This window comes from Companilactobacillus sp. HBUAS56275, from assembly GCF_036913655.1.
In the GTDB taxonomy this organism is placed as follows: domain Bacteria; phylum Bacillota; class Bacilli; order Lactobacillales; family Lactobacillaceae; genus Companilactobacillus; species Companilactobacillus pullicola.
Window position 1 is genome coordinate 1 of the sequence record NZ_JAYKKK010000009.1, and the last position, 42,487, is coordinate 42,487.

At 36.3% G+C, this 42,487-nt stretch carries 38 protein-coding genes; 31 read left to right on the forward strand and 7 right to left on the reverse strand.

The window, feature by feature from the left end; all coding sequences use genetic code 11:
- Positions 1-397: 397 nt before the first annotated feature.
- Positions 398-1,201 (reverse strand): tyrosine-protein phosphatase, encoded by an 804-nt coding sequence (locus tag U8526_RS12750; protein ID WP_334342326.1) that lies wholly within the window; start codon positions 1,199-1,201, stop codon positions 398-400.
- Positions 1,202-1,265: 64 nt separating this feature from the next.
- Between U8526_RS12750 and U8526_RS12755 the strand changes: the two genes are divergently transcribed.
- The 26 genes from U8526_RS12755 (at position 1,266) to U8526_RS12880 (ending at position 32,000) form a co-directional block, all read left to right on the forward strand.
- Positions 1,266-2,375, forward strand: coding sequence for a glycerate kinase (locus U8526_RS12755; protein WP_334342327.1), 1,110 nt, complete (start codon positions 1,266-1,268; stop codon positions 2,373-2,375).
- 83 nt (positions 2,376-2,458) lie between these two features.
- Entirely contained in the window at positions 2,459-2,947 is a 489-nt protein-coding gene (locus U8526_RS12760; RefSeq protein ID WP_334342328.1) for a universal stress protein, read from the forward strand.
- 53 nt (positions 2,948-3,000) lie between these two features.
- Entirely contained in the window at positions 3,001-3,546 is a 546-nt protein-coding gene (locus U8526_RS12765; RefSeq protein ID WP_334342329.1) for a DNA-3-methyladenine glycosylase I, read from the forward strand.
- A 687-nt stretch (positions 3,547-4,233) separates the two neighbouring features.
- Positions 4,234-4,722 carry a hypothetical protein gene (locus U8526_RS12770; protein ID WP_334342330.1) on the forward strand — a complete coding sequence of 163 codons (489 nt, stop codon included), beginning with the start codon at positions 4,234-4,236 and terminating at the stop codon, positions 4,720-4,722.
- Positions 4,722-5,543, forward strand: coding sequence for an ATP-binding cassette domain-containing protein (locus tag U8526_RS12775; protein ID WP_334342331.1), 822 nt, complete (start codon positions 4,722-4,724; stop codon positions 5,541-5,543). The genes U8526_RS12770 and U8526_RS12775 overlap by 1 nt, the downstream gene beginning before the upstream one ends.
- Positions 5,533-6,207 carry a hypothetical protein gene (locus tag U8526_RS12780; protein WP_334342332.1) on the forward strand — a complete coding sequence of 225 codons (675 nt, stop codon included), beginning with the start codon at positions 5,533-5,535 and terminating at the stop codon, positions 6,205-6,207. The genes U8526_RS12775 and U8526_RS12780 overlap by 11 nt, the downstream gene beginning before the upstream one ends.
- 68 nt (positions 6,208-6,275) lie before the next feature.
- On the forward strand, positions 6,276-6,800 hold the full coding sequence (locus tag U8526_RS12785; protein ID WP_334342333.1) for a GNAT family N-acetyltransferase: 525 nt from the start codon (positions 6,276-6,278) through the stop codon (positions 6,798-6,800).
- Positions 6,801-6,908: 108 nt separating this feature from the next.
- Positions 6,909-8,078, forward strand: a complete 1,170-nt coding sequence (locus U8526_RS12790) for a metallophosphoesterase family protein (RefSeq protein ID WP_334342334.1) — start codon at positions 6,909-6,911, stop codon at positions 8,076-8,078.
- 12 nt (positions 8,079-8,090) lie between these two features.
- Positions 8,091-9,995 carry an asparagine synthase (glutamine-hydrolyzing) gene (gene asnB / locus U8526_RS12795; protein WP_334342335.1) on the forward strand — a complete coding sequence of 635 codons (1,905 nt, stop codon included), beginning with the start codon at positions 8,091-8,093 and terminating at the stop codon, positions 9,993-9,995.
- A 480-nt stretch (positions 9,996-10,475) separates the two neighbouring features.
- Positions 10,476-11,696 carry a carboxylate--amine ligase gene (locus tag U8526_RS12800; protein WP_334342360.1) on the forward strand — a complete coding sequence of 407 codons (1,221 nt, stop codon included), beginning with the start codon at positions 10,476-10,478 and terminating at the stop codon, positions 11,694-11,696.
- A gap of 17 nt (positions 11,697-11,713) precedes the next feature.
- Positions 11,714-12,178: a universal stress protein gene (locus U8526_RS12805; protein WP_334342336.1), complete on the forward strand. Its 465-nt coding sequence runs from the start codon at positions 11,714-11,716 to the stop codon at positions 12,176-12,178.
- Between the two features lie 338 nt (positions 12,179-12,516).
- Positions 12,517-14,454 carry a M13 family metallopeptidase gene (locus tag U8526_RS12810; protein ID WP_334342361.1) on the forward strand — a complete coding sequence of 646 codons (1,938 nt, stop codon included), beginning with the start codon at positions 12,517-12,519 and terminating at the stop codon, positions 14,452-14,454.
- A gap of 174 nt (positions 14,455-14,628) precedes the next feature.
- Positions 14,629-16,557 (forward strand): M13 family metallopeptidase, encoded by a 1,929-nt coding sequence (locus U8526_RS12815; RefSeq protein ID WP_442886258.1) that lies wholly within the window; start codon positions 14,629-14,631, stop codon positions 16,555-16,557.
- Positions 16,558-16,720: 163 nt separating this feature from the next.
- Positions 16,721-18,664 (forward strand): M13 family metallopeptidase, encoded by a 1,944-nt coding sequence (locus U8526_RS12820; RefSeq protein ID WP_334342338.1) that lies wholly within the window; start codon positions 16,721-16,723, stop codon positions 18,662-18,664.
- Between the two features lie 305 nt (positions 18,665-18,969).
- The gene (locus U8526_RS12825) at positions 18,970-19,734 is read left to right on the forward strand and encodes a CPBP family intramembrane glutamic endopeptidase (protein ID WP_334342339.1); all 765 of its coding nucleotides are present in this window, start codon (positions 18,970-18,972) and stop codon (positions 19,732-19,734) included.
- A gap of 926 nt (positions 19,735-20,660) precedes the next feature.
- On the forward strand, positions 20,661-21,362 hold the full coding sequence (locus tag U8526_RS12830) for an ABC transporter ATP-binding protein (protein WP_334342340.1): 702 nt from the start codon (positions 20,661-20,663) through the stop codon (positions 21,360-21,362).
- A gap of 3 nt (positions 21,363-21,365) precedes the next feature.
- Entirely contained in the window at positions 21,366-23,888 is a 2,523-nt protein-coding gene (locus U8526_RS12835) for an ABC transporter permease (RefSeq protein WP_334342341.1), read from the forward strand.
- Between the two features lie 14 nt (positions 23,889-23,902).
- Positions 23,903-24,607 (forward strand): SDR family oxidoreductase, encoded by a 705-nt coding sequence (locus U8526_RS12840; RefSeq protein ID WP_334342342.1) that lies wholly within the window; start codon positions 23,903-23,905, stop codon positions 24,605-24,607.
- Positions 24,608-24,650: 43 nt separating this feature from the next.
- Positions 24,651-25,106, forward strand: coding sequence for a MerR family transcriptional regulator (locus U8526_RS12845; RefSeq protein WP_334342343.1), 456 nt, complete (start codon positions 24,651-24,653; stop codon positions 25,104-25,106).
- A 442-nt stretch (positions 25,107-25,548) separates the two neighbouring features.
- Positions 25,549-25,872 (forward strand): carboxymuconolactone decarboxylase family protein, encoded by a 324-nt coding sequence (locus tag U8526_RS12850; RefSeq protein ID WP_025084757.1) that lies wholly within the window; start codon positions 25,549-25,551, stop codon positions 25,870-25,872.
- A gap of 2 nt (positions 25,873-25,874) precedes the next feature.
- Positions 25,875-26,285 carry a cupin domain-containing protein gene (locus U8526_RS12855; protein ID WP_334342344.1) on the forward strand — a complete coding sequence of 137 codons (411 nt, stop codon included), beginning with the start codon at positions 25,875-25,877 and terminating at the stop codon, positions 26,283-26,285.
- A gap of 123 nt (positions 26,286-26,408) precedes the next feature.
- Positions 26,409-27,491 carry an ABC transporter ATP-binding protein gene (locus U8526_RS12860; protein ID WP_334342345.1) on the forward strand — a complete coding sequence of 361 codons (1,083 nt, stop codon included), beginning with the start codon at positions 26,409-26,411 and terminating at the stop codon, positions 27,489-27,491.
- Positions 27,484-28,425 (forward strand): carbohydrate ABC transporter permease, encoded by a 942-nt coding sequence (locus tag U8526_RS12865; RefSeq protein WP_442886257.1) that lies wholly within the window; start codon positions 27,484-27,486, stop codon positions 28,423-28,425. Before U8526_RS12860 ends, U8526_RS12865 begins: the two co-directional genes overlap by 8 nt.
- A complete protein-coding gene (locus tag U8526_RS12870) occupies positions 28,425-29,255 on the forward strand; it encodes a carbohydrate ABC transporter permease (RefSeq protein WP_334342346.1) in 831 nt (276 codons plus the stop codon). Before U8526_RS12865 ends, U8526_RS12870 begins: the two co-directional genes overlap by 1 nt.
- The gene (locus tag U8526_RS12875; protein ID WP_334342347.1) at positions 29,255-30,610 is read left to right on the forward strand and encodes an ABC transporter substrate-binding protein; all 1,356 of its coding nucleotides are present in this window, start codon (positions 29,255-29,257) and stop codon (positions 30,608-30,610) included. The genes U8526_RS12870 and U8526_RS12875 overlap by 1 nt, the downstream gene beginning before the upstream one ends.
- A 31-nt stretch (positions 30,611-30,641) precedes the next feature.
- Positions 30,642-32,000, forward strand: a complete 1,359-nt coding sequence (locus tag U8526_RS12880) for an ABC transporter substrate-binding protein (RefSeq protein WP_334342348.1) — start codon at positions 30,642-30,644, stop codon at positions 31,998-32,000.
- A gap of 47 nt (positions 32,001-32,047) precedes the next feature.
- Here U8526_RS12880 and U8526_RS12885 read toward each other — a convergent pair whose 3' ends face one another.
- On the reverse strand, positions 32,048-32,968 hold the full coding sequence (locus U8526_RS12885; protein ID WP_334342349.1) for a DMT family transporter: 921 nt from the start codon (positions 32,966-32,968) through the stop codon (positions 32,048-32,050).
- Between the two features lie 126 nt (positions 32,969-33,094).
- Between U8526_RS12885 and U8526_RS12890 the strand changes: the two genes are divergently transcribed.
- Positions 33,095-33,991: an ABC transporter ATP-binding protein gene (locus U8526_RS12890; protein WP_334342350.1), complete on the forward strand. Its 897-nt coding sequence runs from the start codon at positions 33,095-33,097 to the stop codon at positions 33,989-33,991.
- The gene (locus tag U8526_RS12895) at positions 33,984-35,204 is read left to right on the forward strand and encodes an ABC transporter permease (RefSeq protein WP_334342351.1); all 1,221 of its coding nucleotides are present in this window, start codon (positions 33,984-33,986) and stop codon (positions 35,202-35,204) included. Before U8526_RS12890 ends, U8526_RS12895 begins: the two co-directional genes overlap by 8 nt.
- Before the next feature lie 172 nt (positions 35,205-35,376).
- On the opposite strand, the gene U8526_RS12900 is transcribed toward U8526_RS12895, so the two are convergent.
- Positions 35,377-36,096: an MIP/aquaporin family protein gene (locus U8526_RS12900; RefSeq protein ID WP_334342352.1), complete on the reverse strand. Its 720-nt coding sequence runs from the start codon at positions 36,094-36,096 to the stop codon at positions 35,377-35,379.
- A 329-nt stretch (positions 36,097-36,425) separates the two neighbouring features.
- Between U8526_RS12900 and U8526_RS12905 the strand changes: the two genes are divergently transcribed.
- On the forward strand, positions 36,426-37,370 hold the full coding sequence (locus tag U8526_RS12905; protein ID WP_334342353.1) for a D-2-hydroxyacid dehydrogenase: 945 nt from the start codon (positions 36,426-36,428) through the stop codon (positions 37,368-37,370).
- Positions 37,371-37,449: 79 nt separating this feature from the next.
- Entirely contained in the window at positions 37,450-37,872 is a 423-nt protein-coding gene (locus tag U8526_RS12910) for a hypothetical protein (RefSeq protein WP_334342354.1), read from the forward strand.
- Between the two features lie 13 nt (positions 37,873-37,885).
- Here the strand turns inward: U8526_RS12910 and U8526_RS12915 are convergent, their stop codons facing one another.
- The 4 genes from U8526_RS12915 to proB all read right to left on the reverse strand — a co-directional run bounded on the left by U8526_RS12915 (position 37,886) and on the right by proB (position 41,313).
- Positions 37,886-38,356, reverse strand: a complete 471-nt coding sequence (locus U8526_RS12915; protein WP_334342355.1) for a GNAT family N-acetyltransferase — start codon at positions 38,354-38,356, stop codon at positions 37,886-37,888.
- Positions 38,337-39,584, reverse strand: a complete 1,248-nt coding sequence (locus U8526_RS12920) for a glutamate-5-semialdehyde dehydrogenase (RefSeq protein ID WP_334342356.1) — start codon at positions 39,582-39,584, stop codon at positions 38,337-38,339. The genes U8526_RS12915 and U8526_RS12920 overlap by 20 nt, the downstream gene beginning before the upstream one ends.
- Positions 39,585-40,062: 478 nt before the next feature.
- Positions 40,063-40,488: a MarR family winged helix-turn-helix transcriptional regulator gene (locus tag U8526_RS12925; RefSeq protein ID WP_334342357.1), complete on the reverse strand. Its 426-nt coding sequence runs from the start codon at positions 40,486-40,488 to the stop codon at positions 40,063-40,065.
- A gap of 15 nt (positions 40,489-40,503) precedes the next feature.
- Positions 40,504-41,313 (reverse strand): glutamate 5-kinase, encoded by an 810-nt coding sequence (gene proB, locus U8526_RS12930; protein WP_334342358.1) that lies wholly within the window; start codon positions 41,311-41,313, stop codon positions 40,504-40,506.
- 101 nt (positions 41,314-41,414) lie between these two features.
- Between proB and U8526_RS12935 the strand changes: the two genes are divergently transcribed.
- Complete coding sequence (locus U8526_RS12935; RefSeq protein WP_334342359.1) at positions 41,415-41,693, forward strand: LysR family transcriptional regulator; 279 nt, start codon at positions 41,415-41,417, stop codon at positions 41,691-41,693.
- Positions 41,694-42,487 lie beyond the last annotated feature (794 nt).

Below are 42,487 nucleotides of genomic sequence, written 5' to 3' on the forward strand. Positions count from 1 at the left end.
AATGAGTCCATCTCTTAAAGTTATATTATTTACTCGAAAAAAGTGTCAACTTGACAAGGCCTAGTGCATTCCAGCGGTCCACAGAGATTTTTCTTCCGACGGCATCCAGCACCAACCAAACAATAGAAGTAAACTATTAAGATTAAAGCGAATCAAAAAAAGACAACCACTGTAGGGGAACAGTAGTTGTCTTTTACTTTAGGGGTAATTCACTTATCAGGGAGGAAAAGTAAATTATTTTTTATTATGAGATTTTCATCTATTTTTAGTTTTCTATATGTTTAAGGGGGGATGTAAATTAAAGCTATTTGCTTTCCTTTAACTTACAAACTACATGATAGACACTAAATGTGAAGAAAATGTGATAACAATATTCTGAAAATGAGAAGATTGAATCTTAATTCAAGTAGATTTTCTTCAAATCGCTTATTTCAGAAGGAGTTACGTGTAATTCATCTTTGATATAATTATCTATATTACCAGACATCTTAGCAATTTCATCTTCAGCTGTAGCTAGATAGTCAGAATGAACTGTCATTAAGTCACGAACTGAACTCAAAACGTCCTTGTCAGTGTAACCCTTCTTTTGTAAATCAAGGATTAAGTTGTCAACGAAGCCCTTGTTAACTTTGTTAGTTAATAAATAATCTTTCTTAATTTCTTCCATAGGAACACCTAAAACAGTCATTAGATAGATGGCTCCCATACCAGTTCTATCTTTACCAGCACTACAGTGGAAAAGTAAGACTTCATCGTCTTGGTCATTAGTTAATAATTTATCAAAAAATGTTCGATAAGCTCCCTTAGCCTGGTCACCTGTGATAATATCACGGTAAACGTCTTTCATATGGTGGAAACCATTAGTAGGGTCACCGCCAATTTCAGGAATGAAGGTCTCACTTTGAACTTTGGAGGATTCTGTTTCGTCGGCTTCAAAAACAGGATCAAAAACGTATTCTGCCCCATCAGGAATACGGTCAGGCTTTTCGTTTACTTCCTCGTGTGAACGAAAATCAACGTCATACTTTAAGCCATAGTTGCTTAAGAATTCAAGGTCACCGTCAGATAAATCACTTAATCCGGCTGATCTGAGAACTTTGTGGTACTTGATTGACTTGCCATCAACTGTTTCGTATCCACCCAATTCACGAAAATTAACACCTTTTTCAAGGTTTAAAACACGCTTATTATCTTTAGCCATACCTTTAACTACCTCTGCATATTTTTCTAATAATCATTATATCAAAAGGAAGAGTCATCCTATCATGAAGTTTATTATTGCACCTGGAAAATATAGTAACAATATTAGCTCGACTAAGATTGGTCAGGCTATTTATAGTGGCATCTCGCGCGCTATGCCTGATGCAAAAATAGTTACCATGCCCGTTACTGATAGTAAAGACGGGATGCCTGCCTTAATAGAGCATACCATTGGTGGGCATTGGGATGAAGTCTCCTACTTTGATGCTTTCTGGGAAAATCGAACTGGGCGTTATCTTGTTACCCAGATCGATAGTCAAAATACCGCTATTATGGATTCAGAGCAAGTGGTTGGCGTAGATTTAGCAAAAAATAAAAGCCGAAATGACTTGTTTCATGCAACAAGTTATGGTTTGGGCGAGTTCATTATGGACGCTGTCACCAATGGCGTCAAAAATATTGTCCTCTGTTTAGGAAAAACAGCTGTAGCTGATGGGGGACTTGGAGCTTTGCAAGCTCTGGGTGCTAAAATTTACGATGAGGATGGACAATTGGTTCCTGAAGGCGAGAATCCGTTGATCAACGCTTTTCGAATCGATATGGAAGATGTCTATCAGTTATTAGGCAGACGAACTCATTTGACGATTCTATTGAGCTATTCCGAAAGAAAAATATCGGATCCTATAAATTATTTGAATGAAGCACAAGAAAGTTTTTTAGAAGATAATTTAGTTTTTATCACTGAAAAAATGAATCAGAAGTATAATTTAGATATACACCCGATGCCTCATTCTGATTCAATCAAGACTTTGGCTGGGGCTTTTGCAATGATTAATGCACGTATTTCTCGCTCATCGTTTGAGTGGGTAGCGAAGGTTACGGGAATGGAAGATACGATCCGTTCGGCAAATATTCTGATTACGGCAACAGATAAGATATCTCGAGAGGCCATGCATGATGACATGTTGTATCACTTGAGTCGTCTAGCTGGGGCTCAAAAAATTCCTACCTTTGCTTTATGTAATAATTTTGTTGATGATTTTCAAAGTTACGAACAGCTTTTCACAGGGATTTTTTCGACTCAGATGACTGAGTATGATGACGAGATGACGATGTTTGAGAACTACGAATCAGTTTCAAACCAATTAGTACGGACGTTACTGACTTTCAAATAATTATGTAAAATATTGAATAAAATATATGAATGCATTAATCTTACATTAGAAGGTATTCAATAAGCGCATTGGAGGATTGAATTATGGAACAAGACTATAAGAAGATTTTGGTTCCTGTAGATGGATCAAAAGAAGCAGAAATGGCTTTTAAAAAGGCCGTAACAGTTGCAAAAATGAACGGTGGTCACATCGATGTTTTAACAGTCTTAGATACTAAGCAATTCATCGGTTTGCATGGTGGTATGTTGAATGGTGATGTTATCTATCAACTTTCCGAAGATGCGCAAAAGTATCTGACAGAATTAAAAGACGGTGCTGTTAAAGATGGCTTTAAGGAAGAAGACATCGATATCCACGTTCGTTTCGGTGAACCAAAGACAGTTATTTCTCAAGAATTCGTAGAAGAATACAAGAATGATTTGATCATGATTGGTTCAACCGGTATGAATGCTGTAACACGTTTGTTAGTCGGTTCAGTTTCTGAATACGTTACAAGAAATGCAAGAACTGATGTTATTATCGTTAGAACAGATGTTGATAATAATAAATTACCTGATAAAAAGAAAAAATAATTATATTGAAGGCTGGCGGATGTCGGCCTTTTTTAGTCTGGAGAAACTTATTAATGAGATGTGATTGGGGCAATGAATCAAAAGAAATGCAAGCTTACCATGATAATGAATGGGGCAAACCTAGTCATGATGAAAGATATTTTTTTGAAATGTTGACCTTAGAAGGGGCTCAAGCAGGATTGTCGTGGGCAACAATTATTAACCGCCGAGAAAATTATCGAAAAGTTTATGAAAATTTTGAAATAGATAAAGTGGCAGCCTTTGATGAAGATAAACGTGAGGCTATGGTACAAGATAAAAGTATTATTCGTAACCACTTAAAAATTGATGCTTCGATTAGTAATGCACGTAAGATTCAAGAAATGCATCGAAGTGGTGAAAAATTTTCTGATTATATTTGGAATTTTGTTGATAATAAACCAATAATTAATCATTATAGTGATATAAGTGAATTACCTGCTCAAACAGAATTGTCGCAACGAGTTAGTAAGGATTTGAAAAAACGTGGTTTTAAATTCGTAGGACCGACAATTATGTATTCATTTTTACAAGCAGTGGGTGTGATTAACGATCACATAGATTCCTGTAATTACAAATAGAAATTAGTATAATGGTATTATTAAAGGGTTCTTTCTTGTTATTTGGTTATGACGTGTCTGATATCAACTGATGTGGTGGAAGTATGCCCGTCGGTAGTAGAAAATCTGTGGGCTTGGAATGCGGTGGACACGGCTTGAAGCTAATAATTTTTCACTCTGTGAAAAATCATGGATTTCCAAGTCCGGTCTTCTACTAACCTTGCTGACGCAAGCTAAGTAGAATTTCACCACTGAGGGCCCACAGATTTTCTACTACCGACTATATTTCTGGTTCTATTGTTATTTGTTGAAATTGTAGTGTTTGGACAGTCTTTGATTTCATATGTGGCTAGATAAAGTTGTGTATGTATATACTGAAAATGTATAGGGCTATCTGAATACCTTGAGAAAAGTGATTTTTAAAATAGAAAGATGCTGGATTAAATAATTCATCTCGAATAAAATAATCGGAGTACTCTTTAGTCCGGAGCAAAAATTGGGGATGCGTTCAGCTATGAAATTATTGTTATCGGCTGTGCCGATTACAATAAGGCCGACTTCGGAGATCCATTATTTTGCACGAAGTGTAAAATGATTAGCTCCGAATCGTGCCCATAGCGTTCCAACAGCATCCCCAATTTTTGTGGAGGACGGCAATTTTACACTATAACCAAATTGAAAGAGAACCACCGAAGACGGAGGATGATTATGAATTCTGAAACTATTAGCAAACTAGCTGAAAAGCTTTATGAAGATAGAAAAAATATTGAAGACAAATCACAAAATTTTGATGCACAAGCTGTGTATGACATCTTAGATTCACTTGAGGTTTTAAGAAAACCAATTGAAGAATACTTTGAAATGACTGAAGACGATTACTACCAAAATGAATCAGACCATCGTTTAACTTTACAAAATCCTGATCAAAAATTGAGTGAGTTGCATGACCGTGTGCAAGTTAATCACGTTGATGGCTCATTGTCTGGTCATAAGATCAATTTTACATATAACCACGAAGATCCATATGAAAGTGGCGATTATAAAGTTAAGACCGATATCAATTTGGTCAGTTTTGCATTTACCGTTATCGGAGCAGTATATGACAACACCATTGTCGCTGATGTTAGAAATTCAGTTTCTAAAGATGCAATCCTTTCAATCGGACTAGCAGCACACGCTATTGAGGAATGGCAATAATGGAATTAATATCAGTCAATGATTTATCATTGCAACGAGAGGGCTACTTTGCATTCAAGCATGTAGCTTTTTCTTTATCCCAAAATGAAATAATTGGTATCAGTGGCGAAAATGGTAGCGGTAAAACACAGCTTTTGGAAACAATAGCGAATTATGAACAGGCTGATAGTGGCAGAATCAAATATACTCCGGGTGTCAGGATTGGCTATATGCCACAAATGGATCCACAAGTCATTGAACAAACGGTGAGAAATTATCTGGAAGATATCAGACGTCTATCTAAACATTTGGCTGTCCGCAAAGATCAATTAGAAGCAATGATCACTTACATGAAATTGGCACCATATCTGGATAAGACGATTGAACAACTTTCTTTAGGCCTTAAGCGCCGAGTTAGTTTTTTGGCTGCGGTCGTGGGACATCCCAACGTCTTATTATTAGATGAACCGTTTGTTTTTCAAAGCAATGAAATGGTTCAAAATATGTTGAGTATGATTCAGGACTTGAAAGATAATGGTTCGGGCGTCATAATCACGGAGACTCAAATAAGTAATGAAGTATCCGAAATACTAGATAAAAATTATCAATTCAATAATGGTGCTTTGCAGCAATTTAAAAGCTTAAAAATTAAAGATAGTCTGTTAACCTTCAGTGTTCATCACAATTCCATCGCGCTAACGAAGGATTTGGCTGAATATGTGGTTAAAAATGCCAATAATCTTGTCGTGATCAAAATCCCTCTGAGTCAAAAAGATATGATTATCGGTAAGATGATTGCTCTTAACTATCAGTTTGAGGGGGATAATGATATTGAAAATTAAAATATTATTGAAAAATTATTTACAGTTTGTTTTTCAAGATTTTCTATACCTGACATTATTGTTCTCAATTATTGTTTTTGGCTTAACGGCCGATCGACTATTAAGTATTGATTATCATGAGAAATATAGCCTATTATTAATAGGGATGTTTTTTTTATCGTTATTTTCAACGATGAATTTGTATCATAACGATAAAGTTTATAATCATTATTTAAAACAAAAGGTGAACAGTTACTGGTCAGAGGTAATCAGTCAATTTTTAACGGTATTAATTTTAAATATAATTTCCGGAATATTGATTTTTGCATTTAGTTTAATTCTAAGTAAAGATATATTTTTAGATGTCGTAGGAATAGTTGCTTTAATTTCTGTAGGATTTTTAGGCAGTTCAATAGCGGCGCTTTTCAAAACTCAATGGCAAAATCATTCCAGTCTAGGACAGATTGGAACGTTAGTTTTTGTCTACTTAGCCTTGTCAGGTAGCGTTGTCGGTATCTTTCAAAACTTTGAAGTGATTTTTCCACCTCTTTCTAGAATGATCGTCAGTTTGCAAAATAATTCTTCTATTACTAAACTATTGCCAATAGCAGGGCAAACATTCTTGTATGCCTTAGTGCTATTTGTTATTAGTTGCTTTATTTATAAAAAAAATAAGAAAAGTTGAACAAAACTATTGCAATGAGATATTCTTTTTTGTTTTAATATCCTGATGAAGTGAGGAGGCAATGTTTTATGAGCAATATTTATTTACGTCAAGCAACACTTGACGATTTGCCAAGAATTATTGATATCATCGGTGGCGCTAAGAAAACCTTACGGGACCGTGGCGTTGATCAATGGCAAGTGGGTTATCCCGATGAGAAAATCCTAGAACAAGATATTCAAGAAGATATAAGTTATGTTTTAATACTAGATGGTGAGGTAGTTGGAGTTGCTGCTTTGCAACAAGGCTATGATAAGAATTATCAAGATATGACCTCTGGGTCATGGTCAAAAGATTCTGATGTAACCTATTCAATTATTCACCGGATAGCTGTTGAACCGGGCCACCAAGGACAACACCTTTCAGCCGCATTGATTCAACAACTACTAACAATTTCACATTACTTAGGATACAGTGATGTCAGAATTGACACTCATCCTGATAATTTAGTAATGCAACACGTTATTACAAGTAATGGATTTGTTGAAAAAGGCACTATTACGATGGATGAAGATCATGGTATTAGAAAAGCTTATCAGATTCTTTTAAAGTAAGCGTCAAAAGATTATTTTTCATATCTTTGATATATAATTGAGCCATAATGAGACCATCGTGAGATGGTTTTTTTACTATATAAGTATGGGATATTGGAGATCATAAAATTGAAAATCAAAAATATTGCAAGCAGATTGTTGACACCAAAGCCATCAGAATTCATATCAACACAAACTGATATGTTTTTGAAACGCTTGAAGCCACGTCCTTTTGTTATTGATTACATTAAGGGCGTTTATGATAATAACGTAAAACCTAACGTTACAGATGATACAGTGACTTTGTCCGTTTTAACTGATACACATGCTAAGGCAATTGCTAGTGCATCTTATTACGGAATCAACGGGATACGTCATATTATTGAGGCTAATAGCGTTAGTGATGCCGTCGACTTAGACTTGAACGTTCATCTGGGGGATTTGATTGATGGAAGCGATAAGCCAGAAATTAGTCGTGGCTTATTGAAGTTTGCAGTGGAAAATTATGAGAACAGCAAACCACCATTCTTTCTTCTAGAGGGCAATCACGATGAGAATGATAAATACGATGAACATCGTTTCTTCGGATCAGCATCATTTCATCGTGATGACTATGACTCATTAGTAACAAAGTATGATTTTGAACAATCAGGGATTTTTAGATTAAATCCTGTTTCAAAAGTTGGCTGGTATGATAAAGGCGATATACGAATTGTCTTTATCGATACGAGTGATATTCCTTATATACTTAGCAATGGTTCTAAAAAGTATGATTTTAAAAAAGTCCGTGGCGTCAGAGAACAACAACTTGAAGATTTGATTACAATTCTCGAAAATACTGTCGATAAACATGTTATTGTAATGGGGCATGCTAATATTGTGAGTCCGAGTGGTCGTAGTGCGTTGAACTTTAATGGCGACCTGATTCAACAATTGTTAGTAAGCTTTAACAACAAAAATTCTGGTCAATTAAAAAATGAATTGACAGGAGATTTTGGTGTTAATTTACGCTATGATTTCTCATCTACAGGCATTTCTAAGGTAACAACTTATATTTGTGGTCATATGCATTATGAAAAAAACTACAAAGTTTCTGAAATTAATCATATAATATTAAATTGTTCGGCCTTAATGGGTAAGAAACATGGTTTAACAACTGATTATAATAAAAAATGGGACAGGCGTTATAATGAAATCTCAGAATTAGCGGGCTATTTCATTAATATCGACCCGAACAAATTGCGCTTACAAATTTTTGGTTACGGAGCCGCTACAAGATATGTAAGTTTTGAAATATAAGGGAGAATTTTTATGTGTGGAATTGTCGGATTCGTAGATAAAAATATTACAGACAAGAAACCTGTAATTGAGGCTATGATGGATACGATCAAACATCGTGGACCAAATAGTTCTGGTGAATTATTGGATGGCGATGCTGCTTTAGGTTTCCGCCGCTTGAGTATCATTGATATCAGTAGTGGTATGCAACCTATTTATAACGAAGATAAATCAAAAGCTGTTATTTTTAACGGTGAAATTTATAACTACAAAGATGTTAGAAAAGAATTAAAGAAAGCAGGACACGTTTTCTCAACTGATACTGATACTGAAGTCCTTCTTCATGGTTTTGAAGAATGGGGTATTGAAGGTCTATTAAAGAAAATCCGTGGTATGTTTGCTTTCGTGATTTATGATTTAAAAACTGGTGACATTACAGGTGCTAGAGATTTCTTTGGTATCAAGCCACTTTATTACTACAACCGTGAAGGTACATTTATTTTCGGTTCAGAAATCAAATCTTTCTTGAAAGAACCAAACTTCAAGAAGGAATTGAACAAAGCTGCTTTGAAGCCATATTTGACTTTCCAATACTCAGCTTTGAACGAAACTTTCTTCAAGAATGTCTTCAGAATTCCTGAAGGTCACTACTTTACATTCAAGAACGGCAAGTTAAGTATCAAGAAGTACTGGGATATGTCCTTCAAAGAGAACAATTTGTCATTTGAAGAAACTGTTAAGAGAATTGACAAATCTATTCGTGAATCAGTCAATGAACACTCTATCAGTGATGTACCAGTTGGTTCATTATTGTCTAGTGGTGTTGACTCAAGTTACGTTACAGCCGTTTTGAAACCACAACATACTTACTCAATCGATTTTGATACAAGTACGTATGAAGAAGGTACAGCAGCTAAAATGTTAGCTGACAAATTAGGCTTGGAAAACACACGTGGTATCGTTACAAAAGAGGAAGCGGTCAAATCCATTCCTCTAATTCAATACTACATGGACGAACCTGACTCAAATCCTTCATGTATACCACTTTACTTCTTAACTAAGTTAGCAAGTAAGGATGTAACGGTTATTCTTTCTGGTGAAGGAGCCGATGAATTGTTTGCTGGTTATGCAAATTATGGCTTCCATTCACATTCAAAGGCTATCCGTGTCGTAGCGGAAGATTTGAAACGCCTACCAAAGGGAGTTAAGTACAAATTAGCTCACGGACTAAAGAAAATGCCTAATTTCCCAGGTCGTTTGCACTTGTATGAATCAACTGCAAAGGCTGAAGAATTCTTTATTGGTCAAGCTAAGATCTTTACAGAAAAAGAAGCTGCAGATTTAGTTAAACCTGAATTTGAAAAATCACGTTCAGTTAAAGATATCGTTATGAGAAGTTATAGCAAAGTTAGTGGTTATAACGATGAAGTTAAGAAGATGCAATACCTTGATCTTCACCAATTTATGTCAAATGATATCTTGCTAAAAGCCGACCGTATGAGTATGGCTAATTCAATGGAATTACGTGTACCATTCTTGGATAAAGAAGTTGCCAAAGTAGCTGCTGGAATTCCTACTAAGTATCTTTTGAATAGTAAAGATAGCAAGTACGCACTAAGAGTAGCTGCCGAGCGTGCATTACCTAAGGAATGGGCAAAACGTGAAAAACTAGGCTTCCCAGTACCAATTCGTGACTGGATCAGAACCAAAGAAGTTTACGAACAATTCCGTAGTTTATTCAGCGCAGATTTTGCCGGAGAATTCTTCGATCAAGATGCAATTTTGAAGATGCTTGATGGTTGTTATCGTGGAGAAAACGACGATCGTCGTAAAGTTTGGACAATTTATACATTCTTGATTTGGTATAAAGTATTCTTTATTGACGATGGTAAGAAACCAGACGTAGACCCACAAGTTAAAGTAAGTGAGAGAGCATAGTAAGAGAGCGGAGTAGGCCCGCTTAGATTCCGAGCATTTGCAGGACTTTGCGAATTGGCTGCGAAGCAGACAGTTCGTGAAGTCAGGCAAAGCACAGGAATCTGGCCTACGCAGCTCGTTTTCACTATTCATCAAAGAACAATGGTTTATTTGAATAGAAGCTAAAGTTATTCAGCAAAGAACAATGGTTTATCCGAATAGAAACTAAAATAAAAACATAAGCAATAAAAAAGAATCCAGTAACTCGCTTTTGAGTTACTGGATTCTTTCAGTTCCAAGACTACAAGCATAATAATTTAAGAAAATAATAAGCCTCTCAGATTTAATATAAATGAGGCTCTCGTTGTGCTAAATTGAGTATGGTATAATTTTGTGTGAAATGTGTGTAATTTTAAAAATAGAATTAATAATAGTAAGAGGTTGATCCCTATCGAAACTGAATCAGGAAAAAAATTCACGCCCATTCTTTTGGGTAGTGATATGAATGTTTACGGAATGGCCCGTGCTTTCCATGAACTCTATGGGGGCACTGTTAAAGCCTATGCCGAAATCCAATTGGCACCTACAAGATATACAAAAATCTTAAATTTAACTCTCTATTCAGGCTTTTCTGAAGACCCTGTTTTCATTGAAAAAATGCGTGAAATTGCTAAAGTTTACCAAAACCATGAGGAACCAGTTATTTTAATTGGTTGTGGGGATGGTTATGCCGAACTTATCAGCAAGCATAAAGAAGAATTGTCTAAGACTTTCGTGTGTCCTTATGTCGATTATGATTTACTAAAATCATTGAATAATAAAGAGAGTTTCTACCATGTCGCTGATGAACATGGCCTACCTCATCCATTAACAAAAATTATTACAAAAGATATGTATGAGAAGAAGAATGATCTTGATGTTCCATTCGATTTCCCAGTTGCTTTAAAACCAGCAAACAGTGTGGAATGGTTGGATATTCATTTTGAAGGCCGTAAAAAGGCTTTCATAATTCACTCTCAAGAAGAATATATGACTATCGTTGGTAAGATTTATGATAATGGTTATACATCGGATTTGATTCTCCAAGACTTTATTCCTGGGGATGACTCTAATATGCGTGTGCTCAACGCCTATGTTGACCAAGAACACCACGTTAAGATGATGTGTTTAGGCCATCCAATTTTGGAAGACCCTACACCACAATCAATCGGTAACTATGTAGCCATTATTCCTGAATTCAATCAGGATGTTTATGACCAAGTTCAAAAATTCCTTGAGGATATTGAATTTACAGGTTACGCCAACTTTGATATGAAGTTTGATTCTCGTGATAATACTTTCAAATTCTTTGAAATTAATTTACGTCAAGGAAGAAGTAGTTTCTTTGTGACGCTCAATGGCTATAATCTTGCCAAATATGTGGTAGAAGATTATATTGAGGGTAGTTTAGAAAAAGAGCCAACAGTTTATGCCAACAAGAACAAAGCACAACATAAATTGTGGTTAGGTGTACCAGTCAAGGTCTTCAACAAGTATGCAGCTGATAATGATGCAACTAAATATGCTGATGAATTAATCAAGCAAGACCGCGTTGGAACAACCGTTTTCTATAACAAAGACAATTCCTTTAGACGTTGGTTGTTATTGACATACATGTTCCATAATTATGTTAAGAGATTTGATAAATACTTCCAAGAGAATAAAGGACGCGACTTTAAATAACCTAGGGGGTTTAATATATGGATGAATTAAAAGAATACAAAGTTAAAAAAATTGAGTATTCTAAGATTTTAATCTGTGTCGATTCAGATGATTTTGAGTCATCAAAAAATGCCTTTAATTATGCGTGTTCATTAGCTAAACACTATAATTCAGAATTAGGTATTGTTTCCGTATTGGAAACAGGTGACTTGAATATTTTTCAATCGCTAGACCCAGAAGTACTAGCAGAACGCCGAGAAGAGATCAAAGAACTTCTCGAAGTTTACGGACAAAAAGCCAAAGAATATGGCGTTAAAGACGTTCATATGATGGTAACAGAAGGCGGACCAGGAACAGTTATCGTAGATAAAGTAATTCCTAAGTTCCAACCAGACCTAGTTATTGTCGGAGTGGAAAAGAAGAATAAGAACCGTAATACAATCGGCTCACAAGCTTCGAAGATCGTAAATAGCGCTGGCGTTTCAGTTAGTGTTATTAGATAGAGTAGAGAGCGAAGCAGGGGCGGTCAGCTCCCGAGGATTAAGACTACTTTCTCAGTCGGCAACGAAGTGCCGGCAGAGAAAGTTGACTTAACCGGAAGGAGTTGCCCCTGCGTAGCTCGTTTCCACTATTCAGCAAAGAACCATGGTTTACTTGAATAGAATTAAAGAATAACAACAAAAGCTCAATGAACAGTTATCGAAAAGATAACAATCACATTGAGCTTTTTTAGTGCAAAACATATTTTTATTTAAAAATTATAAAAATGAAAATTATTCTAATAAAAAGTAATTAGTGATATAGTAGTCTTTAAAAATAATAGGCGGTGAACAATTTGTTAATGAATAAAGTTATCGGTGGTGCAGGGGACTTAATTGATGCTAAGCCCGCCGATTATAAGGATAATTTATATCTAGCTGTCAACGGTGCTTGGCAGGAGAAAGCTACAATTCCACCTGACAAATCTCGTACTGGTGGTTTTACAGATCTTGATGAGGGCGTTGAAAAAACACTCATGAAAGACTTCCATGAATTTGCAAACGATGAAAGTGAAGTTGATGATCCTCGTTTGCTTCAAGCTGTGAAGTTATATCGCCTAGCTAATAATGTGGATCATTTGAGCAAGTTCCATCAACAACCAATCTTGAAAGATATGCAACGCATTACTGATTTGAACAGTGTTAAGGATTTAGGGGATAACTTGGCACAATTGTCAAAAGATGGTTTTGCTTTGCCAATCGATATCAGTATCGATGCTGATATGAAAGATACAGCTAAGAACGTCGTTTATATTAACGGTGCTGGCTTGATTTTACCTGATAAGACTTACTATGATGAAAAAAATGAATCAGGTAAACAATTATTAGCCAAATACGCTGATGTTGCTGGACGCTTACTTTCAATGATCGGTTACAAGCTGGATGAAGCTAAAGAAATTGTCAAAAAAGCATTGAAATTCGATAAATCATTAGTTCCTATCGTCAAGAGTTCTGAAGAATGGGCAGACTATACTAAGGTTTATAACCCAATGAAATTTGACGAATTCGTTACTAAATCCGATGTTTTGAACTTGAAGAGTTTGGTTGTTGATTCTGTTAACGACACACCTGAAAAAGTTATCGTAACAGAGCCAAGATACTTGGATAATTTGAATAAACTTGTTAACGCTGATACTTTTGAAGATATCAAAGCTTGGATGATGGTTAAATTCCTCACTGGAAATGCTTCAATCCTTGATGAAGAATTCCGTCAAGTTATCGGTGAATACAATTTGGCCCTCAGTGGTGCTAAAGAATTAAAGAACAGAACTAAGTATGCCTACAATTTTGCTGCAAGTATTTTCAGTGAAGTCGTTGGTGCATATTACGGTAAGAAATACTTTGGTGAAAAGGCCAAAGAAGATGTTCGCAGCATGGTTAAGAAAATGATTGCCGTATACGAACAAAGACTTTCTGAAAATACTTGGTTGAGTGAAGATACTAAGAAGAAAGCCATTGTCAAATTGGATAAGATCGTTATTAAAGTTGGTTATCCAGATAAGATTGATGATCTTTATAATAAATTTGAAATTAACGAAAATGATTCATTGTACGACAACGTTTCTAGAATTAGAAAGGCCATTGCTCAACACAGTTTGGATCAATATCACGAACCTGTTGACCGTACAAAGTGGTTGATGCCAGGACATATGGTTAACGCATGTTACGATCCATCAAGAAATGACATCACCTTCCCAGCTGCTATTTTGCAAGCTCCATTCTACAGTTTGGACCAAACAAGTAGCCAAAACTTTGGTGGTATCGGTGCTGTTATTGCTCATGAAATTTCTCATGCTTTCGATAACAATGGTGCTCAATTCGATGAATTCGGTAATATGAATAACTGGTGGACTGATGAAGACTTTGCTAAGTTCAAGAAGCTCACTCAAAATATGATCGATGAGTTCGAAGGAATTCCATATGCTGGTCATAAAGTTAATGGTAAATTGGTTGTCAGTGAAAATGTTGCCGATGTTGGTGGACTTCGCTGTGCCTTGGAAGCTGCTAAGAGTGAAAGTGACTTTGACGTTAAAGCCTTCTTTATCAACTGGGCTCGTGTTTGGAGAAACAAGTCAACACAACAATTGACAGAAATGTTCCTTTCAATCGATGTTCACGCTCCAGCTCCATTACGTGCTAATGTTCAAGCACAAAATATGGATGAGTTCTATGACGCCTTTGGTGTTACTGAAAAAGACGGTATGTGGTTAGACGCCGACAAACGTGTTAACATCTGGTAATATTGAAGATTTTCTAGACATTTTGTCTGAATAAGAAATGTAATCATCTAAACAGGGATAGGCTAAGGCTTATGCCTGTTTTTTTGAACTATTAAAAATATTTTGATGATATCCAATAAGTGTTATAGTGAATCAAAATAAGTTGGCGGGGTGAATAAATTGCTAAATAAAAAAATGATCGGTGGATCTGGAGATATTCAGAATCCCAAAGAAACAGATGTGAAAGATAATCTGTATTTGGCTGTTAATGGTGCTTGGCAAGAAAAGGCTGTTATTCCCAATGATCGTCCTAGTACAGGTGGATTTTACGATTTGATTAAGGGCGTTGAAGAAACTTTGATCAGTGATCTTCATGAACTAATCAAGGATAAAAGTAAGATTGATGATGACGAACTTTTGCAGGCGGTTAAACTTTATGAGCTAGCGAACGATACTGAGAAATTACGCAAATATCATCAAAAACCGATATTAAATGATTTACGTAGAATTTCTAAATTAAGTAGCTTGGAAAATTTGAGTGATAATTTTGCTGATTTATTAAAGAATGATTTCGTTTTGCCTTTGCAACTAGACGTTGATATGGATATGAAGAATACCATTCAAAATGTGGTTTATCTGACGGGAGCCGATCTGATTTTACCCGACAAATCCTACTATGCTGACGGTAATGAATCTGGACAAAAATTATTGGAAAAATATGCTCAAGTAGCTAATCACTTGTTGGCGATGGTGGGCTATAGTTTGGATGATTCTCACAGAATCGTTAAGCAGGCTTTAGACTTCGATAAGACGTTAGTTCCAATTGTCAAAACTCCAGAAGAATGGGCCGACGATATTAAAAATTATAATCCTATGGATTTTGACGAATTCATTACTAAATCTAAGAATTTGGATTTAAAGAAGTTTGTCGTTGATTCAGTAGGTGACGAGCCAATCAAAGTTATTAACCGTGAACCAAGATACCTGGAGAATTTAGATAAATTGGTCAATCCTGATACCTTTGAAAATGTAAAATCGTGGATGATTGTTAGATTTCTATTTTACAAAGCTAATGATTTGGATGAAGAGTTCCGTCAAACAGTGGGGGAATATCGTCTTGCCCTCAGTGGTGCTAAAGAATTATTGAGTCGAGACAAGTTTGCTTACCATGTGGCTGAAAGAAATCTTGATCAAGTAGTTGGCACTTATTACGGTAAAAAATATTTTGGTGAGAAGGCCAAAAAAGATGTCCGCCAAATGGTTGAAAAGATGATTAGTGTTTATGAAGAACGTCTTTTTAATAACGATTGGCTAAGTGAAGCTACTAAGAAAAAGGCGATTTTGAAATTAAAGAAGATGGTTTTAAAAATTGGTTATCCAGATCAAGTTGAATCAATCTTCAGTAAAATAAAAGTCGATGAAAATCTATCTTTGTATGATAACTTAGCTCAAATTAATAAGATCAAAAATGAAGATGAGTTAAGCCGACTTCATCAGCCTGTTGATCGAAGTAAGTGGTTGATGCCAGGACATATGGTGAATGCCAGTTATGATCCGCAAAGAAACGATATCACTTTCCCAGCTGCCATCTTGCAGGCACCATTTTACAGTTTAGAACAGACAAGTAGTCAAAACTTTGGTGGCATTGGGGCAGTCATCGCCCATGAGATTTCGCATGCCTTTGACAACAATGGTGCGCAGTTCGATGAATTAGGAAATATCAATAACTGGTGGACTAAAGAAGATTATGCAACCTTTAAGCAGCTAACTCAAAAGATGATTGATGAATTTGATGGAATTTCTTATATTGGCAAGAAAGTTAATGGGACATTGATTGTCAGTGAGAATATCGCCGATGTCGGAGGTTTACGTTGTGCCTTGGAAGCTGCCAAAGCTGAAGTCGATTACAATGCTAAAGAGTTCTTCACAAATTGGGCTCGAGTATGGAGAAGTAAATCAACTGAACAATTAACTGAAATGTTGTTAGCTTTGGACGTCCATGCTCCAGACTCGCTTCGTGCCAACGTTCAAGCACAAAATATGGACGAATTCTACGATGCCTTTGATGTCACTGAGAAAGATGGAATGTGGTTGGATAAGGATAAACGAGTCAATATTTGGTAAAAACTATAGGTGAAGCGTGAAATCAATAATTTCATTCTTCACCCTTTTTCTTTTAACATGAAAAGTATTATCAGAATTACTGTAATAACTATCATTAAATTTATTTTAATAATATTAAAATAAGTGATATAGTATTTACTAAATCAAAACGCGGGGTGAAAGTATGTTAACAAGTAAAATTATGGGTGGAGCCGGAGATTTAACTGACGGTAAACAGACTGATTATAAAGATAACTTGTATTTGGCCGTCAATGGAGCTTGGCAAGAAAAAGCTGAAGTGCCAGCTGATAAATCTAGTGCCGGTGCTTCCATGGATTTGGATCTAAAGATTGAAAAAGAATTGATGGATGACTTTCAACATTTAGCTGAAAATGATACTGAAGTTGAAGGAAACGAGTTTTTACAAGCAATCAAATTGTATCGCCTCGCTAAAAATACTGGTTTTCTAAAAGAACTACATGAGAAACCTATTTTGAAGGATCTTCAAAAAATTGAAAAACTTCAAAACTTACAGGATTTAAATCAACAATTATCTGAATTAGGCAAAGAGAATTTCTTTTTACCAATGAATATCTGGGTTGATGCTGATATGAAAGATACAGCCCACAATGCTGCTTATGTTGACGGAATAGATTTAATTCTGCCAGATAATACTTACTATGCCGAAGATAATCAATCCGGTAAGAAGCTTTTGAGCAAATATATTACAGTCGCTGAAAAACTTTTGGTTATGATAGGTTACTCAGAAGATGCCGCTAAAGAAACTGTTGCTAAGGCGATAGCTTTCGATAAGAGCCTAGTTCCTATCGTTAAGACATCTGAAGAGTGGGCAGAGTATTCAAAGATTTACAATCCAATGCCATTTGAAGAATTTGTTACTAAATCTGAGAATTTGGACTTAAAGAAATTAGTAGTTGATCAAATTGAAGCTACGCCAGAAAAAGTTATTATCGTTCAACCTAGATATTTGGAAAATATCGATAAATTAGTCAACGATGATACATTTGGGAACTTGAAAGCTTGGATGTTAGTTAGATATTTAGTCTCTAACAGTTCATATTTGGATGAAGACTTCCGTCAAATAGTTGGTGAATACGATTTGGCCCTCAGTGGTGCTAAAGAATTACAAAGTAGAACAAAATTTGCATACCATTTGGCTGAAGATAATTTTGATGAAGTCATCGGAATCTACTACGGTAAGAAATATTTTGGTGAAAAAGCTAAAGCCGATGTTCGTAGCATGGTTGAACGAATGATCGGTATTTATAAGCAGAGATTGACTGATAACACTTGGCTTAGTCAAGCAACTAAAGATAAAGCCATCTTGAAGTTAAATAAAATCGTAATCAAAGTTGGTTATCCTGATAAGATTCAAGAAGTCTTTAAACAATTTAAAGTCGATGAATCTCAATCCCTATATAACAACATTACGCAAATTGATCGTATTGTTCGTCAAACAGAACTAGCTAAATTTAGCAAACCGGTTGACCGCACAGTTTGGTTAATGCCCGGTGAAATGGTCAACGCTTGTTACGATCCATCAAGAAACGACATCACCTTTCCAGCCGGAATTTTGCAAGCACCATTTTACAGTTTGCAACAAACAAGCAGTGAAAACTTTGGTGGAATCGGCGCAACATTTGCTCATGAAATTTCTCATGCCTTTGATAATGACGGTGCCAAATTCGATGAATATGGAAATATGAAGAATTGGTGGACTAAAGAAGATTACGCAAAATTTGAGAAATTAACACAACAGATGATCGATCAATTTAACGGAATTCCATTCTCAGGTGGAAAAGTTAATGGTAAGTTAGTAGTCAGTGAAAACATTGCCGATGTCGGAGGATTACGATGTGCAATCGAAGCCGCAAAGATGGATGCAGACTATAATCCTAAAGAATTCTTCATTACATGGGCCAAGTCATGGAGATTTAAAGCCACACCAGAATATAATGAGAGATTGTTAGCAACCGACGTCCACGCACCACAACCATTAAGAGCCAACGTTATGTCACAAGATTTAGATGAGTTTTATGAAGCATTCGACATCAAACCAGGCGATGGCATGTGGTTAGATGAAGATAAGAGAATCACCATTTGGTAGAGAGAGCGAAGCAGGGGCGCCCAGCTCCCGAGGATTAAGACTACTTTCTCAGTCGACAGCGAAGCGTCGGCAGAGAAAGTTGACTTAACCGGAAGGAGTTCCCCTGCGTAGCTCGTTTCCACTATTCAGCAAAGCACAATGGTTATTTAAATATAGAAGAATTCAAAAAAAGAACGATAAAACAATCCAAGTTTTATCGTTCTTTTTAACATTCAAGACCAAAAATCCGCACACTCAAGATATAACTTTCCCTCTATCCCAATAGGCGACTATCTTAAAGATAACAAAACCAGGGGGTAAGAAAAATGAGTCGCAAACTAGATTGGTTATCAGTCGTTCTAATTATTTTGTTAGTACCAGTAACGATTTTAATAGTTGATGCAATTTATCCAATTTTAAAATTTGATCGAAAATATGCACAAATGATTTTGGATACACTACTCATCTTAATTGCAGTAACATGTAATCTTAAATTCTGGAAATTAAAAGTTACTTTCTTCAATCCAAATCATATTTTTAAACAGATCTTGAATATGATTCCACTGTTAGCATTCATGTTGATTCTGGGAAAGTTTGGCAACCTAGGATTTCCCAAAGCGGGATGGAATGCATTCTTAACAGTATTGTTAATCGGAATAGGTGAAGAATATGTTTATCGTGGCCTATTGATGGCACAACTAGAAAAGATTTTACATTCGAAACCATTCCTGATTGTCTTAATAAGCTCAGTGAGTTTTGGCCTAATTCATATCGGTAATATGTTCAATGTAACCAATAAATGGGTCGTAGTAGCCCAAATGATAGTAGCAGCAGCTACAGCAATGTTATATGGGACCCTTTATAGCCAGACAAACAGTTTATCATTAGCAATCATGTTCCATATAATTGATGACCTACCAGCATTTTTCTCAAAGAGTTCAGCCACAGCCGAGTCCCTAATGCCATCACAAAAAGTTATGCAATTCCTATTGATAACATTAGTACTCTTTGCTATTTGTTCATTAATTGCATTCCTACAGATAAAGCTCAATAATCTACATTTCAAAAAGTATAATAAGTTTCAAGTCTGAGTTCGTAAAATAACATTTATTAGAATAATTCTAGATAGATGCTATTTTTGTTTAAAAATTTAGAACATTAAAATTTGAATAGAACAACACATTACTGGAGCAACAATTAGGAATACGCTCAGCTATGAAATCAAGTTTCTTACTCAAACTTGGTTGTAGCGTAAATATGCCGTCCTCCGCAACAAGAAGATTTGACTGGAACGCCATGGGCACGACTTGAAACTAATAATTTTGCACTTCGCGCAAAATTATGGATTTCCAAGCTCGGCCTTTCCCTAAGCAATAAATTGCTAAGGGAATCTCATGGCTGAGTCAATTTTCTTGCTGCTCCGGACTAAATCCGACTTTGTTTATTAATTATTGAAAAATCTAAATACTAAAAAACAGACTCTATTAAGAGATTCAAGCACATTTTCGTGTCTTGAAATACTTAATGGGTCTGTTTTTAGTTTAGGATGTAAAAGTTTCTATTTTGACCATGTAAGGTTAGGTGATATCTAATTGCTGCATTTTTTTCGATAATATTAGAAACGAGTGTTTAGTCGGTAGTAAAAAATCTGTGGGCCCTCAGTGGTGCCATTCTACTTAGCTTGCGTAGCAAGGTTAGTAGAAGACCGGACTTGGAGATCCATGATTTTTCACAGAGTGAAAAATTATTAGCTTCAAGCCGTGTCCACCACGTTCCAGTGGCCCACAGATTTTTTGCGGACGACGGCATATTTCAACTACATCAGTTAGTATCAACACTACAACCAAGTTTTAGTAAGAACCAAATCGTGCCCATAGTATTCCAACAGCATTCCCACTTGTTGCGGAGGGTGGCATATTACGGTTAATCTTTTTTTATGAAATAATTTGTAGCTTTTTACCTTAAAGATGTATTCGCTTTCTACTATAATAGATATATCAAGAAAGGTGAGAGCGTAATGGCATATATCGAAGTGAGGAATGAATCGAAAAAGTACCAAATGGGAGAAACAACAATCGTCGCTAACGATAAATTATCGTTTGACGTCGATAAAGGAAAATTGACAGTCATTCTGGGACCTAGTGGTGCCGGCAAATCAACCGTGCTAAATATTTTGGGTGGAATGGATACACCAACCGATGGACAAGTTATTATCGATGGAACTGACATTGCTGAATTTTCTGAACGTCAGTTAACCACTTATCGTCGAAATGACGTTGGTTTTATTTTTCAGTTTTACAATTTGATTCCTAATTTAACGACCAAAGAAAATGTCGAATTAGCTTCAGCAATTGTTAAAGACGCCTTGGATGCGACTGATATCTTGAAAGCTGTTGGTCTGGGTAACCGAATAGATAACTTTCCTTCACAATTGTCAGGTGGGGAACAGCAACGTGTTGCCATTGCTCGTGCTTTAGCCAAAAATCCTAAGTTACTCTTATGTGATGAACCAACTGGAGCTTTGGATTATGAGACTGGTAAGCAAGTTTTGACACTTTTACAAGATGCTAGTCACAAGAACAATAAAACAGTGATAGTCATTACCCACAATTCAGAATTAGCCAAGATGGCTGACCGCGTGATACGGATTCATGATGCTAAAGTTCAATCAATTGAGGATAATGAGACACCGACTCCCGTGAAAGATATTGAGTGGTAGATCATGAAACCTTTAACGAAAAATATGATGCGCAGTATCAACAAGTCTAAAGGGCGTTTTATTGCGATTATTTTGATTATCATGCTAGGAGTGCTGATCTTTGTCGGTGTCAAAGCAACAGGACCTAGTTTGAATAATTCCTTGAATAAGACGATTGCTGATAAGAATTTGTCTGATGTACAAGTTCTATCGACCACAGGCTTTGGAAAAAAGGATATCCAGCTGGCTGAAAAAGTGGCGGGAGCTAAGGCTGAAACGACGAAATTTAAATATGTCATGGGTGGCAAATCTAAAGTTGCGATTGCCTTGTATGGTTACGATAAGAATGCTAAGCAGAACCAACTGATTATTCGTAACGGCCGTTTGCCTAAAAATGATCGAGAAATCGTTCTGGATAAGAATGCTCGTAATAAATATGATTATAAAATTGGCGATACGTTTAAATTTTCTAAGAGTGCAGATTTAAAACGTCGTTCCTACAAAATAGTTGGGTTCGCTGATTCGCCACAATACATTGATAATCAATCTCGTGGTGTTACTAATATTGCGGATGGACAAGTTGGCTTGTTCGCGTATATTCCTAAAAATCAGATGAATCTTTCTACAGCAACCTTATTAGATATTCATTTCAATTCTTTAAAAAATAGAAATACGTTCAGTAGCAGTTATAAAGATGCAGTGAATAAGAAAGTTAAATTGTTAAAGAGTGAATTTAAATCACGTCCTAAACAGCGGACTCAAGAAGTTGCTGGTAGTTATTTAAGTGACTTGCAGCAACAACAGACCGCACTTGATCAATTGAAGGCTGTTAATCCAACAGCAGCTGCTCCACAACAAGCAAAATTGGATGCGGCTAAAGACAAAATTATGAAACAGTCCAAGACAACTTATACGTGGAAAACTAGACAAGATTTAACTGGCTTTTCAGCTTATGGTGAAAGTTCAGATCGAATCGCTGCCATTGCTAATGTTTTCCCAGTTTTCTTCTTTTTGATTGCCGCTTTAATCACTTTTACAACTATTACAAGAATGGTCGAAGAAGCACGTGGAGAAATTGGGACTTTCAAAGCTTTAGGATATAGCAAGTGGGATATCGCCAGAAACTATATTTACTATGCTTTATCAGCTGGTCTGATTGGTGCAATTTTAGGAGCCGTGATTGGAACGGAGACCTTGCCTCGAATTGTTCTGTCGATGTATAAACAGTACATTGCCTTAGATTGGGTCATAGGTTCAACTTGGCAGACAATTCTCATTGCTTTGATCTTCTCGTTATTGGCAACAGTTGGTGCAGCTGTGATTGTTGTCAGAAAAGAATTAGACGAAGGTCCGGCATCGTTGATGTTGCCTAAATCACCTAAGTCGGCTAAAAAGATTTTGTTGGAAAGAATCAAACCAATTTGGAATCATTTGAGTTTTAATAGCAAAGTTAGTTATCGAAATCTATTCCGTTTCAAATCAAGAATGTTTATGACAATCATTGGTATTGCTGGTGGGACAGCTTTAATTTTGACCGGCTTTGGAATTCAGAATTCCATTACAGCGAGCGGTAACCTACAGTATCAAAATATTTTTAGTTATCAAGCAGTCGTCAAGATGAATAACAATGCTGACTATTCTAAAGTTGATAGGATTTTAAACAAAGATAAAACTTACCAGAATGATACGAGAATAAATTCAACAACCGCTAAGTTGAAAGTGGGTAAGAAACAAGTTAATGACGTTAATGTTTATACGCCCCAATCGGTTAAGGATTTTAAGAAGTATGTCCATTTAACTGCTAATTTAAGTAAAGACAAGGTTGTTTTGACTCAAAAGACAGCTAAGCTTCTTGATGTACAAAAGGGTGATAACGTTAATGTGACAATGACTAATGGTAAGAAGTTGAGTCTTAAAGTTGGCGCTATTACAGAAAATTATGTGGGACACTTCTTGTATTTAAGTCCAGAAACATACCGAGACAAGGTTGGTACTTTGAAACCTAATACTTTGTTGTTGGGATTGAAGAAACAGACTAGTGCTCAAAGAAAGGCATTAGCCAACCAATTACTAGATTCTAAAGAAGTTATGGGAACTAGTTATACATATGATGTCTTTGACACTGTTTCGAAAATGTCGAGTCTGTTGCGTCCCATCATTTTGATCTTGATTCTGTTATCAGGAATATTGTCATTTGTCGTACTCTATAATTTGACCAATATTAATGTGTCAGAACGAATTAGGGAGTTATCGACCATTAAAGTCTTAGGATTTTACAATAACGAAGTGACGATGTACGTAGTTCGAGAGAATATAATTTTAACAATATTAGGTATTATTATTGGATATGGTGTGGGAAACTTGTTAACGGCTTACATCTTGAACCAGGCTGCAACGGAGCAGGTTATCTTCCCATTAACGATCCATTGGTTCGGTTACGTTGTTGCCACATTATTGATGATAATTTTTACAGCAATTGTTATGCTAGTTACACATCGAAAGTTAAAACACATCGATATGATTGGTGCATTAAAATCTAATGAATGATTGAAGGTAAATTTATGTCTTTAGAAAATGATAAAGTTCTGATTATTGGGGGAACTTCAGGTTTTGGTAAAGAAGTAGCCATCATGGCTCAACATAGGGATGCTGACGTATATGTTATCGGCCGTGATCAGGAGCGTGTAAATCAATTACGTTATGAAGAAAACATTCAAGGTAGTTCATTAGATGCTCAAGATGAAAGACAAATGAAACGTTTCTTCGATAAATATGGTTCCTTCGACCATGTAGTTTCAATGCTTGGAGGGGCTATGAGTGGCGGATTTCTAGATAGTTCCGTTGCCACAATAAAAAAAGCAATCGATGATAAATTTTTCGCCAATTTGCAACTGGCTCAGATTGCTAGCAAACATTTAAATAAAAACGGCTCAATTATTTTAACTTCAGGTTCTGGCGGTCATCCATACGATGCTTCAGGAGCCATCATTGGAAATCAAGCTATTAACACAATGGTTGATGGTCTAGCTGTAGAAATGGCACCTGATTATCGAGTTAATGCTGTTTCACCAACTTGGACTCCAACTGGACTATGGCGTGATTTGAGTTCAAAACAATTGTCTAAGCAAAAACACAATTTTGTGGAAACTGTTCCTTTGAGAAGAGTTGCCACAGTTGAGGAAGTAGCTTCCGCCTATATTTATTTGATGGAAAATGATTTTATCACGGGGCAAATTTTAAGAGTCGACGGTGGAGTTGACTTATAGAAGATGTTATGCTTGAAGTCAACTTTAAGTAGAAGGTGAAATAATGCCAGTAAATGAAGTAGAGGAAAGCAAAAAGTATCGGATTAGCGACTTCGCCGAGATGGTGGGCTTAAACAGTCCCACTTTGCGCTATTATGAAAAAGAGGGACTGATCAATCCTCATCGAACCGATAGTGGTATTCGTTACTATACTGATCAGGATATTCGTTGGGTCAATTTTTTGTTACATCTCAAGAGTACTGGGATGTCGATTGAACAATTGAAACGTTACGTTAGATTACGTGCCCAAGGTGACTCAACCATCAATCAACGTATTGAGTTATTGGAGGAAGTCCGTCGTAATTTTGAGGTTGAGTATCAAAGATTACAAGATGGTTGGACAATCCTCAATGACAAGTTGGATTGGTACAAAGGTAAGGAAGGCGGACACATTGAAGATAGTGAAAGCTTTTCTGAGTATTTGAAAAATTTGAATCATGGTTATTTAGAAGATAGATAGTGGTTAAGAGCCGTCTTCCACAAGAATTGGGAATGCATTGGAACGCTGTGGACGCGATTTGGAGCTAATTATTTTACACTCCGTGCAAAATAATGGATCTTCAAAGTCGGTCTCATTGTAAATGGCAAAGCCATTAACAATGACTTCACGGCTGAACGCATTCCCAATTCTTGCTCCAGACTGAATAGTATTTCTATTAGTTGGTTGGAACTAGGTAGTTTAAATAACTTTTTAAAAATATAGCATCTATTCAAGAACATCGGTATCTTCCGTTTTTAGGGGGATATGGAAATTCTGAATAGATGCTATTTTTAATTTCGAAGTTAAAAGAGATAAACAATGGAAGATAGAAAATTTAATTAATTTTGGGTTTTTCCTTGACTTAAAGTTAACTTCAAGTTGTTTAATGTAATTATCAACTTGATATGAGGAGGAATTGATTATGGCAAAGAAACAAACTGCTGGACGTGACATGTTGGGAGATTTTGCTCCACAATTTGCAGCATTGAATGACGATGTATTGTTTGGAGAAGTTTGGAGTAAAGAGAATGAACTTTCTGCTCATGATCGTTCATTAATTACTATCGCAAGTATTATTTCAGCTGGAAATATTGAACAATTAGACGCACATTTAAAAATCGGTAAGAAAAATGGCATTACAAAAGATGAAATCGTCGCAGAAATTACTCATTTAGCATTTTATGCTGGTTGGCCAAAGGCTTGGAGTGCTTTCAACCGTGCTAAAGAAATTTGGAAGGAAGATTAATTATGGCAAAAAATGAAGAGTTAAAGACAAATGGCGTCTTCCCTGTTGGGGATAAGAATGACGCATATGCTAAATACTTTATCGGACAAAGTTATTTAAATGGCTTGGTAAAACCAGAAGACAATATTGATTTTGGCGTTGGTAATGTAACGTTTGAACCAGGTTGTCGAAATGATTGGCACATTCATCATGATGGTTTCCAAATCTTACTTGTTACCGGTGGCGAAGGCTGGTACCAAGAATGGGGCAAACCTGCTCAATTGTTAAAACAAGGTGACGTCGTTGTTATTAAAGAAGGCGTCAAACACTGGCATGGAGCAACTAAGGATAGTTGGTTCAGTCATGTTGCTATTACTAAAGGAACTTCAGAATGGCTTGAAAAGGTTACTGATGAAGAATATGACAAATTGTAAAATAATTGGTTGAAAAGAGGGCTGAAAACAGTCCTCTTTTTTTACACATAATTTACATTAAATAGATTATATATATACATAAATCCAACATACTGTATCTATTGACTATATGGAGGGTTAAATATGTCTACATTATTAACAAATGTTTGTAAGCAATACGATCAGGGGAAGACAGTTTTAAAGAATGTTACTGCTGAAATTGAAACAGGCGAATTCTTTGTTATTGTTGGACCATCTGGTTGTGGTAAAAGTACATTACTACGCATGATTGCTGGTCTAACTGAAATTAGCGATGGTGAAATCAGTATTGATGGTCAAGTAGTTAATAACTTGCCACCTAAGGACCGTAACTTAACAATGGTTTTCCAAAGTTACGCTTTGTTCCCATTTTTAAGTGTTTGGGATAACGTTGCTTTCGGTCTGAAGGCTAAGAAGCGTGACCAAGCTGAGGTTGAAGAACGTGTTAACAATGCATTGAAGATGGTTAATCTAGAAGACTTAAAAGACAGAAAGCCACGTGAACTATCTGGTGGTCAAAGACAACGTGTGGCTTTAGCTCGTGCCGTAGCTAGCGATGCAAAAATCTGTTTGATGGATGAACCATTATCAAACTTGGATGCTCAATTGAGGATTAAGATGCGCCAAGAGATTTATGCTCTACAAAGAAAATTAGGAATTACTTTGATTTATGTAACTCATGATCAAGTTGAAGCTATGACTATGGCTGATCACATTATGGTTTTACATGATTCAAAGATTCAACAAATTGGTACGCCGGCTGAAATCTATAAGACACCAGCTAATGAATTTGTTGCAAGTTTCTTCGGAGTTCCACCAATCAATATTCTTTATGCAACAAAGATTTCTGACAAAGCTATTCGTGTCAATGATGACTTCCAAGTGAACCTTGGCCAAACAGTTACTGAAAAAGAACTAAAAGTCGGTATTAGACCAAATGAATTAATTGTTGAAAAGGCTGATGAATTGTCTGCCAATGCGACAGTGAAGAACATTGAATTCTTAGGGGATGAAAAGATTGTTTACGCAACTTTCAGCAATGGTAGTGAAGTAGCAGCAATTGTTCCTAGTGATGCTCATTTTGATATGTTTGAAAATGTTAAGATCACTTCAACTAACAATGTTTTGTTATTCAATCAGGATGGAATCAATGTAACTGTTAGTGGGGAGGAATTGGTCAATGCTTAAAACTTCAGTGACTGATGTCATGCCAGAAAAGAAAGTTGAAGCAAAACCAAAGAGCAAGTTTAGATTAACTGCCAATGATAAATACTATGCTTCAATTTTCGCTGGCCCATCACTATTTCTTTTAGGTCTCTTTGTATTTTATCCAATGTTTAGAACCCTCTATATCAGTTTGTTTCTAACCAATACTTTTGGTAACACAACTTTATTTGTTGGGTTAGAAAACTATGTAAAATTAATCTCTTCACCTGATTTTGTTTCAAGTATGTGGGTAACATTAGTCTACGTGGTCGGAGTAACATTCTTCACGATTGCTATGGGATTGTTGCTGGCCAATTTAGCCAGTCAAAAATTACCTGGTATTGCGATTTTTAGAACACTTTACTCAGTAACCATGGGTGTCTCTGTTTCTGTTGCCGCTATTTTCTGGCTATTCATTTTCAATCCTTCCGCAGGATTTTTCACATTACTAACTAAGTTATTGCATCTACCAACAATCAATTGGTTGGCTAATCCCACTAATGCGATGTGGGCAATTATCATTACAACGGTTTGGATGCATTTAGGATTTGTTTTCTTAGTTTTCCTTGGTGCTATTGAATCAGTTCCAACAACACTTTATGAGGCAGCCGATGTTGAGGGTGTTTCTAAGCACTATCAATTTTTCCACATTACTTTACCAATGATTTCTCCAACACTATTCTTTATTTCAACAATCACAATTATTGGTTCATTTAAGAGTTTTGGATTGATTGATCTAATTACTAAAGGTGGTCCAACTAATGCCACTAACATGCTAGTTTACCGTATTTATAACGATGCTTTCTTTGGTGGTAACTATGCTAAATCAAGTGCAGAAGCAATCATTTTAACTATTATTATTGCCTTCTTTACTTACTTGCAATTCAAATTCTTAGAAAAGAAGGTAAATTACTAATGGCTAATATTGATGAACGCGCTGTTTTAAAAAATATTTTTAGTTATTTTCTTTTAATTCTATTGGCCGTAGTTATCTTGATACCATTCTTTATTGGTATTTGGACAAGTTTCTTACCAACAGCTGATATTTTAAAAGGTAATTATTTCAGTACTAATATTTCACTTACTAACTACTTTGATGCTTTTACGAATACACCAATTTTACGTTATCTAGGTAACACGATCGTTGTAGCTACAATTACAATGTTTGCTCATTTACTTTTCTGTTCAATGAGTGCTTATGCCTTTGTTTTCTTAGATTTCAAATATAAGAAATTTTTCTTTGCACTATTCATGATCACAATGATGTTGCCATCCGAAGCAGCAATCATCCCTAATTTCCAAACAGTAAAAGCTCTAGGATTATTGGATCACTATTCAGCAATGATCGTTCCATCTTTAACTTCAGCTTTTGGTACTTTCATGTTACGTCAAGCTTTCCTACAAACTCCTAAGGAATTAAAGGAAGCTGCAGATATTGAAGGATTGAATCACTTCCAAATTTTCTGGAATGTTGTGTTGCCATATAACCGTATCAGTTTGATCACTTTGGGTGCTTACAGTTTCTTAGGTGCTTGGAATGCATACCTATGGCCAATCTTGGTTACGTTCAGTAATGATTCACGTGTTATTCAAAATGGTTTAAAACAATTGCAGTCAGAAGAGACATTTAACAACTGGGGTATGATTCAAGCCAGTGCTGCTATCATTGTTATTCCGACAATCCTTGTGTTATTTATCGGACAACACTACTTCAAGTCAGGATTGAATGAAGGAGCTGTCAAATAATGTCGAAATATAGAAAACTAGTTCTGCCTTTGATCATAGTTTTAGCAGTCGTTTTGGTGGCAATGTTTGGAAAAATATTATCGACTAAATCGGCAGCTGTAAAAGATAACCGGACAGAAGTTGTCTTTTGGCACGAGATGGGTGGTCCCGCTGAAAAATCATTAATGAAGATTGTTGATGGTTTTAACAAGTCACAAACTAAGTATCGTGTTGTTCCTAAATATCAAGGTTCATACGATGCAGCTATTCAAAAAATTCTTCAAACTCACGGTACTGGAACATCTCCAGCTGTTTTCCAAGCTTTTGATATTTCAGCTGCACAGATGATGCACAGTAACTTTACGGTACCAGTTCAAAACTTCATTGATAAAGATGGTTTTGATGTAAGCAAGATTTCCCCAGTTGCTCGTTCTTTCTATTCTAATGACGGTAAGCAACAAGCAATGCCTTTCAACACTTCACAACCGGTACTTTATTACAATGCTAGTTTGTTAGAGAAGTACGGAATTACGCCACCACCAGTATCGCCTTCGCACAGTGATATCACACGTGTGGCAAAACAGCTTTATGAAAGATCACATCACCAAGTTAAAGGTATGACAGTTCAAATTTATGGTTGGTTACTAGAACAAGCTATGGCTAATGCTGGTGTTGGATTAACTAATAACAACGATGGTCATACAGGTATTCCAACTAAAGCAACAATCAACAATGGTGCCTCAAAAGAATTCTTCGAATGGATTCGTGAAAATCAAAAGGCCGGCGACTTCATGAACTATGGTTCAGGAGCAATGGCTGGTACTAATCAAACTACCGGTTTCTTGAATGGTAAGATCGGTATCTACATTCAATCGTCAGCAAGTATGAGTCAATTGAACAAAAAGAATAAGAATAAGTTAGGAATCACATACTTCCCACATCCAGATGGCAAAGAAGCTAATGGTGTTGCTATCGGTGGTGCTGCTTTATGGATTTCAAACGATAAACCTAAGGCAGTTCAAAATGGTGCCTTTGAATTTATCAAGTACACTCTAAAACCAGAAGTCCAAGCCCAATGGCAAAAAGATACAGGATATTTGGCCCTAAACAAAGATTCACAAGAAACATCAATTCTTAAAGGCCTTTACAAGCAACATCCTGAAGCCAAAGTTCCAAGTCAACAATTACAAGAAGCCGTTCCTAACCATTTCAATTCCGGTATTTTGATGGAAGGAATGCAAAAGACTCGTCAAATTGAACAATTTGCAATGGAAAGTATCTATAACGGTGGCGATATTACTCATGCCTTAAAAGATGCTGACAAGAAAATTGATGATAATTTAACAACTACTAATCGAGCCAACGGATATCATTAAATACTTAGTTTTATAAGAATGGGGTAGTTCAATGTCTAAGTATAAAAAACTAATCGTGTCTGTGGCTGCTGTTTTAGGTGTTATCCTGATAGGATTCTTTGGTAAAAATGTTTTGGCACAATCGAAGCCACAAACAGATCGGACGCAAATCGTTTTCTGGCATGAAATGGGTGGTCCTGCTGAAAAGACTTTATTGAAATTAGTTAATAATTTCAATAAATCACAAAGTAAATATCAAGTAATACCTAAATATCAAGGTTCATATGACACGGCAATTCAGAAGATCTTTCAAACTCATGGAACGAATACTTCTCCAGCAGTTTTTCAATCTTCCAATGTTTCTACAGCTCAAGTTTTACACAGTGGTTACACCACGCCGATTCAAAAATTTGTTGATCAAGATCATTACGATTTAAGTAAGATATCACCTGTTGCTAGAGCTTTTCACGCACAAGGTGGCAAGCAACAAGCCATGCCTTTTAATACTTCACAGCCGGTGCTTTACTATAATGCTACGTTACTAGAAAAGTACGGCATCACTCCACCGTCAGTTTCACCATCTTATAGTGAGATAACTAAGATTGCTAAGGAGCTTTATGAAAAATCAAATCATAAAGTTAAAGGGATGACGGTTCAAATTTATGGCTGGTTATTGGAAGAAGCAATTTCTAATTCAGGTGGTATGTTCGCTAATGAAAATGATGGACATACGGGAATACCAACTAAGGTCAGCATCAATAATCCAGAGTCAATTGAATTTTTTAATTGGATTCGTGAGAATATTAAGAATGGCGACTTTATGGATTATGGATCCGGTTCAATGGCAAGTACTAACCAGACTTCTGGTTTCTTAACTAGTAAAGTGGGGATGTATATTCAATCCTCAGCAAGTATGAGTCAATTGAATAAGAAGAATAAAAACAAATTAGGAATTACTTACTTCCCACATCCAGATGGCAAAAAGGCTAACGGTGTTTCAATTGGTGGAGCAGCTCTGTGGATCTCTAACGATAAGTCAGAGGCAATCCAAAAGGGAGCTTATGAATTCATCAAATATACAGTTAGACCAGAAGTTCAAGCTGAATGGCAGAAATCAACTGGATATATGGCTTTAAATAAGGACTCACAAAAAACATCAATTTTGCAGAAGTTCTATGCTAAACATCCAGAAGGCAAGATTCCGGGGCAACAATTAAATAACACAGTTCCAAATTACGGTAACTCTGGGATTCTTTTAGAAGGAATGCAGACAATTCGTAAATTGGAAGAAAATGCCATGGAGAAGATTTACCGTGGCGGTGACATTGAACAAGTTTTGAAGAGTAATGAAAAGACGATAAATGATTTAGTTTATAGTCAAAATCGAGCTAATGGGTTAATTAATAAGTAAAAAAACACGCTATCAATTTAGGTTGATAGCGTGTTTTTTTGTGTGACTCAATCTCGATTTTTATAGCGGAATTTCAAACTAAACAGGTCTGGTGGTAAAGCCTGTAAGAAAGTGATTCCTAAAATTAATAATGCTCCAATCAGTTCAGCGCCACTTACCTTTGTATTCAATAAAGTCACTGCCAAAATAGTAGCCGTTAAAGGTTCAAAGGCACTCAACATTCCCGTTGTGGAAGGTGTTAAATAGTTTAAACTTTGTAAATAGAATAAGTATGAAAACATTGTTCCACCGGTAATAATAAAGATAATTGAAATCCAAGCGGTACCAGTCAAAGCAGGCACATTGGTTAGATCGGCAAAAGGTGCAAAGACGATGCCACCTAATAACATCGACCAACCGGTTACGATACGAGCGTCGAAGCGTTTTAGCAATTCTCTAGGCAAAAGGGTGTAGGAAGCTTGGCTCAAACCAGCGCAGACACCCCAAAAAATTGCGGCAGGTGATAACATCAATTGTCCAATGTGGCCGTGAGTTACTAATAGAAACGTCCCAAACAGAGCTAAAACAATAGATACAATGTCGATTCGTCGTGGCCACTGTAATTGACGTAACGACAAATAGAGAATAATAAATAGTGGTCCTAAAAATTGTAAAACAGTAGCGGTTGGTGCATTACCATATTTGATGGCCATAAAATAAGTGTACTGAGCTGGCAACATTCCTAATAAGCCAAAGGCCAATAGTTGTACGACGTAACGTGGCTTTTTTAAGATGGCAAATAATTCTTTAGAATCGACAAAGTAACACCAAATAACTAGCATTAAGCCGGCAAAAATTAGTCGAATACCGACGATCCATTGAGTGGGGATACTTTCTTCGGTGAAGAGGTATTGTGCAATACTGCCAGAGAATCCCCATAGAACTGGCCCCATGATTGCATAAAAGAAACCTTTTTGTTTATCAGTCATATAAAATCCCCCAAGACTCATATTAAGCATACTGTAACATAAACATATTCATAAAAAAGCCTTAAATAAACATAGCGTGTAGAAAACCCTGTATAATTTAAGGTAATTATATAAGGGGGAAAGCCAATGCTAAAGATAGATCATATTAGTAAGCAGTTCGGTGAGTTACAAGCTTTAAAGCAAGTGACATTTGATGTTGCCGATGGTGAAATTCTGGGATTGATTGGTCAAAATGGAGCCGGGAAGTCGACTACTTTTCACAGTATTTTGAACTTCCTGAATTACCAAGGTAATATCGCATGGAACGGGAAACCCATTACAGAGAGCGTCTTCGATGAAATTGGTTATTTACCGGAAGAACGTAGTTTAATGCCCAAGTTGACCGTTGAACAACAAATCGTTTATTTAGCACGCTTGAAAAATAAGCCAGCCAAAGAAATTAAACCCAAAATTGACGATTGGTTGAAAAAGTTTGCGGTTAAGGGGACTAAGAAAGATAAGATTAAAGACCTATCTAAAGGTAACCAACAAAAAGTCCAACTGATTTGTACTTTAATTCATGATCCTAAATTGATTATTTTGGATGAACCATTCAGTGGCCTTGATCCAGTCAATTCTGATTTATTGAAACAAGCCATTTGGGATGCTAAAAAACGTGGAGCTGCCATAATTTTTTCCAGTCACGATATGGAAAATGTGGAAGAGTTGTGCGATAAATTGGTCATGTTACGCAACGGTAAAGTGGTTCTGTACGGAACAGTCCAAGAAGTGCGTGATTCCTTTGGTAAAACAAGAATTTACGTTACAACTGATAAAACAATCGACGAACTAGCCATGTTGCCACATGTAGTAGCCGCTAAGCCATTAGAAAGTCGCCGTTTTGTTCTTTATTTAGATGAAGAATCTTCAGGACAAGCTATTTTTGATGAATTAACTCACGGTCAATATATTGAAGAATTCAGTCAGCAAGCACCAACTCTAAATGAAATCTTTAGAAGAAAGGCCGGTGAGAAAGATGAATAAATTATGGATCGTAACTTTTGAAACTTTCCTCAGACAAGTTAAATCGTGGAGTTTTGTCATGTTGATCTTAGGACCTTTCTTGATGTTAGGTATTACAATTGGGGCCGGATATCTAGGAGCTTCTAGTGGAGCCAATAGCTCGAATATAGCGGTTATCAGTTCCCAATCAACACTGAGAAAAAACTTTTTAAAGTCAAATTCTGACGATATTGATACGAAAGTTACTGATGAAAAAGCTGCCGCTAAGAAGATGAAGGACGATGATCTGGCAGGTTACGTTGTTTTTAATACAGATAATAAACAAGTAACGGCTAGATATGTCGGAACAACTTCAATGAGTTCATCGATGAAAACAAGAGTGAATTCCTTCTTATCTCAAACTCAACAGCAATTGAATATGGCTCAGGCAAAACTTTCCAGTCAGCAATTGCAAGCTTTGCAGCAACAACCAAAATTGACGGAAAAGATTCAGGAAAAGGCGGGAACTGCCAATTTAGGTAAAATCATTTCTTTCTGGATCACAGTTATTATGGTCTACATGATTCTGATTACTTACACAAGTATCACAGCTCAAGAGATCGCTTCCGAAAAGGGAACAAAAGTTATGGAGATTATTTTCTCCAGTACCACAGCTCTAAAATATTTCTTAGGCAAGATTTTTGGCGTATTGTTAGTCATCTTGACACAAATTTTGGTCTATCTAGTCGGAGGTTGGGGCGCCTACATCTTCGCCGAAAACTCATCCTTAACGAAATCGATTGTCACTCAGTATCAATCACTGATCGATTCAGTTTTGCATAATTTATTGAGTGTCAACTTGATCTATCTATTGTTGGGAGTGGTCATTTATACTATCTTAGCGGCCTTTTGTGGAGCTTTAGTAGCCAAAGTAGAGGATGCGTCAAAAGCTGCTCAACCGGTCATTATGTTGAATTTAGTAGCATTCTTTGTTACGTTCCCATTCCAAAATAACGTGGATTCAATTGTTGTAAAAATTTTGTCCTACGTTCCATTCTTCTCGTCATATTTCATGCCACTACGTTTGATCAATAACAATGCTAGTGCCATGGAAATAACAATTTCATTATTGATTTTGTTAGCAAGCATTATTTTACTGGCTATGTATATTGGAAAGATTTATCAAGGCTTGATGTTACAAACAGATGATTCTAGTTTCTGGAAGAGATTTAAACGTGGTTTGTCTTATAAATAGTAAAAGAACTCTAACTTCAATGTGAAGTTAGAGTTCTTTTTTGAATAAGCATTGTTTAATCCAATACATTTCATTTCGAAAAAAAATTCAAACTAAAAAGACGTTCATACCTGTATTGGCATGAGCGTCCTTTTTGAAATATCTATGTTTTATAGTGTATTACTCTTTCTCTTTAGAAGAATGCACCATATAATTTAACGGCACAGATGGCACCTAAGATTGGTGCAAGTACTGGTACCCAACTGTATTTCCATTGTGAAGAACCTTTTGGATTTAAAGGTAATAATGCGTGCAATAGACGTGGACCTAAGTCACGAGCTGGATTCAAGGCTGGACCTGTTGGGCCACCGAATGAAACAACTAAACACATAACTAAGAATCCTAATCCGATAAAGTCGGCACGTGGATCGATATGATCTGATGTCAAAGCAACGGCACCGAAAACTAAAATAAATGTTCCAATAAATTCGTTAATAAATCCGTTGATACGACTGTTTTCAGCATCAATAGTTGAGAAGGTACCTAAGATACTTTCAACATTTTCTGTTTTATTGTAATAAGGCTTGTAGGCGGCGACGATCATCAATTGACCGAAGATGGCACCTAAGAATTGAGAAATGATATATGGACCAACTTCAGCCCATGGGAATTCTCCATTGAAGGCTAAAGCTAAAGTCATAGCTGGATTAATTTGACCACCGGAAATGGGACCAAACATCATGGCTGGAATCATAACACCGATACCATAACCAAATCCAATCAAGATCCACCCACCGTGGAAACCTTTTGTTCCTTTTAATTCAACGTTGGCAACAGAACCATTACCAAGGGCAACCATGATGGCTGTTCCGATAAATTCAGCGACGCAACGTACTAACAACGTATAGTGCATAATAAATACTACCCCTAAATGTAATTTAAATTTTCCCATTAGATTTACGTTATAGTTAGTAAAACACGAATATTAAAATTCACTCAAAAATGGGTCAATCATATGTAATTCGTCATAATTTGTCTTTTGTGAGTGCAAATTAACATAAAAAAATTGTCCCACCAATAAGGGGCAATTATCACTAACATAAATAGTAAAATAAATCAAATAATGAGCAACGTGTAATATTGTATCATACATTCCGAATATTTTTTGCCAAACAATTAAAAATTGAGCAGTTTTTGCTATATAGTTATGACATAACCAAAATTTAAAAATGAGGTAGAAAGATGAAAGTTCTAAGTTTAGTTAATTTAACCAAAAAACAACGAGAGAAGATTGAATCAATTTCTAACATTGATTTACAAGTTGTCTCTCCTAAACAGGTCACACCAGAGGATCTAGATGGTGTCGAAGTACTTTATGACTGGTCCAATACTTTAAAAGACGCTGTAATTAAAAGCGACACATTGAACTGGATCCAAGTTGTACGTGCAGGTGTTGATGCACTGCCATTGCCTGAATTAGATAATAAAGGTGTTATTTTAACTAATGGCTCGGGTGCTAATGCAATTAATATTGCGGAACAAACTTTGGCTTATATGTTAATGTTTGTCCGCAGAATGAATTTGACCGCCAGACATCAAGATGCTAAAGAATGGAAACATGATAGTGGCTATAACGAAGTCTACAATAAGACAGTTATGATCGTAGGTGTTGGTCATATCGGAACCTTGATTGCTAAATATGCCAAGGCTTTAGGTATGAAGACGGTTGGTGTTCGTCACAGAGAAAAACCAAATGAATATATCGATGAAATGGTTGCTATGCCAGATATCGCTGACAAAATTGGTGAGGCTGATTTTGTGATCAATGCTTTGCCTGATACAGAGGCTACACTTGGGATTTTCAATAACGATTTATTCGGTGCCATGTCTAAGAAAGCTTACTACATCAATATCGGTCGTGGTAAGACAACTAACATGGATGACTTGGTTGAAGTATTGAAAGACGGAAGAATTGCTGGTGCTGCTTTGGATGTAACAACTCCAGAACCATTGCCAAGCAGCAGCCCACTTTGGGATATGAAGAACGTTATTATCACACCACATGACGCTGGGATGAGCGTTCACTATGAAGAACGTGCCTTTGATATTTTTAAACGTAATCTTAAGTCATATGTGGAAAACGGTGAAGTAGTTGAGAATGTAGTTAATTACTCGCTTGGCTATTAAAAAATCGACATGTTTACGGTTACAAAAGTTAAAGTAACTTGAGAAATTCGACAGAAGTATTTAAAATTGAGTTAGATATATGAAAGGAAAAATAATGTTATCTAGTGACTATTTTATAGGATTCATGTCGATTTTCTTGTTTTGGCTCTTACTATTACTTTTGGAAATAATTTTAAACATGAGGAACACGATAATAGAATTATCTTTCTTTTCTGATGAAAAACTAAGTACATTGGATAGAAAACTAGATCAGCGTTTCGGAGCCCGGTTTCAAGGACTCTTTGAATTTATTGAATTTTTGATTATCGGTTATATTGTCTATGAAGTATTGACTGATTTGAGATTTCAAGGCTTTCAATTAGATGCATCATCATTTGGACAAATTATCTTCTTATCTATCATTGTTGTAGCTGTGATGGTGGGGGATGTACTATTGATTGCCAAAGACTTGCATATCTATAAATTTATTAAGCATTCAGTTGCTCTATCTAAAAAGAACTAAAAAAGAAACTTCCCTAGGGAAGTTTCTTTTTTAGTCTAATCATATCTTTTAAAACTAATTTATTTTCGATAATTGGCTTTGAATAGTTATCAACAAAGAAATTGGAATCTATGTTAACAACTCGAAAGCCGCATTTTTGGTATAGGTAGAGTTGTGCAAAACTAGTGCTACCAGTACCAATTTCAATTGTTTTGTAATCGTGCTTTTTAGCCCAATCGCAGGCAAAGTTGATCAAGTCTTCACCTAATCCGTGATTACGATACTTTTCATCCACAGCAATATTCACAATTTCCACTGTTCGTGGGTGAGTAGCTAACAGTAAAATAACACCTAATAAATCTTTTCCACAGACTAATTCAAATTTAAAGGATCTTGCAAGATAGCTATTGATAATTTTTTTGGATGGATCGGCATCTAGAAGTAACTGCCAATGAGCTTGCGTGATTTGTTCAATTGGTTGGATCCTATTGTCTGATTTGTCCATCGCCTTGCACCAAATACTTTGTTGTAGTTAATTCGTTGGCACCCATGGGACCTCTGGCGTGAAGCTTTTGAGTACTGATACCGATCTCGGCACCAAATCCAAATTGCTGGCCATCAGTGAAGCGGGTTGAAGCGTTGGTATAAACTACGGCGGCATCGATTTGTTTCATGAATTTGCGACTGCTGCTGTAGTTCTCAGTGATGATAGATTCACTGTGTTTAGTGTTGTATTTATTGATGTGCTTGATAGCGTCATCGATCGAGTCAACAATCTTAACAGCGATGATATAGTCATCATATTCCGTGCCCCAGTCCTCTTCGGTTGCGGGAACGATATCCGGAACAATGGCTTTCGATAAAGTATCACCACGGACTTCAACACTATTTGCACGTAAAGCGTCATAGAGATCAGGTAAAAATTGGTTAGCGATGTCACGATGTAAAATTACTTTTTCAGCGGCATTGCAGACGGAAGGGCGTTGAACTTTAGCGTTGATGATTATCTTCAAGGCTTTGTCCAGATCGGCATCCTTATCAACGTAAATATGGCAATTGCCGGCACCAGTTTCAATGATAGGAACCTTAGCTTTATCAACGACCATTTTGATGAATTTGCCACTACCACGAGGAATCAAAACATCAATGTATTGGTTGAGCTCCATCATCTTTTGGGCTGTTTCATGACTGACATCGTCGATCAATTGGACAGCATTTTGATTGATACCAACCTTTTGAAGGGCATGGCGTAAAGTCTCGGATAGAGCAATATTAGAGTTGATGGCTTCTTTTCCACCACGTAAAATAACGGCATTTCCAGCTTTGAAACACAAGCCGGCCGCATCAACAGTAACATTAGGGCGAGCTTCATAAATCATACCAATAACGCCTAAAGGAACACGTTCTTGAGTGATATCCAAGCCACTAGTTGTTTGCCATCCACGATCAACTTTACCAATCGGATCAGGTAGTTCAACGACTTGTCGTAAGCCATTGGCCATATCGTTGATACGATCAGGTGTTAACAAAAGACGATCCAACATAGCTTTCTTAGTACCATTTTCCTTAGCTTTGTCGTAGTCTTCTTTGTTAGCAGCAACGATTTCCTTAGTATTTAATACCAAACTGTCAGCCATAGTTAAAAGGGCTGAATTCTTTTCCTTGGAACCTAGTTGTCCTAATTCAAAGGCAGCTTCTTGGGCCTTTTGACCCATTTCTTCGAGATTAGTCATAAATATTCACTCCTACAAACGCTTTCTAATGTTTTAAGTATATCAGTTATTGGAAAAAGTGGTTATAGCAAGAATACGTTTAAATTGCCGTCTTCCACAAAAATTGGGAATGCCTTGGAACGCTGTGGGCGCGCTTTGAAACTAATTATTTTACACTTCGTGCAAAATAATGGATTTCCAAAGTCGGCCTCATTGTAAATGGCAAAGCCATTAACAATGATTTCGCGGCTGAAGGCATTCCCAATTTTTGTTCCAGACTAAAGAGTATCCTGTTTGTTTGATTTGAGGTAAATTGTTGAGTTTACTATCATGAACGTGAAAAAACTAAATTACAATAATAGACACCTTAGTTAAGAGCAAAAAAATAGCGGACTATTGTCCGCCACTTTCTTGTCTAAGTAATTTTAAATTTTTGTTTAGCGTTGTTGTATCAACGTAATTCATATTGTACCGCAATATATGTGGCTGTCAACATAAATTAATCATTAATGATATTATGACAAACTTTATCGATCATTTCTAAGAAGAGACGTTGTTCTTCAGAACTTAGCCCTTGAGTGGCATTTTTCTCGGCATCTAACAAAATGGCCTGAATCTTTTGTGCCATTTCCGTACCGTTAGCAGTTAAACTGACCAAGGTAACTCGTTTGTCTTTTTCAGACTTAGAAGTCTTGACCAAATCAGCTTTTGCCATGCGGTTAACTGATTTAGCGATGGTTGAATGATCGACGCATAAGGTGGTTACTAATTTATTTTGTGAAATATTATTATTCTTCAATAATTCCAATAAAATCATATCTTGACCAGGGTAGAGTCCCATTGGTCTAATCTTTTTTGTAACGAGATTCTTGTAGCTGGTAATTAAAGTGATAATAGCTTTGGCAATTGGATATTCGTTATTCATAAATTCCTCCTGTGGTTAAATATTTTTGGAGAAGAGGGTTCCAACTGCGTCACCGGAAAGAATATTGAAAATGATATTAGGATCTTTACCGTTTGTAAGAACCATTTGTTGATTATGTTTCAAAATCAGTTCAGCAGCCTTGAGTTTGGTTGTCATACCGCCAGTTCCATACTTAGTTCCGTGTCCACCAGCAGCTGCAATGATATCGGGATTGATTTTGTTGATGCTGTCGATTAAATGGGCTTCAGGAACTTTGAGGGGATTGGCTGAATAGAATCCGTCAATGTCAGATAACATAATTAGCAAATCAGCGTCGACTAAATTAGTTACGATGGCGGATAATTGATCGTTGTCACCAAACTTAGTGTGGTGGTCCAATTCGGAAACGGTCACGGTATCATTTTCGTTAACGATAGGGATGGCGTTATCCATGGAGATCAATTCTTGGAAACTATTCATTACGTTAGTATGACTTTCGGGATAATCGATTATATCACGTGTGATCAGCATTTGGGCTACTGACATCCCGTAATCGTGGAAAGCTTCATTGTAAATTTGCATTAGTTCAGCTTGTCCCACAGCAGCGACGGCTTGTTGCTTAGAAATCTTGATAGGACGCTTATCGATACCCAGTACCCCCATACCGACACCGATAGCTCCTGATGAAACAAGAACGACATCTTTGCCGTCTTTCTTCAAAGTGCTAAGAACTTTGGCTAATTCTTTAATAACGGTTAAATTGATTTTACTGTTTTGACGAATCAGTGTACTAGTACCGATTTTAACAACGATTCGGTCACCGTAAATTTGGCGCTTATTTTGCATTTTTTCATCCTCTAAAAATAATTGATTAAGTTTGTTGACTATTGAACACCAATATCATTATGCTAAAGCAAGAAGTGAAATAAGAAAAGGGTGTATTTAAATTGTATAAAGTGTTGATCGTGCTCCACGAAGGTGACGACTATATCCGAATGAATAAAGTTTACATTGAAAGTATGCCCGTGGCTGGACAATACATTATTCATACGGATGGATTGCCTTATTATGTTGAAGAAGTAACTACTTTTGTCGGTTATGTAAGCAGTAAAGGCGCCATCGCAATAGTGGTTGTTCATCCAGCCCCTAAAGATTCCGCTGTTAATAAGTTATACGGGGTCGATATTGAACGGGATTTAGATGATCCTGAATATAATAAAAAATAATTATAGATATGTAGAGATAGATGCCAAATTTATATTGTTTGGTTGGTGTTTGAATGCCGTCGGCAGTAGAAAATCTGTGGGCCGCTGGAACGTGGCGGACGCGGCTTGAAGCTAATAATTTTTCACTTCGCGAAAAATCATGGATCTCCAAGTCCGGTCTTCTACTAACCTTGCTTCGCAAGCTAAGTAGAATTTCGCCACTGAGGGCCCACAGATTTTCTACTACCGACTAGATAACATGTTTTATCTTTATTTCAAAAGATTTTAAAAAATGGTAACAGCATTTGTTTAGAATTCTGAATAGGTGCTGTTATTTTTGTTCTAAATGTTAACCTAATTAATATGATTACAAATATAAATAATACTATAAAAAATGTTGATGGGAACTTTTTTTATGATTGTGGATACATATGTGAATGGCCAGTTAACTTGAAACTATAAATATTCTTCAAAACAGCTTCAAACCAGTATTCAAAGTAAAAAATAATAGCGCTTATTCTGATTGCTCAATACCTAGATTATTTTAGGAATTGAAAATTAGAATAGACGCTATTTTTAATTTGGGAGTTAAATGTTATTCAGTCGGAAGCAAAATCTCTGTGGACCCTCAGTGGTGAGATTTGACTTAACGATTTATCATTTAGTCAAAGACCGAGCTTGAAGACAATTGTGGTTTTCAATTGGCTCCAAGTCGTGTCCACCACGTTCTGCTATAGTCCCACTATGGTTGACATTTTAAATACTATAAATTCATATTCTCAGCCATGGAGGGATTTTATGCCGAAATACACATC

What these genes read in the sequence shown, in the direction of transcription:
- U8526_RS12750 (WP_334342326.1), bottom strand. Translation starts at nt 1,201, where the DNA reads ATGGCTAAAGATAATAAGCGTGTTTTAAACCTTGAAAAAGGTGTTAAT.
- U8526_RS12755 (WP_334342327.1), top strand. Translation starts at nt 1,266, where the DNA reads ATGAAGTTTATTATTGCACCTGGAAAATATAGTAACAATATTAGCTCG.
- U8526_RS12760 (WP_334342328.1), top strand. Translation starts at nt 2,459, where the DNA reads ATGGAACAAGACTATAAGAAGATTTTGGTTCCTGTAGATGGATCAAAA.
- U8526_RS12765 (WP_334342329.1), top strand. Translation starts at nt 3,001, where the DNA reads ATGAGATGTGATTGGGGCAATGAATCAAAAGAAATGCAAGCTTACCAT.
- U8526_RS12770 (WP_334342330.1), top strand. Translation starts at nt 4,234, where the DNA reads ATGAATTCTGAAACTATTAGCAAACTAGCTGAAAAGCTTTATGAAGAT.
- U8526_RS12775 (WP_334342331.1), top strand. Translation starts at nt 4,722, where the DNA reads ATGGAATTAATATCAGTCAATGATTTATCATTGCAACGAGAGGGCTAC.
- U8526_RS12785 (WP_334342333.1), top strand. Translation starts at nt 6,276, where the DNA reads ATGAGCAATATTTATTTACGTCAAGCAACACTTGACGATTTGCCAAGA.
- asnB (WP_334342335.1), top strand. Translation starts at nt 8,091, where the DNA reads ATGTGTGGAATTGTCGGATTCGTAGATAAAAATATTACAGACAAGAAA.
- U8526_RS12800 (WP_334342360.1), top strand. Translation starts at nt 10,476, where the DNA reads ATGAATGTTTACGGAATGGCCCGTGCTTTCCATGAACTCTATGGGGGC.
- U8526_RS12805 (WP_334342336.1), top strand. Translation starts at nt 11,714, where the DNA reads ATGGATGAATTAAAAGAATACAAAGTTAAAAAAATTGAGTATTCTAAG.
- U8526_RS12810 (WP_334342361.1), top strand. Translation starts at nt 12,517, where the DNA reads ATGAATAAAGTTATCGGTGGTGCAGGGGACTTAATTGATGCTAAGCCC.
- U8526_RS12815 (WP_442886258.1), top strand. Translation starts at nt 14,629, where the DNA reads ATGATCGGTGGATCTGGAGATATTCAGAATCCCAAAGAAACAGATGTG.
- U8526_RS12820 (WP_334342338.1), top strand. Translation starts at nt 16,721, where the DNA reads ATGTTAACAAGTAAAATTATGGGTGGAGCCGGAGATTTAACTGACGGT.
- U8526_RS12825 (WP_334342339.1), top strand. Translation starts at nt 18,970, where the DNA reads ATGAGTCGCAAACTAGATTGGTTATCAGTCGTTCTAATTATTTTGTTA.
- U8526_RS12830 (WP_334342340.1), top strand. Translation starts at nt 20,661, where the DNA reads ATGGCATATATCGAAGTGAGGAATGAATCGAAAAAGTACCAAATGGGA.
- U8526_RS12835 (WP_334342341.1), top strand. Translation starts at nt 21,366, where the DNA reads ATGAAACCTTTAACGAAAAATATGATGCGCAGTATCAACAAGTCTAAA.
- U8526_RS12840 (WP_334342342.1), top strand. Translation starts at nt 23,903, where the DNA reads ATGTCTTTAGAAAATGATAAAGTTCTGATTATTGGGGGAACTTCAGGT.
- U8526_RS12845 (WP_334342343.1), top strand. Translation starts at nt 24,651, where the DNA reads ATGCCAGTAAATGAAGTAGAGGAAAGCAAAAAGTATCGGATTAGCGAC.
- U8526_RS12850 (WP_025084757.1), top strand. Translation starts at nt 25,549, where the DNA reads ATGGCAAAGAAACAAACTGCTGGACGTGACATGTTGGGAGATTTTGCT.
- U8526_RS12855 (WP_334342344.1), top strand. Translation starts at nt 25,875, where the DNA reads ATGGCAAAAAATGAAGAGTTAAAGACAAATGGCGTCTTCCCTGTTGGG.
- U8526_RS12860 (WP_334342345.1), top strand. Translation starts at nt 26,409, where the DNA reads ATGTCTACATTATTAACAAATGTTTGTAAGCAATACGATCAGGGGAAG.
- U8526_RS12865 (WP_442886257.1), top strand. Translation starts at nt 27,484, where the DNA reads ATGCTTAAAACTTCAGTGACTGATGTCATGCCAGAAAAGAAAGTTGAA.
- U8526_RS12870 (WP_334342346.1), top strand. Translation starts at nt 28,425, where the DNA reads ATGGCTAATATTGATGAACGCGCTGTTTTAAAAAATATTTTTAGTTAT.
- U8526_RS12875 (WP_334342347.1), top strand. Translation starts at nt 29,255, where the DNA reads ATGTCGAAATATAGAAAACTAGTTCTGCCTTTGATCATAGTTTTAGCA.
- U8526_RS12880 (WP_334342348.1), top strand. Translation starts at nt 30,642, where the DNA reads ATGTCTAAGTATAAAAAACTAATCGTGTCTGTGGCTGCTGTTTTAGGT.
- U8526_RS12885 (WP_334342349.1), bottom strand. Translation starts at nt 32,968, where the DNA reads ATGACTGATAAACAAAAAGGTTTCTTTTATGCAATCATGGGGCCAGTT.
- U8526_RS12890 (WP_334342350.1), top strand. Translation starts at nt 33,095, where the DNA reads ATGCTAAAGATAGATCATATTAGTAAGCAGTTCGGTGAGTTACAAGCT.
- U8526_RS12895 (WP_334342351.1), top strand. Translation starts at nt 33,984, where the DNA reads ATGAATAAATTATGGATCGTAACTTTTGAAACTTTCCTCAGACAAGTT.
- U8526_RS12900 (WP_334342352.1), bottom strand. Translation starts at nt 36,096, where the DNA reads ATGCACTATACGTTGTTAGTACGTTGCGTCGCTGAATTTATCGGAACA.
- U8526_RS12905 (WP_334342353.1), top strand. Translation starts at nt 36,426, where the DNA reads ATGAAAGTTCTAAGTTTAGTTAATTTAACCAAAAAACAACGAGAGAAG.
- U8526_RS12910 (WP_334342354.1), top strand. Translation starts at nt 37,450, where the DNA reads ATGAAAGGAAAAATAATGTTATCTAGTGACTATTTTATAGGATTCATG.
- U8526_RS12915 (WP_334342355.1), bottom strand. Translation starts at nt 38,356, where the DNA reads ATGGACAAATCAGACAATAGGATCCAACCAATTGAACAAATCACGCAA.
- U8526_RS12920 (WP_334342356.1), bottom strand. Translation starts at nt 39,584, where the DNA reads ATGACTAATCTCGAAGAAATGGGTCAAAAGGCCCAAGAAGCTGCCTTT.
- U8526_RS12925 (WP_334342357.1), bottom strand. Translation starts at nt 40,488, where the DNA reads ATGAATAACGAATATCCAATTGCCAAAGCTATTATCACTTTAATTACC.
- proB (WP_334342358.1), bottom strand. Translation starts at nt 41,313, where the DNA reads ATGCAAAATAAGCGCCAAATTTACGGTGACCGAATCGTTGTTAAAATC.